Origin of the sequence: Hamadaea sp. NPDC051192 (genome assembly GCF_040682475.1) — a bacterium.
In the GTDB taxonomy this organism is placed as follows: domain Bacteria; phylum Actinomycetota; class Actinomycetes; order Mycobacteriales; family Micromonosporaceae; genus Hamadaea; species Hamadaea flava.
The window spans coordinates 1-50207 of the sequence record NZ_JBFBAZ010000057.1 but is presented as its reverse complement, the minus strand read 5'-3'; the positions used below and the strand labels follow the sequence as shown (position 1 = coordinate 50207).

Genomic DNA, 50207 nt, shown 5'->3' with positions numbered 1-50207 from the left:
CGGCGCGGCTCTTTGCTAACCCCGCCACTTCGCGCGAAGGGATCCCTGCGGATCAGGGTTATACATGCGATCTTGGGGCCGGGAAGCATGCGTATCCATGATCCGCTGGGAACCCTCCGGGCCCGCCCACACGGAACCGGCGGGGCAGGCGGAACCGGGCGTATCCGTGATCTGCGGCTCAACGCGGGGCGGATGTCGGCAGCGCGCGACGGCAGTGCGAGAATAGGCGCGCTGTGATCGACGTACCCGCTTCCCAGGCCCTTTTCGACCGCGCCTCGGCCATCGTGCCCGGCGGGGTCAACTCCCCCGTTCGCGCCTTCCGGGCGGTCGGCGGGACTCCGCGCTTCATGGTCGAGGGCCGGGGGCCGTGGCTCACCGACGCCGACGGCAACCGTTATGTCGACCTCGTCTGCTCGTGGGGTCCGCTGATCCACGGGCACGCCCAGCCCGACGTGATCGCCGCGGTGCAGGCCGCCGCCGCGCGAGGGACGAGCTTCGGCACCCCGACCCCGGGTGAGGTCGAGCTGGCCGAGGAGCTGGTCGGGCGTACGGCGGTCGAGCAGATCCGGCTGGTCAACTCGGGCACCGAGGCGACGATGTCGGCGATCCGGCTGGCCCGTGGGTTCACCGGGCGTACGAAGATCGTGAAGTTCGCCGGGTGCTATCACGGCCACGTCGACGCGCTGCTGGCCGCGGCCGGCTCCGGCGTCGCGACCCTGGCGCACACCGGGAAGACCGGCGACGCCGCGGTTCCGGACTCGCCCGGTGTGACCGGCGCGTCGGCCGCCGAGACGATCGTGCTGCCCTACAACGACCTCCCCGCCGTCGAGGCCGCCTTCGCGGCGCACGGCGACGAGATCGCCGCGATCATCACTGAGGCCGCCGCCGGGAACATGGGCGTGGTCGCGCCGCTGCCCGGGTTCAACCAGGGGCTGGCCGACGTCGCCCACCGATACGGCGCGCTGCTCATCGTCGACGAGGTGATGACCGGCTTCCGGGTGTCCCGGAGCGGCTGGCAGGGCCTCGATCCGGTGGACGCCGACCTCTGGACCTTCGGCAAGGTGATGGGCGGCGGGCTGCCCGCGGCCGCGTTCGGCGGGCGTACCGAGATCATGGGCCGGCTCGCCCCGGCCGGTCCGGTCTACCAGGCCGGAACCCTCTCGGGTAACCCGCTGGCCTGCGCGGCCGGGCTCACCAGCCTGCGGCTGGCGACCGACGAGGCGTACGCGAAACTCGACGCCACGGCGGCGCGGATCAGCACGCTGGCGACCGAGGCGCTGAGCCAGGCCGGCGTACCGCACACGCTGGCCACGGCTGGCAGCATGTTCTCAGTCTTCTTCACCGACACTCCAGTGGTGAACTACGACCAGGCGAAGACGCAGGACGTCGCGGCCTTCCGCGCGTTCTTCCACGCCATGCTCGACAACGGCGTCTACCTGCCGCCGAGCGCGTTCGAGGCGTGGTTCGTCTCGACGGCGATCGACGACGAGGCGTTCGAGGTGATCGGAAAAGCGCTGCCGGTCGCGGCAGCCGCGGCCGCGAGCGCACGATGACCGAGACAACGGTCGTTCACCTCCTCCGCCATGGGGAGGTGCACAACCCGACGGGCGTCCTCTACGGACGGCTGCCGGGCTTCAAGCTCAGCACGCTCGGCGAGCAGATGGCCGAGGCGGTCGCGAAGTCCCTGGCCGAACGCGACATCACGCACATCTTCAGCAGCCCGCTCGACCGCGCCGTGCAGACCGCGCAGCCGAGCGCCGCCGCCTTGGGCCTGCCGGTCGAGACCGACCTGCGCCTGATCGAGAGCGAGAACTGGTTCGAAGGCCGGTCGGTCGGCTTCAGCCCACGCGTGTGGCCCAAGCTGATCAACCCCTTCCGGCCCAGCTGGGGCGAGCCGTACAAGCACATCGCCCAGCGCATGCGCGACGCGCTGCACGACATCCGCGACGCGGCCCGCGGGCACGAAGCCCTGGCCGTCTCGCATCAACTGCCGATCTGGGAGCTGCGGCTCTTCCTGACCGGGCGCCGGCTCTGGCACGATCCGCGCAACCGCCAGTGCGCCCTGGCCAGCCTCACCTCCTTCCGCTACGAGGGCACCAGCCTGGTCGGCATCGACTATTCCGAGCCCGCGGCGCATCTCGGGCCCGGCAAGGGATTGGGGGCCTGATGGGTCTCACGCGCAGGTCCGCGGTGCTCGGCGTGCTCGCCGCGGTCACCCTCGCCGCCTGCTCCGACAATCAAGATCAGAAGGGTACGCAGAGCGGCCTGATCGAGGCTGCCAAGCGGAAGAAGGCCCCTACCGTCACGGGCGACCTCCTCGAGGGCGGCAGGTTCGACCTGTCCGCGTACCAGGGGAAGGTCGTCGTGGTGAACTTCTGGGCGAGCTGGTGCGCGCCCTGCCGAGCCGAGGCGACCGATCTCGAAGAGGTCTGGCAGTCCGCCAAGGCCTCCGGCGTGCAGTTCGTCGGGATCAACATCCGCGACGAGAAGGACAAGGCGATCGCCTTCCACTCCGGGCGCGCCACCTATCCGAGCATCTTCGACCCGGCCGGCAAGATCGCGCTGGGCTTCTCCGACGTCCCCCCGTCGGCGATCCCGTCCACCCTGGTCATCGACCAGCAGGGCCGGATCGCTTCGATCACGCGCCGAGACATTCGCGCGGCCGACCTGCGGGAGGTTGTCGAGGCGGTGGTGGCCGAGAAGGACTCCCCGAATGGGTAGCGCCTTCGAGAATATGGCGACCAGCGGGCCGCTCGCGGTGGCGCTGCTCTTCGCGGCGGTCGCCGGGCTGGTCAGCTTCCTGTCGCCCTGTGTGCTGCCGCTCGTGCCGGGCTACCTCTCTTATGTGACCGGCCTGGTCGGGGCGGACCTGTCCGCCGCACTCGGTGAGCGGGAAGGCCCGCGGCGGCGTGGTCGCGTACTGGCCGGGACGGCGCTTTTCACGGCCGGGTTCGGCGTCGTCTTCATCACGACGACCGTGCTCGCCGCCCGCTTCGGCGGGAAGCTGATCAGCAACGCCCGCACGCTGGAGATCGTCGCCGGGGTGCTCATCATCCTCTTCGGCGTCGCGATGCTCGGCTGGATTCCCGGCCTGCAACGCGAGGTACGCATCCACCGGCTGCCGCAGGCGGGACTGTGGGGCGCACCCGTCTTCGGCGCGGTCTTCGCCTTGAGCTGGATTCCCTGCATCGGGCCGACGCTCGGCGCGGTCATGTTGCTCGGCACGTCGAGCGGGCAGCCCGTCCGCGCCGCCGCCCTGGCCACGGCGTACTGCCTCGGGATCGGGGTGCCGTTCCTCGCCCTCGGCCTCGGCATGCGGCGGCTGGCCGGGGTGGTCAAGGCGATCCGCCGCAACTCCCACTGGGTCACCCGGATCGGCGGCGCCCTGCTCGTGCTCGTCGGCATCGCCCTGGTCACCGGGGCCTGGGGCGAGTTCATCATCTGGCTGCGTGCCACCGTCGGACCAGGATCGGTGAGCCTGTGAAAGCGATCCTCGGCTTCGTCGTCGCCAAGCTTCGAGGCGCCTGGCGGCAGCTCACCTCCATGCGTACGGCGCTGGTGCTGCTCTTCCTGCTGGCGGTCGCCTCGATCCCCGGCTCGATCCTGCCGCAGCAGGGCGTCAACCCGGAGAAGATCAACGAGTACTTCGTCAAGCATCCGGACCTCGCTCCGGTCATCGACAAGCTCGGCGGCTTCGACGTCTTCCGGGCTCCGTGGTTCGCCGCGATCTACCTGCTGCTGTTCACCTCGCTCATCGGCTGCATCCTGCCACGTACGCGGGACCACGCGCGGGCGCTGCTTCGTCGCGTACCAGATGCTCCGAAGCGGCTGACCCGCCTGCCGGAACATCACCGCGGCCGGACCGAGCGCGGGGCCAAGGAACTGGCCGCGGCCCTGCGCGGGTGGCGGACGGTGACCCGCGAGCACCCCGACGGGACGGTGACCATCGCGGCGGAGAAGGGCTTCCTCAAGGAGACCGGCAACCTCGTCTTCCACACCGCGCTGATCGGGGTCTTGATCGGCGTGGCGCTCGGCTCGATGCAGGGCTGGCACGCCAACCGGCTTCTGGTGCAGGGCCCGGAGCAGGCCTTCTGCACCACCCCGCAGCAGTTCGACGAGTACGTGCCGGGCACCGGGGTGAACCCGTCCGACCTGCCGAAGTACTGCCTGGAGCTGACCGGCTTCCAGGCTTCCTACCTGGACAACGGGCAGGCCAAGTCGTTCGGCGCGACCGTCGCGGTGACCGGCGAGAAGACCGAGACCGCCGAGTTCTCGGTCAACCACCCGCTGCGCCTCGGCGACGCCAACGTCTACCTGCTCGGCCACGGGTACGCCGTGGTCCTGCGCTACACCGACACGAACGGCCGCAGCCAGACCGCGGTCGTGCCGTTCCTCCCGACCGACCAGCAGACGCTGACCAGCGAGGGCGTGGCGACCTTCCCGGACGCCAACGCCGACCCGACCACGGGCAAGCCCGATCGGACCAAGCAGGTCGCGTTCTCCGGGCTCTACGTGCCGACCGCGCCGGAGTCCGGCATGGTCACCCGGTCGATCTTCCCAGAGGAGCGCAACCAGCGCCTGGTGCTGACCTTCTACCAGGGTGATCTCGGCATCGACCAGGGCGTCCCGAGTTCGGTCTACCGGCTCAACCAGAAACAGGTCGCCAACGGCAAGCTGAAGCAGATCGGCGACGGCAAGTCGCTGGAGGTCAACGGGAGCTGGACCCTGGACGACGGCTCGAAGCTGGAGTTCCTCGGTACGCGCCCGTTCGTGACCGTGTCGTTGCGACACGACCCGGGCGAGCCGGTGGTGCTGGTCAGCATCCTGCTCGTGCTCGCCGGACTGATGCTCTCGCTGGGCGGCAAGCGCCGGCGGGTCTGGGTCCGGCTCACCCCGTCCGACGACGGGACCAACCTGCTGGAGATCGGCGGCCTGCCGCGCTCCGAGTACCCAGGCTTCGCCGCCGAGTTCGCCGCGGTCGTCGCCAAGCTGGACCTCACCGAGATGGGAGACGACACCCGTGAGCCTGTCGACGCTCTCCGATAACCTGCTCGTCTTCGCGATCCTGGGCTACCTGGTCGCGATGATCCTCCACGCCTCCGAGTACTCCCTGGCGGGCAAGCGGCGAGCCGCTGCTGCCGCGCCGGCGGAGGAGCGGGTGCTGGTCGGCGCGGGCGGCCCCCCGGTCTCCACGGAGTCGCCGGTCGCCCCGGCGCCGCCGTCGGCACCGGCCGACCCCGAATCGGCTGACCCGGCCGGACCCGACCTCGGTACGCGACTCGGCGGCTGGGCGGTCTACGCTACCGGGCTCGCCGTCCTGCTGCACCTGGGCGCGGCCGCGACCCGGGGTCTGGCCGCCGGCCGGATGCCCTGGGGCAACATGTACGAATTCGTGCTCGCGGTGACCCTGGTCGGCGGGATCGCCTGGCTGGCCGTCATGGTGCGGATGCCGAAGCTGCGCCTGCTGGGCCTGCCCCTGACCGTCGTCCAGATCCTGCTGCTCGGCTTCGCCGGGCTCGTGCTCTACACGCAGATCAGCCCGCTGGTCCCGGCGCTTCAGTCGTACTGGTTCGTCATCCACGTGACCTCGGTCGTCACCGCGTCGGGTCTGCTGCTCGTCGGCTTCGTCCCGGCCGCGATGTTCCTGGTCCGCGACGGCTACGACAAGGGCCGCGTCCGGTTCCCGTACACCCTGGGCGCTCGGCTGCCCCGGGCGGAGGCGCTCGAACGGCTCACCTTCGGGCTGCACGCGTTCGCGTTCCCGCTGTTCACCTTCGGGGTGGCCGCCGGTGCGGTCTGGGCCGAGGCCGCCTGGGGCCGCTACTGGGGCTGGGACCCGAAGGAGACCTGGGCCTTCATCTCCTGGGTGGTCTACGCGGGCTACCTGCACGCCCGCAGTACGCCCAGCGTCAACCGCCGGGTCGTGATGTGGATCGCCGTCCTCGGCTTCCTCACCATGCTGATGAACCTGTTCGGCGTGAACTTCTTCTTCACCGGTCTGCACAGCTACGCCGGCGTGGAGTAAGCCACTGAGGCTTCGCCCTCCGGCCCGACGCTTCGAGCACTGGATCAGGGTTCCAGGTCGAATCTTGACTCAAGATTCGACACAGAACCCTGATCCAGCGGCGTTTTGGGCTCAGTCGGCTGAGCTGAACAGGGCACCGAGGCGCTCGGCGATCTCGGGGACCTCCATCCCGCCCTTGGCGACGTCCATGACCAGCTCGAAGGCCGGATCGTCGTCGCCGGTGAAGGCCATCCCGTTGAGCCGGAGGAAGGCTTCGGCGGCGGCCCAGCCCATGCGTTTGTTGCCGTCGACGTACGGGTGGTTGCTGACCAGCGAGTGCAGTAGCGCGGCCGCCTTGCCCAGCAGCGTCGGGTACGCCTCGACGCCGAAGACCTCCGTACGAGGCCGGAAGACGGCCGACGCCAGGAGCCCGGGATCGCGGAGGACGGCGTGCACGCCGATGATGTGCCGAGCGCCCCCGGCCACCTGCTCGACGGTCAGGTAGACGACCACCATCAGGCGGTGCCCAGCCGGTGCAGCAGGTCGGCACGCTCGGCGGCGATGGTCCGGAAGACGTCGTCGGCGCGCTCGTCCGCTCGACGGGCCAGCCATTCGTCGATCGCGGTGACGACGGCCTGGTTGACCGAGATCCCGACGGACTCGGCCTCGTCGCGCAGGGTCGCGCCCAGCTCGTCGGGTACGCGTACTGTCATGGTGGCCATGCACAGAATGATAGCAAGATCTGCCATCACTCGATGCTGTCAGTGTGGGTGACCGTCACCGGGGCTGTCACCGCCGAGTTGCTCGGGTTGTGACGTTGCGCTGGCTGCCTCGAATCGCCCTGGTCGCTGTCCTGATCGCCACCTCAGGCTGGACCGCGTTCAACGACGACCCGGCGGCCCGCCTGCCGCTCTGCCGGCCGGGGCAACCGGCGCCGGACAGCCCGCCGACCGAGCCGCCCAGCCTGACACGCGACGCCTGCCGAGCTCGGCCCACCAGCGTCCAGCACGTACGCGCGACGCCCCTGCCGGCCGGTCTCCGGAGCCCGGGTTCGTACAGCCACCTCGGGGCGACCAGCGCCGGCCCCTGGTCCGGCGTGCTGGGCCGGATCGGCGTACGTGACCCGGCGGTTCGCAAAGACACGCTGGACTTCACCGCCGCCCGGTTCATGGCTCGCCGGGACGCCGGGGACGGGCACACCACCTGGCTGGAGGCGGGCTGGGCGGAGACCGGCTGGAGCGGCGGCGGCCGTCAGCGGATCTACACCTACGACACGAACCGCAACTCGTGGACGTTCTTCGAGGACTACAAGATTCACAGCGGTGACCAGATCTGGATCTACCTGGAGTCGGGACCGGACTCCGGCCAGCTCGCCAACGAGTGGCGGGCCTGGCTGTGGTGGGGCGACAAGTGGCACCTGCTCGCCTCGCAGCGCCTGCCGTTGACCTCGTCGGCGCAGGTCGAGCAGTACGTGGAGGTCTACGCCGACGCCAAGCCGGGGAGCCTCTCGGGCGAGCCGCCAGAAGTGCAGTCAGCCCTGGCGAGCTATTCGGTGCCGCCGATCGCCTTCGACAACGTGCAGGTCAAGTCGGCTCCCGGTGGGCAGGCCCAGTTCTGGCGAGCCGACAGCGTGCCGTCCACCACGGGCGACGGGTCGGCCGGGTACTGCGTCGACTGGGCGACACGGTTCGACACGTGGTCGGCGGGCGACTGCGGCTAGCCGTGGACGTGGTGGCAGGATTGCGCCATGGCCGCACCGCGCTTCCCCTTCACCGACCTGCGCGAGTTCCTCGCTGCTCTGGAGAAGGCCGGGGAGTTGCACCGGGTGACCGTCCCGGTGGACCCCACCCTGGAGATCAGCGAAATCGTCACCCGCACCGTCCGGGCCAAGGGTCCGGCGCTCCTCTTCGAACGCCCTACGCGCGGTGACATGCCGGTCGCGATCAACCTCTTCGGCAGCGACCGCCGGATGGCGATGGCCCTCGGCGTCACCGACTTCGACGAGATCGGCGCCCGGATCGGCGAGCTGGCCAAACCCGAGCTGCCGCAGGGCTTCTCCGGGATCATGGACGGTCTCGGCAAGGTGATGCAGCTCAAGAGCCTGCCGCCGAAGAAGGTCAAGTCGGCGCCGTGCCAGGAGGTCGTCCTCAAGGGACCGGACGTGGACCTGAACCTGCTGCCGGGCCTGGTCACCTGGCCCGACGACGGCGGGATCTTCCACAATTACGGGCTCACCCACACCAAGCACCCGGAGACCGGCAAGCGCAACCTCGGCCTCTATCGACTGCAGCAGCATTCCCGCAACACGCTCGGCATGCATTGGCAGATCCACAAGGACTCGACCGCACATCACGCCGTCGCCGAGCGGCTCGGTCAGCGCCTGCCGGTGGCCATCGCGATCGGCTGCGACCCGATCGTCTCGTACGCCGCCACCGCCCCGCTTCCGTCCGACATCGACGAATACCTGTTCGCAGGCTTCCTCCGGGGTGAACGGGTCGAGCTGGTCGACTGCCTGACCGTGCCGTTGCAGGTTCCCGCCCAGGCCCAGATCGTCCTGGAGGGCTACGTCGAGCCGGGCGAGCGCCACGCCGAAGGGCCGTTCGGCGACCACACCGGTTTCTACACCCCGGTCGAGCAGTTCCCGGTGCTGCACGTCGAAGCCATGACGATGCGCCGCGATCCGGTCTACCACTCGATCATCACGAGCAAGCCGCCGCAGGAGGACGGGCCGATCGGCCGCGCCACCGAGCGCATCTTCCTGCCGCTCATCAAGATCCTGGTGCCGGACATCGTGGACTACCACATGCCGGAGCCGGGCGTCTTCCACAACTGCCTGGTCGTGGCCATCAACAAGCGCTTTCCCAAGCACGCGCAGAAGGTGATGAACGCGATCTGGGGCGCGCACCTGCTGTCGCTGACGAAGCTGATCGTGGTGGTCGACGACGACTGCGATCCCCGAGACCTCAACGAGGTGGCGTTCCGCGCCTTCGGCAATGTCGACTACGCGCATGACCTCGTCGTCACGCAAGGCCCGGTGGATCACCTCGATCACGCCTCGTACCAGCAGTTCTGGGGCGGCAAGGCCGGCGTCGACGCCACCCGCAAACTGCCGAGCGAGGGCTACCACCGCGGCTGGCCGGCCGAGGCGGTCATGTCGCCGGAAGTCGTCGACAAGGTCACCAAGCGCTGGAAGGAGTACGGCCTGTGAAGGCGTTCCTGCGGCTCGTCGCGATCGAGCACTCCGTCTTCGCCCTGCCCTTCGCGTACCTGTCGGCGCTCACCGCGATGAGCCGGTTCGACCAGTTCAGCTGGCTGACCCTGGTGCTCATCACGATCGCGATGGTCGGCGCGCGTACCTTCGCCATGGCGGCCAACCGGATCATCGACCGGCACATCGACGCGCGCAATCCGCGTACCGCCCAGCGTGAGCTGGTGACCGGGGCGGTGAGCGTCCGCAACGCCTGGACCGGCGCGATCGTCGCGCTGATCGTCTTCCTCGGCGCGGCCGCCGCGCTCAACCCCCTATGCCTGGTCCTGTCGCCGCTCGCGGTGATCCCGCTCGTCCTCTACCCGTACGCCAAGCGCTTCACCGATTGGCCGCACGCCGTGCTGGCGATCGCCCAGGCGGTCGGACCGGTCGGCGGCTGGCTCGCCGTGACGGGCACCTTCGCGGGCAGCGGCCCGGCCTGGCTGCTCGGCGCGGCGGTCGGCCTCTGGATCGGCGGCTTCGACCTCATCTACGCCTGCCAGGACGCGGAGGTCGACCGGCAGATCGGCGTACGCAGTGTGCCGGCCCGCTATGGAGTGGCCGCCGCGCTCCGGATCTCCACGGCGACCCACCTGGTGACGTTCGCGCTCTTCGTGATCTTCGGCTTCTGGGTCGGCTTCGGCTGGCCCTGGTGGGTCGGGCTCGCCCTGACCGCGATCGCGTTCGCGTACCAGCACGTCATCGTGACGCCGACGGATCTGTCCAAGGTGAACCGGGCGTTCTTCACGTCCAACGGCTTCGTCGGGATCGCGCTCTTCGCGTTCGCCGTCGTCGCCCTGCTCTGACGCGACGCCTTCCCTTCTGGCGCCGGATCAGGGTTCCAGGTCGAATCTTGGGCCAAGATTCGACCTGGAACCCTGATCCGGTCGGAACGCGAGGAGCGCGCCGTCAGCGGGCGCCCAGCTCGCCGGTCCACCGGGTGAGCAGCGTGTGCTTGACGCCCGCGGCGTCGAGCACCTTGCCCGCCACGAAGTCGATGAGCTGCTGAGCCGTGGCGTCCGCGCCAGAACCGTAGAACCCCGGGCTGGCCGGGAGGACGACGGCCCCGGCGTCGATCAGCTCGACCAGATGCAGCAGATGCGAACGGGTCACCGGGGTCTCCCGCGGCACGATCACCACGCGGCGGCGCTCCTTGAGGTTCACCTCGGCCGCGCGTTGGAGCAGATCCTTCGACAGGCCCAGGGCGATCCCCGCGCAGGCCGCCGTCGAGGCGGGGACGACGATCATGCCGCGGGCCGGATAGGAGCCGCTGCTCGGGCCGGCCGCGAGATCACCGGCCGGCCAGTACCGGACGTCCACATCGTCGAGCGGGACACCCAGCCAGTCACCGAGATCGGCCGCCCAGTGCGCGTCGCGGAAGGACCGGCCGGTCTCGTCGAGCAGGGTCAACCGGGCAGCCCGGGAGACCACGAGATCCACTGGTTCACCGGCGTCGATGAGGCCGCGCAGAACGGCGGCGGCGTAGGGCGTACCCGACGCGCCGGACACCCCCACGATCCACGGTTCTCGCCGCACGATTCCAGCCTAACGACCGTTGACCTGGTTCTGCGCCCGGCCTAGCGTCAAGGTCATGTTCGTGGTGGAGACCAGCGTCGATGTGGGCCGCCCGATCGAGGAGGTCTTCGCGCTCGTCTCCGATCCCCGCAACGATATCCGCTGGTGGCGGGGCGTACGCGAGGTGAAGCTGCTCGGCGGGGACGGCGGCGTCGGCACCGAGTACGAACAACGCGGCCGCCTGCTGGGCCTGCCTTTCTACAACCGCTTCACCGTCGACGAGCACCAGCCGCCGCGCCGGATCGTGCTGCGAACCACCAAGTCGCTGACCCCGTTCACCGCGGTGTACGAGTTCACGCCGTCCGGGTCGGACGGGACGCGGTTCGCGATGCGGGCCGAGGTCGCCGGGGCGGGCCACTTCAAGTTCTTCGGGCCGCTCTTCCGGCCGCTGCTGAAGGCGGTCGCGCGGTACTACTTCGGCCAGCTGCCGAAGGCGTTCTAGATCGCGTACTCGCCGTATTTCTCGGTGTAGCGGTGGGCGTACATCCGCTCGTGGAACTTCACGAATCGCTCGATGACCGTGCTCACCCGGCGGTCGCCGAGCCGCTCGTCCAGCGTCGACAGCCCGGCGGTCAGCCGCCCGTAATGCTGCGTGTACAGATCGGTGAGATATCCCAGGCTTTCGCCGAATGCCCGGAGCGCGCCGTCGGCGTCGACCGCCCGGCGCGCGTGCCAGAGCGCCACGTTGACCTCTTCGTTGACGATGTCCTTGTGCAGCCGGGTCAGCGCCGCCTCCGTCTGCGCCTCCTCGACCAGCAACGCGAGTGCGTCGCCGGCCATCGTCTTACGTCGCTCCACTGCGCGCCGGGTCAGCCGGTGCACCAACGCCGCCTGTTGCACGCCGGCCATCCGGAGCAGGCGCGAGCCGACGTCGTTCTGCAGGCGTACCAACAGGGCCGCGTCGAACAGGACGTCCGTCAGCAGCCCGTCGGAGACCACCGTGGGCAACGCGCCGTCCACCCGTACGGCCTCCGCTAGGGCTCCGATGCCGTACGCGAGAGTCGGCGCGACCAGGATCGAGTGAGCGCCGAGCGCCGCCAGCTCCATCCGGGCCAGATTCGGGGCGCGCAGCGTCCGATCGACCGCCCGATAACGGTTCATGAGCCCGTCGCGGACCAGTTCGCCGACCGGACTGGCGTCCATCGCGTCGGCGACGTCCCGGCAGGTCTCCAGGTCGGCCACGAGCGCGCCCCAGAGCCCGAACTCGACCTCGCCCGGCACGTTCAGCACTTCGTCCGCACGGTCTCCGGCCCCTTCGGGCACCGGCTCGGCGGACGGCGCTTCGGACGGAGTGGCACCGCCGGACCGGTGGCGGGCGTATTCCTCGGCGATCCCCGCGTGCTTCACTGCGGCCAGGCTGAGGTCGAAGGCGGAGGCCCGGCGCGCGATGCGGTGCGGGTGCCCGCTGAGCAGCAGTACGCCGGGCGTACTGCGGCCCGAGGAGAGCACTTGGATCATGGCGCGGTTGACGGCGGTGACCAGTTCCAGCCGTTCTCGCCCGGAATCGGAGAGCGCGGGCGCACCGAGCCCCATCGCGACGTTGTCGGCGATCGTCTCGAAATACTGGTAGGCGTTCATCAGCGCGAGCTTGCGCTCGACGACCGGCCAGCCGTCGGCGTCGACGAGGCCGCCGACCAGGGTCACGTTCATCGTGACGAGCTGCGTCAGACCGGTGACCTGAAGATATTCGTGCCGGCGCGGATTGCTCGGCGAGAAGGCCCAGAGCGTGAACTCGCGGTACGCGCTTTTCGGCAGATGCCGGCGGACCGCGTCGATGATCGCGTCGCAGGTGGCCTCTTGAAGTTGGGCGGCTCGACGGTTCGCGGGCATGGCGCGACCTTCACCACCCGTTCTCGTCTGATTGGGTTTCGTCCGCGACAGCCTACGACTCCGTAAGCCGCCACAGGGACCCGGGCCGACGAGGGTGCCCGCTCGCGGTGTCAGCCTCGATCGACTGTGCACCAAGCGACCAGGCACCCTCGCCACAGTGGACTTTCCACTATGGAAACCCTGGGCCACACCCCGATCAGTAGGACGGACGCCGTTCGTAGGTGTCCGCTGGGTGGCCGCCGGCACCCGCCGTCCCGGCGGCCTCGGCGAACTCGCCCTCGCCTTCGAGGAGGGCGCGCACCTCAGACTCCCGGAACCTGCGGTGACCACCCGGAGTCCGGATGCTGCCGATCCGCCCGGCGGCGGCCCAGCGCGTCACCGTCTTCGGGTCCACCCGGAACAACGCCGCCACCTCACCCGGTGTCAGCAGGCGATCTCCCGTGTCCAACACCCACCTCCTAGCGTCAACGGAGCCTCCATGGATCCAGCCCGATGGACTCGGCCCCGTGTGGACGTAAGTCCATTAGAGCACCGTCAGAGATAGTTATCCCTGAAACTGCGGATTCGTCAGATTCGCCGCAATTGTCTTGTACTATTTGCGAACCTCATTCGTATATTGCCGCATGCCAGGCTAGTTCGGTGGGAGTTACGCAGGAATCGTCACCATGGTCACAAGGTGGATAGGGTGGCGAGATGGAGCAGCTAGACCGTTGTTGTGACAGCGACCGCGCGTGGGTGACAGACGCGATCGGCAAGGTCGCGGCCGACGCGAACAGGTCCGCCGACACGCATCTGCTGCCCTTCCCGCTCCCGCCGACATGGGGCGTGGACCTCTACTTGAAAGACGAATCGGTGCACCCGACGGGGTCGCTCAAACACCGGCTCGCTCGGTCGCTTTTCCTCTACGCCCTCTGCAACGGCTGGATCCGCCCGGACACCACCATCGTCGAAGCCTCCTCCGGCTCGACGGCGGTGAGCGAGGCGTACTTCGCGCGGATGCTCGGTCTGCCGTTCGTCGCGGTGATGCCCTCCTCGACCAGCAAGGAGAAGATCTCGCTGATCGAGTTCCAGGGCGGGCAGTGCCACCTCGTAGACGACCCGGCGCAGGTGGTGACCGAAGCGCGCCGGCTGGCCGAGGCCCGCGACGGTCACTACATGGACCAGTTCACCTACGCCGAGCGCGCCACCGACTGGCGCGGCAACAACAACATCGCCGAGTCGATCTACCAGCAGATGGAGCGAGAAGCCCATCCCGTACCGGCCTGGGTCGTCGTCGGAGCCGGCACGGGCGGCACCTCTGCCACGATCGGCCGGTACGTCCGCTATCAGCAGCACTGCACCAAGGTCTGCGTCGTCGATCCGGAGAACTCGGCCTTCTACCCCGCGTGGAAACAGTCCGACTGGACGACCACGACCGGGCGAGGCTCCCGTATCGAAGGCATCGGCCGCCCCCGAGTCGAGCCGTCGTTCCAGCCGTCGGTCGTCGACCGGATGATCGCCGTGCCGGACGCCGCGTCGCTCGCGGCCATGCGCGTCGGCGCCGAACTGCTCGGCCGTCGCGTCGGCGGTTCCACCGGGACCAACCTGTGGGGCGCGTTCAGCCTGATCGCCGGCATGATGGCGGCCGGCGAACGCGGCTCGGTCGTCACGTTGCTCTGCGACGGCGGCGAACGCTACGTCAACACCTACTACTCCGACCCATGGGTACGCGAAGCCGGCCTCGACCTGGCTCCTCATGAGGCGGCGATCCGGGAGTTCCTGCGTACCGGGGTGTGGGTCAGCGCCTCGGCAACCGCTGACCCGCCGACAGCCTGATCACTTTCGGGGCAGGTTGCTCACCGACTGCACGGTGACGTTCTTGTCCTTGGTCAGCACGTCGACGGCGTACTGGTAGTAGCTGTCGAGGACCGAGCCGGAGACCCAGTAGCCGGTCGTTCCGGACTTGATCTGCGGCACCGGTCCCGAGGCGGCGACCGACCAGGAGACGGTCTTTCCGGGGGCGCAGTCCACGGTCGCGGTGAACGCCACCGGCGTACTGGTGAGCAGGCGCCCGGTCAGGCTGACCCGAGACGCGCCACCGCATACCACCCGGCCCATGACGATCAGTTTCGTGACCTTCCGGGACGGCCCCGGCTTCAGGTACCGGACCGAGGTGACCGTGACGGTGGCCGTCGCCGGAGCCGGCGGGCTCGCCACGTTGATCAGGACCCGGCCCTTGGCCGACGTGCCGCAGGAACCGGCGAACGTCGCGTCGAGGCCGGTCAGCGTCGTGCCGTCGGCGGCCCAGATCAGCGACGTGATCGTGAAGGTATGCGTCTCGGACGAACACGTGCCCTTGCCGGACCAGCCCAGCGCCGACCCGTCGCCGGTGGCGAACGTGCCGGGTTCCAGCACCCGCCCGGACGGCGCCGTGAACGTGACCTGCCCCGAGGACGTCGAATCGGCCGCGGACACGGTCAGTGCTTCCGGCGTACCAGTGAAGGAGAAGGAGGCGTCGGCGCTGCGCCAGAGCCGGGACGTCGAGCCTTTGCCCCCCGCGGTCTGCCAGCCGAAGGCGTGCCCGGCACCGGCCGCCGCCTCGATGACGGTGCCCACCGGCGCGGCGGCGGCGAGGCCTTGACCCGCGCCGACCTGACCGGCCGCCGCGGTGTAGCCGGAGGCGGTCTGCGCGCCGCTCAGCCAGACGGACTCGGCGGACGAATGATCGACACCGGTCGCGACCAGCGTCACCACAAGGGCGCCCGCGAGCGCGGACGTACGCAGGATCGGGAATGGGAGTCGCACGCGGTCACGGTACGGAAACCGAAGACGCCGACGAATCGGCCAAGCAGCCAGCGTTCCCGCTAAAAGCCGACAGCAGGACACCCGGCGGGCGCCCTGCTGTCGTCGTCGATCCGGGTCAGTCCTCCTGGACCACGTTCGTGGCGATGGTCGAGCCGAACAGCTTCGGCAGCGTCGCCGACCACGCCTCGCGCAGCTCGTCGAGCGGCAGCGTGAACTGGTCGGCCACCTCCAGGGCCGCACCCTCGCCGGTCACCGCGCCCAGCCGAGTCATCGGGATCTGCCGCTCCTCGCAGAGCGCGACGAACGCCATCTCGTGGCCCGGCGGCACCGCGACGAGCGCCCGGCCGGTGGACTCGGAGAAGAGGAAGACGAACGGCTGCGAGCCGGTCGCCCACTCGCCGGGCAGCTCGACCGTGGCACCGAAGCCCTTGCGCAGGCACGACTCCGCCAGCGCCTGGGCGAGCCCGCCATCGGAGAGATCGTGCGCGGTGCGGATCAGCCCGTTCTCGGCCGCCTGCCCGATCGCGTCACCCAGGCGGCGCTCACCGGCCAGGTCCACCTGCGGCGGCGTACCGCCGAGGTGTTGGTGCTCGACCCAGGCCCACTCGGAACCGGACAGCTCGTTGCGCGTCTCACCCAGCACGAACAGCACGTCACCGGCGTGGCTGAAGCCCATCGGCACCCGCTGCGTGACGTCCTGATGCACCCCGAGTACGCCCACGATCGGCGTCGGGTGGATCGCGGCCGCCCCGGTCTGGTTGTAGAAGCTGACGTTGCCGCCGGTCACCGGGATGCCGAGTTCGAGGCAGCCATCGGCGAGGCCGCGTACCGCCTCGGCGAACTGCCACATGACCGCCGGGTCCTCGGGCGAGCCGAAGTTCAGGCAGTTCGTCACCGCGACCGGGTCGGCCCCGGTGACCGCCACATTCCGGTACGCCTCCGCCAGCGCCAGCTGCGCGCCCGCGTACGGGTCGAGCCGGGCGTAACGGGAGTTGCCGTCGAGCGAGATCGCCACACCGAGACCGGTGCTCTCGTCGAGCCGGATCAGGCCGGCGTCCTCCGGCTGGGCGAGCACGGTGTTGCCGAGCACGTAGCGGTCGTACTGCTCGGTCACCCAGCTCTTATCGCAGAGGTTCGGCGACGCGACCATCCGCAGCACGGTGGCGCGCAGGTCGTCGCCGGTGGCCGGCTTCGGCAGCGTCTCGGCCCGGTCGGCCTGCAGCAACGGCAGGTCGTTCGGCTCCTTCAGCGGCCGGGCGTACACCGGTCCGTCGTCCACGAGGCTGCCCGGCGGGACGTCCACGACGGTCTCGCCGCGCCAGGTGATGCGCAGCCGACCGGCGGCCTCACCCGGCTCCGGCGCGGTGACGACGCCGATCGGGGTGGCCAGGACGCCCCACAGCTGGGCGATGCCGAGGACCGCGTTGAGCTTGGCCGGCTCGACGACCAGCAGCATGCGCTCCTGCGACTCGCTGGCGAGGATCTCGTGCGGGGTCATCGACGGCTCCCGCAGCGGCACGGTCTCCAGCTGGATGTCCATGCCGGTGCCGGCCGAGGCGCTGGTCTCGGTGAGGGCGCAGGTGAGGCCGGCACCGCCGAGGTCCTGCACGCCGACGATGAGGTCGGAGTTGTACAGCTCCAGGCAGCTCTCGATGAGCAGCTTCTCCGTGAACGGGTCGCCCACCTGGACGGACGGCCGACGCTGCTCGGAGCCCTCGTCGAAGGTGGCGCTCGCCAGCACGGAGACGCCGCCGATGCCGTCGCGGCCGGTCTTCGCGCCCATCAGGACGACGATGTTGCCGGGGCCGTCGGCCTCCTTGCGCTGGAGCCGGTCGGCCGGCAGCACGCCCACGCAGAGCGCGTTGACCAGCGGGTTGCCCTGGTAGGACGGGTCGAACACGACCTCGCCGCCGATGTTCGGCAGGCCCAGGCAGTTGCCGTAGCCACCGACGCCCGCGACGACGCCGGGCAGCACCCGGGCGGTGTCGGGGTGGTCGGCCGCGCCGAACCGCAGCGGGTCCATGACCGCGAGCGGCCGGGCGCCCATCGCGAGGATGTCCCGGACGATGCCGCCGACACCGGTCGCCGCGCCCTGGTAGGGCTCCACGTAGGACGGGTGGTTGTGCGACTCGACCTTGAAGGTGACGGCGAGCTTGTCGGTGATCGCGATGACGCCCGCGTTCTCCCCGATGCCCGCCAGCATCCGATCGCTGGCCGGCTTCTTCTCGACGAACTGCTTCAGGTGGATCTTGCTCGACTTGTAGGAGCAGTGCTCACTCCACATGATCGAGTACATCGCCAGCTCCGACTGCGTCGGGCGCCGCCCGAGGATCTGCCGGATCCGCTGGTACTCGTCCTGCTGGAGGCCCAGCTCGGCGTACGGCTGCTCCTCGTCCGGGGTCTGGACGGCGTGGCCGACGGTGTCGAAGTCCAACTCGACGGAGGTCACGCCTCCACCTCCTCATCGGTCTCCGGCGCGTGGTCCACGCCGGGAACGGCGGCCGGGGCGTACGCCGCGGGCACGGTCGCGGCCGCGTACGCCTTGAGCACCGAGGTGAAGAAGCCGAGTCCGTCGGTGGAGGGACCGGTCAGCAGGTCGATCGCGTGCTCAGGGTGCGGCATGATGCCGACGACGTTGCCCGCCTCGTTGCGGACGGCGGCGATGTCGCGCATCGACCCGTTCGGGTTCTCGCCGACGTAGCGGGCGACGATCTGGCCGTTGGCCTCCAGCGAGTCCAGCAGCTCCGGGGAGCCCACGTAGCAGCCCTCGCCGTTCTTGACCGGGATGACGATCTCCTGGCTCTCGGCGAAGTCCCGGGTCCAGGCGGTCTGCGTGTTCTCGATCTTGAGCCGCTGGTCGCGGTTGCGGAAGTGCAGGTGCTGATTGCGGGTCAGCGCGCCGGGCAGCAGGTGCGCCTCGCACAGGATCTGGAAGCCGTTGCAGATGCCGAGCACGGGCAGACCGTCACCGGCCGCCTTCGTGATGGCCTCCATCACCGGGGCGAACCGGGCGATCGCGCCGCAGCGCAGGTAGTCGCCGTAAGAGAAGCCGCCCGGGAGCACCACGGCGTCGACGCCGTGCAGATCCGGGTCGGCGTGCCAGAGGCGGACGGCTTCGGCGCCGCCGAATCGCGCGGCGCGCGCCGCGTCCCCGTCATCGAGTGACCCGGGGAAGGTCACGACACCGATCTTCACTGCTCGACCCGGACCGTGTAGTCCTCGATCACCGGGTTGGCCAGCAGCTTGTCGGCGATCTCCTTGGCCCGGTCGAGGTCGGCCTCACCGGAGAAGTCGATCTCCACGCGCCGGCCGATGCGTACCGAGGCGACGTCGCTGACGCCTAGGCGGGGCAGCGCGTTGGCGACCGCCTGCCCCTGCGGGTCCAGAATTTCGGGCTTGAGCATGACGTCTACCACGACGCGAGCCACGGGGTTCTCCTTGACGTTGCCAGTCTCGTGCGGGCTGGAGCCCAGCCTACCTGCCCGGATGCCGCGACTTGACGGCGACCCGTTCGTTAACGACGGGGTTCGACCCCGCTCCCACCTCGGCGGGTGTGCTTTCCAAGGACTCAGACGAGAGAGACGACCGTGAGTGTGGCCAAGATCGCACAGATGCTCGCGCCGACGTAACGGATGACACTCAGGCGTACGCGCTTGAGGAGCCAGCGGCCGAGCAGGACGGCGGCTCCGGCGACCGTCGCGAGGGCGACGAACGCGCCGAGCCCGACGGCGACGGCGTGCCCGCCGCGGGCCACCAGCGCGGCCGTGGCCAGCTGCGACAGGTCACCCCACTCGGCGGCGAACAGCACGGTGAAGCTGGCGAGCGCCGCCCGCCAGCCCGTCCGGGGCGAGGTGATCTTCTCCGAGTACTCCGCCTCGGCCTCGGCTTCCTCCGAGTCGGCCTTCCGCGCGCCCCGGAACAGGATCACCGCTCCGATCGCGAACATCAGCGCCGCGAACAGCGTCACCGGCGTCTTCGGCAACCTCGCCAGCAGTGCTCCGGCCCCGGCCGCGACGGCGCACTGCACCGCGAAGGCGGCGCTCACACCGAGCCAGACCGGGAGCGGGCGATAGCGCGTACTGAGGACGAGGGTCGCGACGAACGTCTTGTCCGGCAGCTCGACCGGGACGATCAGGATGAACGCGGTCAGGAAGGCGGTGATCCACTCCACAGCGGGCCGCTCAGAGGATCGCGCCGGGGGCGTACGCCGCCGCCCGCGGGTAGCGCCGAGTGATCTCCTCCACCTGGCCGGCGATCTCCGCCACCTGGGCGCTCGCCGCCCCGACGAAGGCGGCCCGGTCCTTGACGAGGTCGTCGATCTCCGCCCGGGTCAGGCCCAGCCGCGGATCGGCCGCCAGCCGATCGAACAGGTCGTTCACCGCCTGACCCCGCTCCCGCATCGCCAGGGCGACCCCGACGGCGTGCTCCTTGATCGCTTCGTGGGCCACTTCGCGGCCGACGCCCTTGCGTACCGCCGCGACGAGGATCTTGGTGGTGGCGAGGAACGGCAGGAAGCGCTCCAGCTCGCGATCGATGACGGCCGGATACGCCCCGAACTCGTCGAGCACGGTCAGGAAGGTCTCGAACAGCCCGTCCAGCGCGAAGTACGCATCCGGCAGCGCCACCCGGCGGACGACCGAGCAGGAGACGTCGCCCTCGTTCCACTGGTCCCCGGCCAGCTCACCGACCATGGACAGGTAGCCCCGGACGATCACGGCGAGCCCGTTGATCCGCTCGCTGGACCGGGTGTTCATCTTGTGCGGCATCGCCGACGAGCCGACCTGGCCGGGCTTGAAGCCCTCGGTCGCCAGCTCCTGCCCGACCATGAGCCGGATCGTGGTGGCCAGGCTGGACGGTCCGGCCGCCGCCTGGGCCAGCGCCGACAGCACGTCGAAGTCGAGCGAGCGCGGGTAGACCTGGCCGACGCTGGTCAGCACCCGTTCGAAGCCGAGGTGCCGGGCGACGGCCTGCTCCAGCTCGGCCAGCTGGATGGCATCGCCGTCCAGCAGATCCAGCTGGTCGGCGGCGGTGCCGACCGGGCCCTTGATGCCGCGCAACGGGTAGCGGCGCAGCAGATCCTCGACCCGGTCGAACGCGATGAGCAGTTCCTGGGCCGCGCTGGCGAAGCGCTTGCCCAGCGTCGTGGCCTGCGCGGCGACGTTGTGCGACCGGCCGGTCATGACCAGCTCGTCGTAGCGGACCGCGAGCGCGCCGAGCCGGGCCAGCGCGGCCACCATCCGATCCCGGATCAGCCGCAGGGAGTCCCGGATCTGCAGCTGCTCCACGTTCTCGGTCAGGTCGCGCGAGGTCATGCCCTTGTGAATGTGCTCATACCCGGCGAGCGCGCTGAACTCCTCGATGCGGGCCTTCACGTCGTGCCGGGTCACCCGCTCCCGCTCGGCGATCGAGGCCAGGTCCACCTGGTCGAGGACCCCCTCGTACGCCTCGACGACGCCGTCCGGCACCGGGATGCCGAGATCCCGTTGGGCGCGCAGGACGGCCAGCCAGAGGCGGCGTTCCGCCCGGATCTTCTCCTCGGCCGCCCAGATCGCCGTCATCTCGGCGGAGGCGTACCGGGAGGCCAGCACGTTGGGAATCTTCGGAGCGCTCACGCGACCATCCTACGAACCCGGGATCTCGCCCCGACCGGCGATCAGCTGAGTTCCGCCCAGACGCTCTGACCGAGTCCGTCCTTCTCGACTCCCCATCGATCGGACAGCGCCTCGACGATGGTCAGCCCGCGCCCGTCGACCTCCTCTGGACCGGCGATCCGGGGAGCGGGGAGCGCGATGGTCGACCCGCCGTCGGTGACCCGCACCTCGACGGCATTGCCCCCGCCGAACTCGCGGACGCGCCAGGCGACCCGGACGACCCCGCCGGGCAGCGGTCCGGCGTGCCGGACGGCATTGCCGACCAGCTCGGCGACGACGGCCACGACGTCGGAGAGCAGTGCTGGGGGAAGTACGCCCGCCAGCTCGGCAGCGAGCCGATGACGTGCCTGCTGAGCACCCTGCGCGTGATGCGGCACCACCACGCACCAAGCCCGTTCAGCGACGGCCATCGTCACGCTCATGCCTCCCTGGACCCTCACCGGTCCCCTCGCGGCAGTCGTACCTCTGCGACCGTACCTCCCCCGTCCCGTGGACGTAAGGACACCCAACCGTTTTGTCGTTCAATAGTCTTTCGGACGAGGTAGAGACCCAACCCGACACCCGGGCGGCGCGCGGAGCCATGATCTCCACCCTGCCAGTAGCGCTCGAAGGCCATTTCGACCTCCTCCGGGCGAACGCCGATGCCCCGATCGGAGACCCGGAAGTAGACGGTCCGGCCGTCTTGACCGGCGGTCAGCGTGATCGGCTCAGCCGAACCGGAGTACTTGTCGGCGTTCGTCACCAGTTCCGTCAGCACCGTGACGATGTCCGACCGGTTGCCCAGCGCGGCGGACAACGTCGGCGGCAACGCGACCGAGAGCCGCCGACGCAGGTGAGCCGGCAGGTCGGCAGCGGCCCCGCGCAGCGCCTCGGTGAGGTCGAACGCCGCCGGATGCACCTCGAAGACGCCGCCCACGCTGCTCGTCAGGAGGCGGTCGATCAACCGGGCCAGCTCGCCCGAGCGCTGCCCGATGACCCGGATCGCCTCCATCCGCGACCGGGTGTCGAGGGCGTCCCAGTGATCGGTCAGCGTGTCGGCGTATCCCTTGATGACCGTGACCGGCGTCCGCAGCTCGTGGCTCGCCATCGCGACGAACAGGCCGCGCTCGGAGACCTCGCGCCCACCCGGAGCCGCGGCCACCTCGCCGTCGCCGAGAACCGGCAGGCCGACACGGTCGGTATAGAGGTGCGCGGCGACGGAGCCGGCGAGCCGCATGATCAGCGCCTCGTCCTCGGGATCGAGATACGGCTGGCCCGCGCCGAAGACCGCCACCAGGTTGCCGACCACCCGGCCGTCGGCCTCGGCCGAGGCGACCAGCAGCCGCCGGACGCCGAACCCGGCCAGGTGCTGGCGGGCGAGCGCCTGGATGTCGTCCACGTCGTACTCATGCACGCCCGGACCGGAGCGGACCGCCTTGGCGTGATCGGTCATGCCGTCGAAGCGGATCCCGACGAACGGCGCGAGCAGCCCCTGGGCCGCGATGACCCGGCCGTCCGCGACGGTGTACTCCGCCGCCGCCAGACCCTGCGCACCCAGTCCCGCCTGCACCGCCGTGATCAGCTCGCCGATCGCGGGCAGCCCTGGAGCACCGGAGTTGACCTTCTCCAGCATCGCGGTCAGGCCGGCGATCAGCGTACGGGAGCGGGAGTCCACTTCGTAGATCCTGCCGCTCAGGCCCTGGGAGCGCTATACCCCTAGATAGGAGCGCACCTCACCCGGCCGGTCGGTGATGATGGCGTCGACGCCGAGGCTCACCACGAGATCCACGTCCCGCAGCTCGTTCACCGTCCAGACGTAGATGTCGTTGCCCTGCGCCTTCAGGCGGCGTACCAGGTCGGGGCGGCGGCGGACCAGTTCCAGCCCCGGCCCGGCGATCCGCGCCCCGAACGGCAGCCGGCTCGGCTTCAGGCCCGGCGGGATCAGGTCCATCAACTGCACGCGCGGGAGCGCGGGAGCGAGGGCGCGCACTCGGCGTACCGCCAGGGGCGAGAAGGACATCACGGTGACCTGCACCGGCGCGTCCTCCCGGGGGCGGTCGAGGCCGTGCTTGCGCAGCAGCGCGAGCAGGCGCAGTTCGACGGCCTTGCCGTAGCGGTTGGGGTGTTTGGTCTCGACCAGGAGCCGGACCGGGCGGTCCGCGCCCCGCGCCAGCTCGATCAGGTCGTCGAGGGTGAGGATCGGCTCGCCGCCGAAGTCGACGTCGCGCAACTGCGCGAGCGACCGCTGTGACACCGGACCGCGCTGGTCGCTCGTGCGGTCCAGCGTCCGGTCGTGGATCAGGACCAGATGCCCGTCGCGGCTGAGCCGCACGTCGCACTCCAGTCCGTCGGCCCCGTCCGTCAAGGCCTTCTCGTACGCCGACCGGCTGTGTTCCGGGTACGCGGCCGAAGCCCCACGATGTGCGATGACCAAGGGGATCTGTCGCACTAGAGGACCCGGGCCGGCTGACCGTCTTCGCTGACCATCGGGCGGCCGCCGGCGGCCCAGTCGAGCATCCCGCCGTCGAGGTTGACGACGTTGTCGTAGCCCTGCTGCTGGAGGTACGCCACGACCTGGCCGGACCGGCCGCCGGAGCGGCAGACCACCACGACGTCGCCGTCGCGAGGGATCTCCTCCAGCCGGACCGGGACCTCCATCATCGGCAGGTGCACGGCGTCCGGGGCATGCCCGGCCGACCACTCGTCAGGCTCCCGGACGTCGAGCAGGTACGCACCGGCCGGCAGCTGGCCGGCGTCGATCACTGGAATCCGCACGGTCCCAGGCTAGCCGCCTAGAGCGGGTTGACCCACTTCGGATGGGCGGCCGCCCAGGTCTGCAGGTCGGCGGCCCGCAGCGCGACGAACAGGCTCGGCGCCTCGCCGCTGAGGAAGACGTAGGACACGTCGCCGACCATGTCGGGATAGCTCGGCACCTTTATCCCGGTCAGGTCGGCGGGGCCGAGCCGGTGCAGGCCGAACAGCAGGTCGGTCAGCGACCGGCCGCCGGTGTCGACGGTCAGCGTGCTGCCCACCGCCCGGAGGAGCTGGTCGAGCTTCAGCGGGTTGTACGCCAGCCCGCTGTCGCCGGCCCGCTGGAAGATCGCCTTGAGCAGCTGCTGCTGGTGGCGCTGGCGGTCGTAGTCGCCGTCGGGCAGCCCGTACCGCTGCCGGGAGTAGTCGAGGGCGTCCGCGCCGTTCATGCGTACGCACCCGACCTTGAACACCTTGCCGGTGTGGATCGACTGGACCTGGTGGTCGACGCAGAGCTCCACCCCGCCGAGCAGGTCGATCACCCGCTGGAAGCCGGAGAACTCGATGATCGCGGCGCCGTCGAACTTCACGCCGGTCAGCTTGGTCAGCGTCGCCGAGAGCAGCTGGACGCCGCCGTTGCCGCCGCCGCCGTAGGAGAAGGCCGCATTGATCTTGTCGCTGCCGCCCTCGAACCCCGCCTTCCGGTCGGCCGGGATCTCGACCTGCAGATCGCGCGGGATCGAGAGGAGACTGACCTTCGTCAGGTCCGCGTTCACCTGGGCGATGATGATCGTGTCGGAGCGCTGACCGGCATCCGGTGACCAGGATCGCTTGTCCGACCCGATGAGCAGGAAGGTGAGCGGCCCGTGCAGCGGCGCCTGCCGGAACCGCACCCGGGGGTCGGCTCCCGTCTCGTCCGGCCGCGACGCGCTCGACAGCAGGTCGCCTCGGGTGACGCTGGAGTCGTAGCGATGGATCATGAGCCGCACCGCGGCGGCCCCGCCGACACCGAGCAGGAACGTCAGGACGGCAGCGGCGGCGATGATGATCGGCCATCGGCGCAGCAGACGATCGGAGCGGTGCGATGGCACGGTCGGACGTCCAATCTGGGCCCAGACCGCGGGTGCTCCCCGCCTCCGACCTGGGCTCTCGCAGTCAGATTAAGGCGAGAGCCCGCCACCCAGCCGGCGAATTGCGTAACTTTTCCGGCTAGATGCCGTTATTGCCCGGTTTTATCGGGGATGAGGTATTCGGGGTTGTCGGTGATGAAGTCCCCGAGCCGGTCGTCCGACGCCGCCTTGAACATGTCCTTCGTGCCCTGGGTGATGCCCTCGCCGCTGCCGAAGTCGGACTTGGCGTAGGTGCCGGCGTTCGTCTTGAGCGCGATGAGGTCGGACCCGGCGAGCGACTTGAGGGTGAAGATGAAGTCGTCGAGCGGTACGCCGTTGGTGTCCATCTTCAGCGAGGCGCCCGCCGCCTTGATCAGCTCACTCAGCTTGAGCGGGTTGGTGATGACACCGGCGCTGGTGGCCTTCTTCGCCATCGACTTCAGCAGCTGCTGCTGGTGCTTCTGGCGGTCGTAGTCGCTGTTCGCCAGGCCGTAGCGCTGCCGGGAGAAGTCCAGCGCCTCCCAGGCGGCCATGTTGCGGCACCCCGCCTTGTGGATCCAGCTGTTCGAGAGCTTGTGGTCGCCGTTGTAGCTGTAGTACTGCGGCTCGCCCTTCTTGTTCTTGATGTAGTGGCTGGACCAGGTGTCCCTCTCCACGCACATGTAGACGCCGCCCATCGCCTGGATGACGTTCTTGAAGCCGTTGAAGTCGATCACCACGACGCCGTCGAACTTCAGGCCGGTGAGCTGCTCGACGGTCTTCTTCATCAGACCGGCGCCGCCCTGCCAGCCCTGGCCGTGCTGCGAGCCGAAGTAGTACGCGGCGTTGATCTTGTCGTGTGCGGTGCCGTTGTAGTTGGCCTTCTTCCAGCTCGGAATGGCCACCTCGGCGTCACGCGGGATCGAGATCAGGTACGCCTGATCGTGCGTCGCGGGGATGTGCAGGATGATGATCGTGTCGGCGCGAGAGGTGTTCGCGGCCCAGCCGTCGCGGGTGTCGAGACCGAGCATCAGGATGTCGATCGGGCCCTTCAGCGCCGTCCGCGCGTCCTGCTTCTCGACCTTCGCCCCGTCCTCGGACACCGTGCCGGTCTCGATCGAGCTGGTCAGGTCACCCATCAGGGACTTCGCCACGGCGACGCCGCCGAAGCCGACCAGGGTGACGACCGCGCCCAGCACCAGGACCAGCTTGGTCCAGAGCGGGCTGTGGACCTTTTTCTTCTTCTTCGGCTTCAGGTTGTGACCGCCGGACCGGCCGGACCGCTCGCCGCGCGAGTCTTGGTCGGGGGAGCCGTAGCCATAGGGGTCGTCGTCGGGATAACCACTCCCCGCCGACGAGCGCCGGCTGCTGGTCTTCGACGGCATGCGACTCCCCTAGCTTCGGTTGTTCTCGTGGCCGGGCCCCGAGGCCACTGGCCGATCACCATAGACAAGCTGTATTACGGTTCGCCACCCCATGAGGATCGATATGGGGAGGCTTACGGCAGTTGCCCAAAAAGTCGCGCCGTTCGGCCGAGTCCGCCTTGATGCCCGCTGAACACTTTCAGGAAGCCGACGGGGAACTCGTCGCATTCGCCTTCACGTACGCGTCGAGCTTGTCCTTGGCCATCGCGTCGTAGAGGGCGAGCGCCTTCGCCTTGTCGGAGACCACGACGCTCTCGCCGTCACGCATCGCGCTGCCCAGGTTCGGGCTGGTGAGGAAGGTCAGCTTGTCGCTGCTCATGCTGCGGAACTGCAGCACCATGTCGGTCAACGCGAAGTCCTTGTCCACCGTCACGGCCTTGGTCAGCGTCTGGAGGAAGGCGTTCAGCTTCCCGGGGTTGGCCATCACGCCGGCGCTGGTCGCCTTGTCCAGCATCGCCTTCAGCAGCGCCTGCTGGTGGCGCATGCGGGCGAAGTCGCCGTCCGGGAACTGCTTGCGCTGCCGCACGTAGTCCAGCGCCTCGGCTCCGTTGAAGTGCCGGTCGCCTTTCTCGAACGTCCGGAACGGCTTGTGGATCGACTTGATCGTCCGGTCGACCTTCATGTCGACGCCGCCGAGCGCGTCCACGACCTCCTTGAGGCCGCCGAAGTCGATCGAGACCACGTGGTCGATGCGCACTCCGGAGTAGTTCTCCACCGTCTGAACGGCCATCGGCAGTCCACCCCAGGCGAACGAGGCGTTGATCTTCGCGTACGTGTCGCCGTATTGCGCGCCGGGCGTCTTCGGGATGTAGACGTAGAGGTCACGCGGGATGGACACGAGGTACGCGTGCTGGTGGTCGGCCGAGACGTGGACGATCACGATCGTGTCGGCCCGCCAGGAACTGGCCTGCGACATGTCGGTGTCCGGGTCCCGGGAGTCGCTGCCCACGAGCAGGATGTTCATCGCGCCGTCGACCGTCTTCAGCGGACGGTCGCCGACGATCGAGGAGAACGGGTCGGTCTTCTGCAGCTTGCTGTTGAGGTTGACCCCGTAGAGCCACACGCCGCCGCCGATCAGCAGGGCGAGGACGAGCCCGAGACCGCCCAGGACCAGGGCGATCCGGCCCCAGCGCGGCTGGACCTTGCGCTTCGGCTGGCCGTAGGTCCCGCCGCCGCCACCGGCCGGGGGACGGGCGGACCCGCCGGCGCCGCTGCCGCGGCCCTCGCCCGGCCGGCTCGATCCGGACCGGTAGGAGCCGCGCGAGGAGCCCGGCCGGCCTCCGGACACGCTCGCCCGGCCGCTCGTGCGGCCACCGTCGCGGGAACGCTCGGGCGGGGTGGCCCCGTCACCGTCGTCGCCGTTCGGCTTGCGAGGGCGGCCGTAGACACCGCCGGAAGAGTTCGCCATGCCCCCAGGGTACGTACGCGTGCGACACCCAGGCCGGTAGCGACGCGACCTCGGCACACCTTCTCACCTCGCCGACCAGCGAAAAGCCGGGCGGCGGAGAGGATCTCCACCACCCGGCTTGACAGCTATCCGACGGTGCCCAGCCTGCGGCGGCTCCGGCTACGAACACTCCGGAAGGGCGCCGACGGACGAACTGCCGGCTCTCAGTGCGCGCCCGCGCCGGTCAGCGACCGGACCTCCAGCTCGGCGTACCGGGCGTCGTCGGCCTTCTCACTGGACAGCATCGTCGCGAGCCAGCCGAAGAAGAACCCGAGGGGGATCGAGATGATGCCGGGGTTCTGCAACGGGAACCAGGCGAAGTCGGCGTCCGGGAACCAGGACGTCGGCAGGCTGGAGACGACCGGGGAGAAGACGACGAGCAGTACCGCCGACCCCAGGCCGCCGTAGATCGCGGCGGTCGCCCCGACGGTGTTGAACCTCTTCCAGAACAGGCTGTAGAGGATCGCCGGCAGGTTGCCCGACGCCGCCACCGCGAAGGCCAGCGCGACGAGGAACGCCACGTTGAGCTTCTGCGCGAAGATCGCCAGGACGATCGAGATCGCCCCGATCACGAACGCCGACCCCCGGGCGACGTTGATCTCCTGCCGCTCGGACGCCTCCCCCTTGCGGAGGACGTTGGCGTAGAAGTCGTGGGCCACCGACGAGGAGGAGGCCAGCGTCAGGCCCGCCACCACCGCGAGGATGGTCGCGAACGCCACCGCCGCGATGATCGCGAGCAACGAGGCCCCGCCGACGTCCCCACCCAGGAACCGCTTGCCCAGGGCTTGCGCGAGCTGAGGCGCGGCCGTGTTGCCGCCCGGGTCCTGCGCGACGATGTCCTTGCTGCCCACGAGCGCCGCGGCGCCGAAGCCGAGAGCCAGGGTGAGCAGGTAGAACGAGCCGATGATGCCGATCGCCCAGAGAACGCTCCGGCGCGCCGCCTTCGCGGTGGGCACGGTGTAGAAGCGGATCAGGATGTGCGGTAGACCCGCGGTGCCCAGCACCAGCGCGAGTCCGAGCGACAACAGATCCATCTTGTTGTAGAAGGTCTGTGTCGGATCACCCGCGACCTCCTTGCCGTACTTCAGACCCGGCTCCAGGAACGCCGCGCCCTTGCCGGACTTCTCGGCCGCCGCGCCCAGCAGGTCCGAGAGATTGAACTTGTACGCCGCGAGCACGAGGATCGTCATGAGGATGGCGCCGCCCATGAGCAGGAACGCCTTGACGATCTGCACGTAGGTCGTGCCCTTCATGCCGCCGACCACCACGTAGACGATCATGAGCGCGCCGACGAGGAGGATGGTCGCGACCTTGGCGGTCTCCGCCGACATGCCGAGGAAGGTCTGCCCGGACTTGATGCCCAGCAGCAGCGCGACGAGCGAACCCGCGCCGACCATCTGGGCGATCAGGTAGAAGACGGAGACGGTCACGGTCGAGACGGCCGCCGCCGACCGCACCGGACGCTGGCGCATCCGGAAGGCGAGCACGTCCGCCATCGTGTACCGGCCCGCGTTCCGCAAGAACTCCGCGACCAGCAGCAACGCCACCAACCAGGCGACGAGGAAGCCGATGGAATAGAGGAATCCGTCGTAGCCGCTGAGGGCGATGATGCCGGCGATGCCGAGGAAGGAGGCGGCGGACATGTAGTCGCCGCCGATCGCCATGCCGTTCTGGAACGCCGAGAACGACCGGCCGCCCGCGTAGAAGTCGGTGGCGGTGCGGTTCTGCCGGCTCGCCCAGATCGTGATCGCGAGGGTCACCGCGACCAGGACTACGAACAGGACGATCGTGAGGGTACGCGCGTTCGTCACTTCGTCTCCCCCTGGATCTCGGCCTCGACCTGGGTCTTGATGGCCTCGGCGGTGCCGTCCAGCTTGCGGTCGGCGAAGCGCGCGTACAGCCAGGCGATCACGAAGGTGGAGAGGAACTGCAGCAGACCGAAGACGAGCGCGACGTTGATGTTGCCGAACAACACCGTGCCCATGAAGTCACGCGCGTACGCCGAGAGCAGCACGTACAGCGCGTACCAGAGGAAGAAGGCCGCCGTCATCGGGAAGATGAACCGGCGCAGCGTACGCCGCAGCCCGCTGAACTCGGGCGTCTGCTGGGCGCGCTCGTAGGGACTCTCATCGAGATGAGGTGGAGCCGTGGTCATTGCGATCACCGCCTGGGGGAGTGTGTTTGGCGGACCTTAGGGCGGCCCTTCCCCACGACGGAACGACGAATCTGGCATCGACCGGCGGTTGCGCCGAGCGGTCGCCCGGCTGCGCCGAGTGACCTGCACCACACCGTTCACCGCAGCTCGCGGTACCGCCCTCGATGATGAAGCAGCGGGTCGGCGGCGGTGCCCAACCGAACCTCGTCGATGGTCGCCGCGACGAGCAACCCCCAGCCGAACGGCCGCGCCTCGCCGACGGAGCACCCGGCGCTGGTCCGATCCGCACCCGGCACCGGGCCGTGCTCGCTCTGCACCCACCAGTCGTCCCGGAACAACCCGCCCGGCGCGGGCATCAGCCCGGCGAACCGGTCGGCGAGCTGACGGTCACCCGGCCCGAGCAGGGTCAGCACGAACCGGCCGGTGTCCTCGGCCGCCGACCAGAACTCCGACTCGTCGTCGACCAGCCCCAGTACGTGGCCGGGATCGCCGTCCGCGACGACAGCCGACGACACGGTGAGCCCCGCCCGGCCCCGGCCCTCGCCGGCCGTCCACAGGGTCACCGTCGACGCCATCCGGCCGCGCAGTCGGCGTACCGGGGAGCGCAGCGCGTCGGGGGTGGCGAACGGGTCCTCCGAGTGGATGGTCACCCGCCCATCTTCCCGCGCCGCACCCTCCCGCCGTGCCGCACCTCACCGCGTCGCTCGCTCCGCTCCCCGCCTCCCGCCGCCCCGCACCCCACCCTCCCGCCGCGTTGATCATGGAGTTAACTGCGGTCTCGACGGCGTGTCGGCACCGGAAACTCCATGATCAACGCGGCGGACTCGGCCACGGCGTTGGGCGTACAAGTGCTATTTCGTGGCGGTGATGGTGCCCGCGGTGATGGTGCCGTCCGACCCGGTCTGACCCTGGACCGTGACCGAGGCGCCGGCCTTGAGGTCCTTGACCGTGATCGTCGAGGACGACTGCACCTTGGTGCTGTCGCTGACCTTGACGGTGACCACCGTGCCGTCGGTCAGCTCGACGTAGACCGTGTTGCCGTCGATCAGCTTGATCTTGCCGGTGGTGGCGTTGCGGGTGGAGTTGCCCGTGCCCTGCTGACCGGTGCCGGCGCCCTGCTGGCCGAAGTTGCCGCCACCCGGGAAGCCGTAGCCGCCGCCGGGGAACCCGTACGCGCCCCGGTTGTTTCCGCCGCCCGGCGTGTTCGCGGTCGCCTCGGTGCCGCCGCCGACCTGAAGGCCGCCGATGAATCCGGCGACGACCAGGACCGCTCCCCCAAGGATGAGGGTGCTGCGGGTGAGCCAGGGCTTGCGCTCGGCCTTGGCCAGGCCGACGGCGAGGTCGTCGATCGGCGCGCTGGGGTCGTCGATCCCGGTCGCCTGGTCGCTGTGCTTGCTCATTAGCGCTTTCTCCTATTGATCCCGCGGCGCTTACTCGTACCGCAGCGCGTCGATGGGTCGCAGACCGGCCGCCCGGCTGGCGGGGTAGCTGCCGAAGAACAGTCCGATCGCGACGGACACGCCCAGGGCCAGGAAGACCGAGCTGGGCACGATCACCGGGGTGATGCCGGTGATCTGGAAGTTCGCCCCGATGTACGCGCCCGCGACGCCGAGCAGGCCGCCGACCAGGGAGAGCATCGTGGCCTCCAGGAGGAACTGGGTGAGGATGACCCGCCGCGGCGCGCCGAGCGCCTTGCGGATGCCGATCTCCCGGGTCCGCTCGGTGACCGTGACCATCATGATGTTGGTGATGCCGATGCCGCCGACCAGCAGCGAGATCCCGGCGACCGCGCCGAGCAGGGTCGTGAAGGTCTCCGCCGTCGCCGTACGCGTCTCCAGCAGCTGCGAGGCCGACCGGATCTGGTAGGGCGTGTTGGACGTGCTCGTGACGTGCATCTTCGTGTTGAGGATGGCGGTCGCCTCGGCCTGGGCCGCGCTCACCGCGTCGGCGTCGGCCGCCTCGATGAGGATCGAGTTGATCGCGCCGTAGCCGGTGAGCGCCTTGCGGACGGAGTTGATCGGGGCGATCGCGGTGTCGTCCGGGTCGTTGAACCCGCTCGACCCCTTCTCCTCCAGTACGCCGATCACGGTGAAGATCTGGCCGCCGACGCTGACCTGCTTGCCGAGCGGATCCTCCGTGCCGAACAGCTCCTCGGCGGTCGTCGACCCGATGACCAGTACGCGGTTCGCGTCGGTCATGTCGTCCTCGGTGAACCACTCGCCCTTGTCGACTTTGGAGTTGTTCGCCTCCAGGTAGTCGCGGCTGGTGCCGACCACGCTGGTGCTGTGGTCGGTGTCGCCGAAGGTCAGCGTCTGCGACGTGCTCACCACCGGGGACACGCTCTTGATGTCGGGCGCGGCGTTCTTGTCCTGCAACGCCTCCACGATCGACATCGTCAGATCGGTGCTGTAGGTGGAGCTGCGTACCGCTCGCCCGCTGCTGACCGTCAGCGTGTTGGTGCCGAGGCTCTGCAGGCTCTCCTCGACCGCGACCTTCGAGCCGTTGCCGACCGCGACCAGCAGGATCACCGCGCCGACACCGATCAGGATGCCCAGCATCGTCAGGCCGGAGCGCAGCTTGTTCGCCCCGATGCCGCGCAGGGCGAATTTGAAGATCTCCATCAGGCCCATGGGGCTGCCTCCTGCACCGCGCGTTGCCGCACGTCGCTGATGATCTCGCCGTCCTTCAACCGGATCACCCGGCGGGCGTGGTGCGCGACCTCGTCCTCGTGCGTGATCAGCACGATCGTGCGGCCCTCGCGGTTGATCTCGTCCAGGACGCCCAGGACGTCCGTCGTCGACTTGCTGTCCAGGTTGCCCGTCGGCTCGTCGGCCAGCAGCAACGCGGGCTGGCTCACCAGCGCGCGGGCCACGGCCACGCGCTGCTGCTGACCACCCGACAACTGGTTCGGGTCATGATCCGCGCGATTGCCCAGTCCGACCATCTCCAGCGCCGCCAACGCACGGGTACGCCGTTGGGCCGGCTTGACCCCGGCGTACGCGAGCGGCAGTTCCACATTGGCCAAGGCGCTCGTCCGGGGGATGAGGTTGAACGCCTGGAACACGAAGCCGATCCGCCGGTTGCGGACGAGGGCGAGCTGCTGATCGTTGAGCCGGCTGACGTCCACGCCGTCGAGGTGATAGGTCCCCGACGTCGGGATGTCCAGGCAGCCGAGGATGTGCATCAGGGTCGACTTGCCGGAACCGGACGACCCCATGATGGCCACGTAGTCGCCGCGCTCGATGGTCAGGGATACTCCGGCCAGCGCGTGCACCGTCGCCTCGCCTTCGCCGTACGTCTTGATCAGGTCGCGTACCTCGATGACGGGCTTGCCGAGCGGCACATTCCGCAGCGCGTCGAGTACCTGGGTCTGGTCGGCGTCGCTCATCGGAAGCCACCGCCGCCGCCGGCCGCGCCGCCGGGGATCTGGCCGCCGCCGCCGAACTGGCCGCCGCCGGGCATCTGGTTGTTGGTGGTGGAGTTCGTGGTGACGGTCGCGATGACGACCTTCTCGCCCGCCGTCAGGCCCGACTTGATCTCGGTGTAGGAGTCGCCCTCGACGCCGACGGTGACCGTCCGGGTCTCCTGGGCGCCGTTGTCCTTCACCACGGTCACCGTCTTGAGGTTGCCGGCCGACTTGACCGCCGCGGCGGGCACGTAGAGCACGTTCTCGACCTTGCTCACGACGACGCTGATCGACACCGACTGACCGAGCTTGGCTCCGGTCGGCACCGTGTTCAGGCTGATCACGATCGGGTAGGAGGTGACGCCGCCGCTCGTCGTGGAGGTCGGCGAGATCGTGGTGACCAGGCCCTCGGCCGTCGTGTTGGCCAGCGCGTTCCAGGTGACCTGCGCGCTCTGCTTCAGCTTGAGCCGAGTCGCGTCGGACTCCGGCACGCTGGCCGAGACCTGCAGCTTGTCCATGTCGGAGAGCACGATGAAGGCGCTGGAGCCGCTGCTCGACGAGGTCGAGTTGCCGCCGCTGCCGCCCGAGCTGCTCGACGAGCCGGCGGAGGAGCCGCCCACGGTGCCGTTCATCGCCGTGACCGTGCCGGCCATGCCCGCCTTCAAGGTGGTGCCGTCCTGGGCCCGCTTGGCGCTGTCGTACGCGTTCTGCGCGCTGGTCACCGACCGCTGCGCCTGCTCGACCTGATCCGAGTCGTCGTCGAACTCGTCTTTCGCGTCCGCCAGCGCCGACTTGGCGTCGGTGAGGTTCGCCTTGGCCGTGGCGAGGCTCGCCGCCGTCTCGGTGCTGTCGACCGTCGCGAGCACCTGGCCCTTGGTCACCTTGTCGCCGACGGCGACCTTGATCGAGGTGACCGTCCCGGAGGTCACGAAGTTGTGGTTCATGGTGGTCGCGCTGGCCACCGTGCCGCTAGCCGTGACGGACGCCGTGACCGTGCCCTGCGCGACGGTGCCGGTACGCGCGGTCGACGTGCCTGTCGAGCCTCCACCGTCCCCGTTGAGCAGCGTGTACGCCCACGCGCCACCACCGACCAGCAACGCGCTGAGCACGCTGTTGACCAGGAAAGTACGCCGTCGCCAGAATCGCATGGCGGCATGCTCGCGGGTCGCGCTCGATGGTGACTCGGCCGAATCTCGGAGCCAGCTCGGAATCCTAGGCGGGCAGGTCCTTGAGCGGGAGCAACACCCGGAAGGTGGCACCCTTCCCCGGGCTCGTGTACAACTCCACCCGACCGCCGTGAGCCGCCACGATGGCAGCCACGATCGACAGCCCCAGACCCGATCCGCCCTGCGCCCGCGACCGGCCCGGATCGGCCCGGTAGAGCCGTTCGAAGATCCGCTCGGCGTGCTGCGGCGGTACGCCCGGCCCACTGTCCTGGACTTCGAGGACAGCGACTCGCGTACCCACCGGCAGGGTCACGCCGACCGTGGCGACCGGCAAGGACGTGACTGCGGCGAGGTTCTCCTCAGCCACCCGGACCTCGACCTTGGCGTGCTCCGGCGTATGCCGGACGGCGTTGCTGATCAGGTTGGTGGCGACCTGGCGCAGCCGATGATCGTCCCCGATCACCGTCACTGGATCGAAGGACGTCAACGCTACGAATCGGGTGGGATTGCGTACGTGGGCGTCGCTGATCGTGTCGGCCGCGACGGCCAGCAGATCGACCGGCTGCGCCCGCAACGGCCGTTCCTCGTCGAGCGCGGCGAGCAGCAGCAGATCCTCGACGAGCAGGCCCATCCGGGCGGCCTCGTGCTCGATCCGCGACATCATCTCGCTCATCTCCGGGCCGCCCTGCGACCCCGAGCGCCGATACAACTCCGCGAAGCCACGGATCGAGGTCAACGGCGTACGCAGTTCGTGCGAGGCGTCGGCGAGGAACTGCCGCAGCTTCTGCTCCGACGCCGCCCGCGCGGCCAGCGCCGACTGGATGCGTTCGAGCATCGTATTGAGGGCCAGCCCCAGCCGCCCGGCCTCGGTGTGCGGATCGGCGTCCGGTACGCGGCCGGCGACCAGCGAGTCGGCGGCGGTGCCCGACGGCGGATCGGCGCTCGCGATGGAGGTCGCGAGGTTCTCCATGCGAGTCAACGGCCGAAGCCCGATCTTGACCACGTACGCCGACCCGACCGCCAGGATCAGCAGGATCACACCGCTGACTCCGATGCCGAGTAGAAGCATCTGGTTGGCGGTCGCGTCGATCTTGTTCAGCGACTCGGCGGACAGGACGTACATCGTCTTGTCCTTGCCGGTCGTCCGGTCGAACATGGTCGCGCTCTTGACGACGACCCGGTACTTGCCATCGGTCCCGTCGACGGTGAACGTCTTCCCGGTGGCGTGCGCCTTGATCTGCGCGAAGTCTCCCAGCAGCGGAAGCTCGGTGGTGTCTACCGCGCCGAAGCCGCCGCGGCTGTCGCGCGTTCCGTCCTCGGAATACCGGGCCACCACGCGGCCCTCCTCTAGTGGCGGCGGGATCGGAGTGCCGTTGGTCCCGCCAGTGCTGCCGTTGGAGCCGTTCGATCCCCAATTCTGGGAGTTCCCGTAGCCCGGACCGCCGTTACCGCCGAACTTGCTGAGCTGCTCGTCGAGCTTGTCGGTCAGATAACTCTTGATCAGGGAACTGGCCGCGACGTTGACCACCAGCAGGGCGACCCCCGCCATGAGGACGATCGCGACGACCATGCGCGACCGCAGCGTCCATTGACGCCACCGTCGCGGCCTCAGACGCTGAAGTCGCATGATCAGGCTGCTTCCGCTCGGGGCAGGCGCAGGGCGTACCCGACGCCTCGGACGGTGTGGATCAACGGCGGATCGATCTTGTCGATCTTCTTCCGCAGGTAGTAGACGTACGACTCGACGATCCGGCCGTCGCCGCCGAAGTCGTAGCTCCAGACGCGGTCCAGGATCTGCGCCTTGCTGACCACCCGGCCCGCGTTGACCATCAGGTACCGCAGCAGGTTGAACTCGGTCGGGCTCAGCTCGACGAGCTTGCCGGCCCGGCGTACCTCATGGGCTTCCTCGTCCAGCTCGAGGTCGGCGTAACGCAGGACGCCGTCGTCGTCGGAGGGCGAGCTGAGCTGGCTGCGGCGCAGGATGGCGCGGATCCGCAGGACCACTTCCTCCAGACTGAACGGCTTGGTCACGTAATCGTCCGCACCGACCGTCAGGCCGGAGATCCGGTCCTCGACGGACTGGCGCGCGGTGAGGAACAGCACGGGCGTGCCTCGGCCGTCGCCGCGCAGCTTGGACGCGATCTGGAAGCCGTCCATGTCCGGCAGCATGACGTCGAGCACGACGAGTTCCGGCTGGAACTCCTCGGCGATGATCAACGCGTCGCGGCCGTTCTCGGCGACCCGGACGTCGAAGCCCGTCAGCCGCAGGGTGGCCTGCAGCAGAGCGCAGATGTTCGGCTCGTCGTCGACGACGAGAACTCGGGTGGACCGAGCGGCCGCCTCTGTGTGTGTCACGTTCCTTCTCCTCACCAGCACCTCGCCTGGATCTCATGGTTGTAGCCGCCTGAGCTTGGAGAAACCTCGGAAGGTGCTGCGAGATTCTCAGCCTTCGCCAAGCTGGGCAAGGCACGTTTCTCGGGTGCAAAGCCGAAAACCCCTCTTATTCGCAGTAGGAGTCGCTTCGCTGGCCGCCGTGGTGGCGCTGGGCGTAGGCGTCGCCACCGCCCACAAGCCGTCCTCAACGGCAGATGTGAGTAGCACCACCTCCACCTCGACGTCGTCTGCGTCACCCTCTTCAGCGCCGGGGACGTCATCCACGTCACCGTCCACCGAGGCGTCGTCAGCCGCGGCGGGTCGGGAAGGGGTGATCGACACCGCCGCCGTCGAGACGGCGCTCTCGGCGTACATCGACGCGCGGGGCGGCGATGCCGCGATCGCCGTCTACGACCGGACGACTGGAACGTCGGTGAGCGTCGGCGGCTCGGCGGAGTTCCAGACCGCGAGCATCGTGAAGGTCGACATCATCGCCGCCCTGATGCTGCAACGGCAGGCCGATGGCGAGAGCCTCAGCAGCCAGGAGAAGGCCTGGGCCGAGGCGGCGATCACCGCGAGCGACAACGACTCGGCCACGGCGCTGTTCAAGGCGATCGGCGGCCGGAGCGGACTGGCCGCGGCCAACACCACGCTGGGCCTGACGGAGACGACGCCGAGCAGCTCCTGGGGGATGACGACGACCACCGTGGACGACCAGGTCCGCCTGCTGAACGCGGTCAGCGACACCGACGGCCCGCTGTCGGCGGCGAACCGCGCGCTGCTTCAGGGCTGGATGGCGAACGTCATCGACGAGCAGCGGTTCGGGGTGACCGTGGGCGCCACGTCGGCCGCGAGCGCTGTCTATGTCAAGGTCGGCTGGGTCGATCTGGACGACGAGGGCGGCCTCTACGCCACCAACTCGGTGGGGCGCATCGTCGAGGACGATCACGACTGGGTGATCGCCGTCCTCAGTGATCACAACCAGAGCTTGGGCACCGGCAGGACGCTCGTCGACGGAATCGTCACGACGGCGATGGGTCTGCTGCGGTCCTCGGACGGGTGACGCCCGGCCGGAAACAGGCCGGAAAATAGCCTGCCCCGGCAGGCGCAGCACGGGGGAACCGGGCCTGTCGGGGCAGGAGCCTAGTGTGTAGCGAAGGGCAGCCGTCGCGCAAGTGTCAGTTTGTCGGACTGGCGCTGGGCTTGAGAACGGCGCAGGCCTTCTCGGCCGCGACCACCTTGGCGTCGGCGGTGTTCAGCGCCTGACCGTCCTGAATGGTCACTCCGTGCTCGGACATGCAGTTGCGGTACGCCGCGTTCCGGCCCTGGCCGCCACCCGGGCCGCCCTGGCCGTTGCCGAAGCCGCCCTGTCCGCTCGGCCGCAGCGACGAGCACTTCTCCTGCGCCTGGGCCCACTTCGTGGCGTCGACGCCCTGCGGGACGAACCCGCCGTTGCCGCCGGGACCGCCCTGGCCGCCACCGGGGAACGCGGTGCCCGACGGGCGTACGGTCGGCCGGTCGGTGGGCATGCCGGACGGGAAGGCCCGGTCGGTCGGGCGCGCGCCGTTGCTGGGCAGCGTCACCCCGTTCTCCGACAGGCACTTCTGGTACGCCGACATCGAGTCGGTGCCGGTGCTGCCGGAACCTCCGTCGTCGCCGGAGCCGCCGCACGCTGCGAGGGCCAGCGCCGCCACCACGAGCGCCACCGAGCCGCCCAGGGTGCGCTTGATCTGTACCTTCATGACCACCTCCGCCCGGCAGCATCGAGAGGCGACCTACGGGGATGCTCGGCGCAGCCTCAAACGCACCTCGGAATGTGTGGATCTGATCGGCGCAGAGCTTTGAGGTTGCTCCGAGGCGTCCCCGAGCACCCCCCGAGTACGCCTGGCGAGACTGCGGCACCATGCGAGGACATCGGATGCGTTGGATCGTGGCGGGCGTCGCGGCCGTGGCCGCGATCGGCGTGACGGGGACGATCATGCTCACCGGCGGCAGTACGCCGACGCCCACCGCGAGCGACCAGAAGGTCGAACGGGCCAGTAGCGGCGAGGTGACCGCCAAGGGCACGGTTCAGCCGATCACCACGCAGAACCTGAGTTTCTCGGTCAGCGGCACGGTCAGCTCCGTCTCGGTCAAGGCCGGCGACACCGTCACGAAGGGCCAGGAGCTGGCCCGGATCGACCAGTCCGAGGCCAAGGAGGCCGTCGCGACAGCCGAGGACGAGCTGGCCGACGCCAAGGCGTCGCTGACGGCGGTACAGGCGTCCGCGAGCGCCAGCCCGTCGGCGTGCGCGACCACTTCGACCGCGCGGCCCAGCACCTCCGGCGGAAGCGGGACGACCGGCTCGTCCGGCACCTCCAGTTCGTCTGCCGGAACCGGTGGCACCGGTGGCGGTGCGGCCGCCAACTGCGGCACCAAGACCGGGCAGACCCAGAACTTCATCTCGTCGATCCTGTCGGCGAAGCAGTCGGTGAACACGAAGACCGCCGCCCTGGCCAAGGCGGAGCGAGAGCTGGCAGGCACGGTCATCACCGCACCGGTGGCGGGCAAGGTCCTCACCGTCACCATCAAGGCCGGCGACACCGCGAAGAGCAACGTGATCTCGATCGGGGTCGTCTCCACCATGGTCGTGAAGGCGTCGTTCAGCGAGGCCGACATCGTCTCCCTGACGATGGGGCAGTCCGCGACGGTCACGCTGCCGGGCCACGACGGCGAGTACACGGCGAAGATCACGGAGATCGCGCAGACCGGCGTGACGTCGAGCAACCTGGTGACCTACACCGTGGTGCTGACGTTCGACAAGGTGCCGGACGGCATCCTCATCGGACAGAGCGCGAACGTGACCGTCAGCGCGTCGTAGCCGCTCGCTCCACTCGGCCCACTCGCATCCAGGCCGCCTGACTCCCCGTCAGGCGGCCTGTGTCGTCCTGCCGTGGTCAGCCTTCGTCAGGCAGCCGTCCGTTCGTCAGGCGGTAGTTCCTTTGTCAGGCGGCAGTCCCTTTTGTCGCGCAGCCGTTCCCTTGTCAGGCGGCGGTCCTTTTTGTCGGGCAGCCGTTCTTTTGTCAGGCGGCAGTCTCCGACGGCTTCCACACCTCGCCGTCGAGCTGCCGTTCGGCGCCCAGCCAGATCGCGTTCATCAACCGGGTCGCGGTGCGTTCGGGCTCCTCGTGCGGGGTGTCGACCAGCCGGTCCGCCAGCGCCTCGCCCGCACCGACCAAGGCCAGCGCCATCGCCTGCAGCTCGTCCGGCGGCACGTCCCGGCCGCGAGACCGCAACGCGTCGGCCAGCTTCTCCGCGATCACGGAGACCATCCCGCGCCGCATCCGAGCCAGCTCACCGGCGAACGGCTCACGCGTACGCGCCTGGCGGAACAGCACCGCCCAGCCGTCGCGGTTCGAGCCGACGTAGCTGAAGAAGCCGCGAAGCCCCCGCCACAGCTGCTCGTCCGGGGCGAGCTGCGGATCGACGACTCCGGCGACGGCCGCCAGCAGCCGCCCGGCTTCCCGGCGCAGGCACGCCACGAACAACTCGTCCTTGGTGCCCAGGTACGCGTACACCATGGGCTTCGACACGCCGGCGCGCTCGGCGACCTCGTCCATCGTCGCGGCGTGGAATCCACGTTCGGCGAAGACCCGGACGGCGGCCTCGAGCATCTGTTGTTCCCGCACGCTGCGCGGCAGTCGTTTTCCCACGCTTGCCACCCTACCTACTCGCGCGTAAGGTTACGCACGAGTAAGTTATCAAGCTCAGCGTGACGGAGGATATGATGCCCGACTTCGACCTCTCCGACTTCTCGTCGCTCGACCCGAGCGCGTTCGCCCAGCTCGTCAAGTCCGCGCCGGACGCGCAGATCGCCGAGGTCATGAGTGGCGACCTGCGGCCGAAGGTGCTCGACGAGATCTTCCGCCGCATGCCGGCGCTGTTCCGCCCGGACCGGGCCGGCAACACCGAGGCCGTGATCCACTGGAGCATCACCGGGGCCCCCAACGGCGGCGCCGACACGTACGAGCTGGTCATCTCCAAGGGGGCCTGCACCCTGTCGGAGACGCCGCAGCACGACCCGAAGCTCGCCCTGACGGTCGGCCCGGTCGACTTCCTCAAGGTCGTCTCCGGCAACGGCAACCCGGTCATGATGTTCATGACGGGCAAGCTGAAGGCCAAGGGCGACCTCGCGCTGGCCTCCAACATCGCCAACCTGTTCAGCATCCCGAAGGCCTGATCGTGGAGTTCTCGCTCGACCTCAACGAGGAACAGCGCGAGCTGCGCGACTGGGTGCACGGCTTCGCCGCCGAGGCCGTGCGCCCCGCTGCCGCGGAGTGGGACGAACGCGAGGAGACGCCCTGGCCGGTGCTCCAGGAGGCCGCGAAGATCGGGCTCTACGGCTTCGAGTTCCTCGCCAACGCCTGGGCCGATCCGAGCGGACTGTCCATGTGCCTGGCCAACGAGGAGCTGTTCTGGGGTGACGCCGGCATCGCGATGTCCATCATGGGCACCTCGCTGGCGGTCGCGGCGATCTTCGGCAACGGCGATCCCGAGCAGCTGGCCGAGTGGGTTCCGCAGTGCTTCGGCACCGAATCCGACCCTGCCGTAGCGGCGTTCTGCTCTACCGAGCCGGAGGCGGGCTCCGACGTCGCCGCCATGCGTACGCGCGCGGTGTATGACGAGGCCACCGACGAGTGGGTGCTCAACGGGCAGAAGGCGTTCGCCACCAACGGCGGGATCGCCGCGGTGCACGTCGTCACCGCGTCCGTCGACCCGTCGCTGGGCAGCCGGGGCCAGGCGGCGTTCGTGGTCCCGCCCGGCACGGCCGGTCTGCACTCGACCCGGAAGCTGAAGAAGCTGGGCCTGCGCGCCTCGCACACCGCCGACGTCTTCCTCGACGACGTCCGCCTCCCCTCGTCCTGCCTGCTCGGCGGGCGCGAGCGGCTGGAGGAGCGGCTGGCACGGGCGCGGTCCGGCGAGCGCACCGGCGGCCAGGCCTCCATGCGTACCTTCGAGTTGTCACGGCCGACCGTCGGCGCGCAGGCGCTCGGCATCGCGCGTGCGGCCTACGAGTACGCCCTCGACTACGCCAAGCAGCGGGTCCAGTTCGGCCGGCCGATCATCGAGAACCAGGGCATCGCGTTCGCCCTGGCCGACATGAAGATGGAGATCGACGCCGCGCGCCTGCTGGTCTGGCGGGCGGCCTGGATGGGCCGCAACAACCGGCCGTTCACCGCGGGCGAGGGCTCGATGTCCAAGCTCAAGGCCGGCGAGGTCGCCGTCGACGTGACCTCCAAGGCGGTGCAGATCCTCGGCGGGGCCGGGTTCACCCGGGAGCACCCGGTCGAGCGCTGGTACCGCGACGCCAAGATCTACACGATCTTCGAGGGCACCAGCGAGATCCAGCGTCTGGTCATCGCGCGGGCGATCTCGGGCCTGCCCCTGCGCTGAGCCGCGGCACGACAGAATCGGGGCCATTTCTGCGGAAATGGTCCCGATTTTCGTGGGACACCCCTTGTGATCTCCCGCACCATCCGTCATTTTGTTACCCAGGAGTAACGAGCGGTTCATGGACGGAGGCGTCGGATGCTCTGGGTGCTGGCAAAGCGGGGACTACTCAACCCGGGTCCGCCCGGCAAGATCGTTTCCCAGCTCGCGACGCTCAAGCGCTGGGGCTTCTCGGTCGCCGGCGAACTGCGGGCCGCCGCGGAGCGGTCACCCGACCAGGTCGCGGTCATCGATCCCGAGGGCAGCCACACGTACGCCGAACTCTGGGACCGGTCCGAGCGCCTGGCGCTGGCTTTACGCGTACGCCACGGAATCGGCGTCGGCGGCCGGATCGGCGTGCTCGCCCGCAACCACTCCGGCATGATCGCCGCGATGGTCGCCGGCTGCGCGCTCGGCGCCGAAGTCGTGCTGCTGAACCCGTCGCTGTCGGCGGCGGCGATCGACGCCGTCGCCCACGACCAGCGCATCGAGCTGGTGATCGCCGACAACGACCTGATGGAGCTGATCCCGGGCGTACCGGCGCTGAACGAAGTGGCCGTGGAGAAGCTCGTCGCCGACACTCCCCCCGGAAAGCTGAGCCCACCGGAACGGGCCGGTCGGCTGATCGTGCTGACCTCCGGCACCACCGCGGCCCCGAAAGGCGCCCGGCGCAAGACCCCGGGCGGACTGGGACCACTGGCGAGCGTGCTCGACCGCATCCCGCTGAAGGTCGGCGACCGGATCTTCGTCGCCGCGCCGCTCTTCCACACCTGGGGACTGGCCGCGCTCCAGATCGCCCTCGGCCTCCGGGCGACTCTCGTGCTCCAGCGCCGGTTCGAGCCGCTCAGCACGATCGCCGCCGTACGCGACCTGGGCTGCCAAGGCCTGATCGCGGTACCGGTGATGCTCCAGCGGCTGCTCGAAGCGACGCCCACCCCCGGCGTGACGCCGCGCGTCGTCGCCGTCAGCGGCTCGGCCCTGCCCGGCGGGCTCGCGACGAAGTTCATGGACGCGTACGGCGACTGCCTCTACAACCTCTACGGCAGCACGGAAGCGTCCTGGGTGTCCATCGCGACCCCCGAGGACATGCGCCACGATCCGCGTACCTCCGGCCGCCCGCCCCTGGGCACGACGGTGGAGATCCGCTCCCGCAGCGGCCAGCCCGTGTCCACCGGGCAGGTCGGCGAGATCCACGTACGCAACGACATGCTGTTCGAGGGGTACACCTCGAACCGCGAGACCACCCCGAGCGGCCTGCTCGGCACGGGCGACCTCGGCCACTTCGACGACCACGGACTGCTCTACGTGGACGGCCGCGCCGACGACATGATCATCTCGGGTGGGGAGAACGTCTTCCCCCGCCCGGTCGAAGAACTGATCAGCCAACTCCCCCAGGTACGCGAAGTCGCCGTCGTCGGCGTGCCCGACCCCGAATTCGGCCAGCGGCTCGCGGCGTACGTGGTGCTGCACCCCGGCGAACACCTCGACGCCGACGCCGTACGCGAATACGTCCGGCACTATCTCGCGCGCTTCTGCGTACCGCGGGATGTGCTGTTCCTGCGGGAGTTGCCCCGAACGGCGACCGGCAAGGTCATCCCCCGCCTCCTCCGCTGACCGCCCCACGCACAGCGCGTTGATCATGGAGTTTGCCCCCTCGACACACCGTCGAGACGACAGTTAACTCCATGATCAACGCGGCGAGCGAGCGCGAGGCGCGAGCGGGGTAGCCGAGGGTAGCGGGGGTAGCGAGCCGAGCGGCGAGCGTACCGGTCAGGTGAGAAGGTCGTGGCGGATGATGTTCGCGTCGCGACCCGGTCCCACCCCGATCATCGAGATCCGCGTGCCACACAGCTCTTCGAGTCGAAGGATGTAGCTCTGTGCGTTCGCCGGCAGCTCGTCGAAGGTACGCATCGTGGAGATGTCTTCCCACCACCCCGGCAGGTATTCGTAGACGGGGGTGGCGTGGTGGAAGTCGGTCTGCGTCATCGGGATGTCTTCGACGCGCTTGCCGTCGATCTCGTAGCCGACGCAGACGGGCACCTGGTCGAGGCCGCTGAGGATGTCGAGCTTGGTGACGACCAGGTCGGTGACGCCGTTGAGGCGGACGGCGTACCGGGCGAGGACGGCGTCGAACCAGCCGGTACGCCGGGGGCGGCCGGTGGTGGTGCCGTATTCCTGGCCGAGTTTGCGGATGCGTTCGCCGACCTCGTCGTGCAGTTCGGTCGGGAACGGGCCGGAGCCCACCCGGGTCAGGTACGCCTTGGCCACGGCGATGACGCGGTTGAGCCGGGTCGGCGGGATGCCGGTGCCGACGCAGGCCCCCGCGGCGATCGGGTTCGACGAGGTGACGAAGGGATACGTGCCGTGGTCGAGGTCGAGCATGGTGGCCTGGGCGCCTTCCATGAAGACCGTGTCGCCCCGGTCGAGCGCCTCCCAGAGGACCGACCGGGTGTCGGTGATCCACGGGCCCATGCGCTCGGCGTACCCGAGGTATTCCTGGTAGACCGCTTCGACGTCGATGGCCTTGCGGTTGTAGACCTTGACCAGGACCTGGTTCTTCTCCCGGAGGACGAGTTCGAGCTTCTTCCGGAGGATGCCGGGGTCGAGGAGATCCTGCGCGCGGATGCCCATACGCGACACCTTGTCCCCGTACGCCGGGCCGATGCCGCGTCCGGTGGTGCCGATGCGGCCGGAGCCGAGGTAGCGCTCGACGACCCGGTCCAGAGCCCGGTGGTGCGGCATGATCAGGTGCGCGTCGGCCGAGATGAGCAGGCGCTCGCAGTCGATGCCCCGTTCGGTGAGTCCGTCGACCTCGGCGAGCAGCACCTTCGGGTCGATCACCACACCGTTGCCGATGACGATCTGGGCGGTCGGGGAGAGTACGCCCGAAGGCATCAGGTGCAGGGCGTACTTCTGGCCGTCCGGCGTGACGATGGTGTGCCCGGCGTTGTTGCCGCCGGAGTAGCGGACGACGTACTGAACACGGTCCCCGAGCAGGTCGGTAACCTTGCCTTTGCCCTCGTCGCCCCATTGCGCGCCGATCAGCACTATCGCTGGCATCGCTGTCGCCTCCTCGGCGATATGGTCTTCCCCGTACGGCGGCGACGCCGCCGGAGTCGGCCGGTACCCAGGTGAGACGCGATCACGTCTACCCGGGGTGTCAGGCTAACAAGTCGATCAGGATCGGCGCGCGAAGGTGCGTCATCGCCCACGAAGGAGAGCGCCGTCGTGTATGACGTGGTCATCCTCACGCTGGAGGAGCCCCCATCCGGGTGCGGCGGCGACTGCGGCGCCTGCGGCCACGACGCCCCGAAGCCGGCTGTCCGGACGCCCGTTCTGCACTGCGCCGACGCCCTCAAGCAGGCCGGTGCCCGGGTGGAGACCGTGACGGCGTACCACGACGAGGCGATCGACGAGGTGCTGGCGCGGTTCGACGCTCCCGAGGAGCCGGACGGGCTGCGCCGGCCGGACCCCGAGACCAAGTCCCGGTTGGTCGTGGCGGTGGCGTCCGACTCTCAGCTCCGGCATGTGGTCCGGCGGCTGGTTCGCCGTTACGCCCCGCCGCCGTCGAAGCGACCCGGGGACCTGCCCGCCGACCGGACGCTCCCCGATCTGCCGGCGGTGGGCGTACTCCCGCTTGATGCTGGCGAGAGCGGTGATCTCGCCGCGCGTCTCGGGCTGCCGCGCCAGCCCGCGGAAGTCGCGCGAGCAGTGCTCGCGGACCGGGTGCGGCGATTGGATCTGCTGCGGCAGGACGGCGGGTCGGTGGTGATCGACGGCGTGCTGCTGGGCGCGGCCGACCAGCGCGGCCTGTCGGTGCCGTTCCGCGGCCGGATCGAGGTGGACGACCTGGTCCTGAGCGACGGCGCGGAGGACGTGCTGGCCTGCGCGGTGACCGTGGCGGACGGCTACGCGCGGCTCGACGGCATCGACCTGGTGACCGCGCCCGATCCGGCGGACGGCTTGGTCGAGGTCGGCATCGCGGTTCCCGCCCTGGTCAAGCGCCGGTTCGGTCGCGACACCCATCGCGTCGAGGTCCGCCGGGCACGGGGCCGTGCGGTCTCGATCGCGCCGCGGCTCGCGGCCGAGGAGACGCTGCCGTTCGTGGAGGACGGGGTCACCGGCGAGCTGACGCGCAAGCGTTCGTGGTGGATCGAGCGTCAGGCCTGGGCCGTGTACAGCTAGTCGCGAAATGATCACGAGGGGTGGCGCGCTCGCCAAGGATCGCTACCCTTGCCTGCGTGGATGATGAATTCTGGCCCGAAGACGAGGTCGACGGGGCTCCGGACCCGCGGCCCGGCGTCGGGTCCGTCTCGTCCGCAAAACCAAGGGGTACGCCGAAAGCAGCGCACCGGACGCCACGACCGGATGGGGCGTGGCCGGGTCCGGAACAGGCGGCCGAGGCCGGCAGCGGACCGATGGCAGCGGCCCTAGGCAGTCGGCGTGCCCTGCCGACCGGGCAGTCGTCCCAGCCTGCTTCGCCGTCGTCTTCGTCTTCGTCGCCGCCGTCTTCGTCTTCGTCGCCGCCGTCTTCGTCGGACGTTGAGGCGTTCGGCCCTGGGTCGTCCGGCCCTGGCGCGTTCGACCCTCGGTCGGCTGGCGCTTCGTCGACCGGCGCATCGTCGTCTGGCGCGTCGTCGACCGGCGCATCGTCGACCGGCGCGTCGTCGACCGGCGCATCGTCGACCGGCGCATCGTCGACCGGCCGTTCGTTGTCTGGCGTTTCGGCGTCTGGCGTTTCGGCGTCTGGCGCGTCGTCGACCGGCGCCTCGTCTGGGGCTTCCTCCGCCGACGCGGAGCCCGCGCTGGACGAGCCGGTGATCTACGCCCCGCCGGACGCCACGGTCGCGCGGGCGGGAGTGCCTGTCGCCCTGCCGCAGCGTCCGAAGCCGAACCTGCCCACGCAGTACGTGCCGCCGATGCCGCAGGATCTCCCGCAGGCCCCGGAGTCCGCCTGGGCTCAGCCGCCGAGCTCGCAGTACCCGATGGTCGGCCAGGGCGGCGCGGCCGACGTCGACGCGCTGCCGCGTCGGCAGATCCAGCCGTTGCACGGCGTACCGCATCAGGTGCCGCCGGCGCCGATGCCGCGTCCGGCCGAACCGGTGCAGCCACCGCCGGTCTTCCTACCGCCGACTCCACCTGCTTCCACGCCCCCCGCCCAAGGTTCGCCGTCGTCTGTTTCGCCGTCGGCTGGTCCGCCGGTGCCCGACTCTCCGATGTCGGCTTCTTCAGCGTCGGCTTCCTCAGCGTCGGCTTCCGCAGGATTCGCTTCTTCAGCGTCCGCGCCTTCGCCGTTGGTCGAGCCGGGCTGGGTGGAGCCGACTTTCGCGGCCGAGCCGGAGCCGGGGTCCGCCGAGCCACCCGCGTACTGGCCGCAGCCGCCCGCCGAGGAGCCGGTCTACCACTACGACGCGGACCTCGCGCCGTCCTACGAGCCGTCCTACGAGCCGTCCTACGCGTCGCCATACGAACCGTCCTATGAGCCGTATGACACGTCGCCCGAGTCGTATGACGCGTCGGCCGATCGGCTGCCGGACTATCTGCCGGACCGGCTCCCGAACCGTTCGCCGGATCGCTTGCCGGACCACTCGTCGGATCGCCTCCCGGACCGTTCATCGTCTCGTTCGCTGGATCGGTTCCCGGACCCTTCGCTGGACCGTTCATCGGAGCAGGACAGCGGGTGGACCGCCGACAATCCGCCGCAGGAGCCCTACCAGCTCGGCCCGCACCAGCAACCCGGCCCCGCCGTACGCCCGATCACGGCCGAGGAGTTCTCCCGGCGGCGCGCTGAACGGCGTCCCGAGCCGCAGGCCGAACGCGGTCTACGCGGTGCGCTACGGAAGTCGACGTTCGGCCTGATCAGTCCGCCGCCCGGCCGCCGGGAGCAGGAGTACCTCGCCGACGTGGACTTCGTCCGGCGCAACTTCGGCGGGCTGCGGCAGATCACGGTGGTGAATCCGAAAGGCGGCGCGGGCAAGACGGTGGCCGTCCTGATGCTGGCGATGACCTTCGGGCAGCGCCGCGGTGGCTACGTCCTGGCCTGGGACAACAACGAGACGCAGGGCACTCTCGGGATGCGGGCGCAGCAGGACTTCCATTCGCGTACGGTGCGGGACCTGCTGCGGGACCTGCACCTGTTCCAGGGCGCCCAAGGCCGGGTCGGCGACCTGTCCCACTACGTACGCGGCCAGGGCGAAGGCATGTTCGAAGTGCTCGCCTCGGACGAGTCGGCGACGGCCGGCGAGATGCTGACCGAGCTGGCCTTCGGCGACATCCGCGACGTCGTCAGCCGGTTCTACAAGATCATCGTGGTGGACACCGGCAACAACGTACGCGCCCCGAACTGGCAGGCTGCCGTAGACGCGACGGACCAGCTCGTGGTGACCATGTCGGCCCGCAACGACTCCGCCGAGACGGCGGCGCGCATGCTCGACCACCTCGAGCAGACCGGCCGCGTACGCGCGGTGCGCCAAGCCGTCACGGTCATCTCGATGCCGCAGAGCCTGCGCGAACTCGACGTGCCCAGCATCGAACGGCACTTCGCCTCGCGTACGCGTGCCGTGCTGCGCGTCCCGTACGAGCGGATCGTCGACACCGGGGAGCCGATCGCGTACACCCACCTGTCGACGACCACCACCGACGCCTGGCTGAAAGTAGCCGCCGCCGTAGCCGCCGGCCTCTAACCCCACCCCCCCTTTTTTCCGTTGATCATGGAGTTAACTGTGGTCTCGACGGTGTGTCGAGGGGGCAAACCCCATGATCAACGCTCTCGGCGACCGGTTGTCCACACCGCTTCGATACCCACAGCCGGCGTACGCCGGCAGCTGTTCGCGACCAGTCGCCCGACGCACAGTGGCGCATGCCATGGACCCGAGACGCCTGGAATATCGCTCAACGACAGAACTGGCTCATCACAGCTGAACAGGCCGTGGACACCGGTCTCACGCGTACTGAGATCGAGCACTTCGTCCGTTCTCGACGATGGCGACGCTTGTTTCGCGGCGTCTATCTCATCCACGGGGACGCCATGGTCGAAGATCTCGCGGACGAGATCCTCATCCGGGCGGCCCACTTGGCGCTGGGACCACATGCGGTCGCGGTCCGGAAGACTGCCGCCTTGCTCCATCACATTCCCGGATGGCGGGCGACCGATGTTCCACTGGAGTTCGCCGTGCCGCCCCAGGCCGCAGCATCGAAGCGGATACTCGACCGCCGCATAAGAATCCACCAGTGGACGCTTTCGCTGGAACAGATCGAGCACATCTCAGGCATCCCGGCAACCGACCCGCTGCGGACGGTAAGCGACATGCTGCTGACCGCCCGGCGGTTGGAGGCTGTCGCCACGCTTGACGCCGCGCTGAACCGCAAGATCCTTGCAGTCGAGGATCTGGAAAAGTTGATGTCGACGTTCTACCGGCGCCGCGGCGCGGTCCTCGCCCGAGCCTTCGTCGCCGAGGCTGACCCTCGAGCCGAGTCCCCCCTGGAATCCATTGGCAGACTGTGTCTCGTCGATGGCGGGGTACCACCGGATGATCTTCAGGTCGACATCTTCGCCGACGACGGTCGGTTCCTCGGGCGGGCCGACATGTTCTGGCGACAGTCCAGGCTGATAGCCGAAGCGGACGGGGCGGCTTTCCATGACCGGCCGGAAGCGCTGTTTCGTGACCGCCATCGGCAGAACGGCCTCGTCCGGGCGGGATATCGCGTTGTCCGGTTCACCTGGGACGACGTCACACGACCGGGTTACCTCACAGCACTGGTCCGCTCCATGCTCAACCAAGATCCACGGCGTTGATCATGGAGTATCCAGTGTCGCCACACCGACGACACCACAGTTAACTCCATGATCAACGCGGGA

At 69.4% G+C, this 50207-nt stretch carries 50 protein-coding genes; 20 read left to right on the top strand and 30 right to left on the bottom strand.

All coding sequences use genetic code 11. The features are described from left to right. The first annotated feature begins 233 nt into the window (after nt 1-233). From hemL to ccsB, 6 genes are read left to right on the top strand one after another with little or no spacing between them, the layout of a single operon-like run. Nucleotides 234-1553, top strand: coding sequence for a glutamate-1-semialdehyde 2,1-aminomutase (gene hemL, locus AB0M47_RS23600; RefSeq protein ID WP_363417508.1), 1320 nt, complete (start codon nt 234-236; stop codon nt 1551-1553). After that, nucleotides 1550-2167, top strand: a complete 618-nt coding sequence (locus AB0M47_RS23595; RefSeq protein WP_363417505.1) for a histidine phosphatase family protein — start codon at nt 1550-1552, stop codon at nt 2165-2167. Before hemL ends, AB0M47_RS23595 begins: the two co-directional genes overlap by 4 nt. Further along, nucleotides 2167-2721 carry a TlpA disulfide reductase family protein gene (locus AB0M47_RS23590; protein ID WP_363417502.1) on the top strand — a complete coding sequence of 185 codons (555 nt, stop codon included), beginning with the start codon at nt 2167-2169 and terminating at the stop codon, nt 2719-2721. The genes AB0M47_RS23595 and AB0M47_RS23590 overlap by 1 nt, the downstream gene beginning before the upstream one ends. Then, entirely contained in the window at nt 2714-3484 is a 771-nt protein-coding gene (locus AB0M47_RS23585; RefSeq protein ID WP_363417499.1) for a cytochrome c biogenesis protein CcdA, read from the top strand. The genes AB0M47_RS23590 and AB0M47_RS23585 overlap by 8 nt, the downstream gene beginning before the upstream one ends. After that, entirely contained in the window at nt 3481-5046 is a 1566-nt protein-coding gene (locus tag AB0M47_RS23580) for a cytochrome c biogenesis protein ResB (protein WP_363417496.1), read from the top strand. Before AB0M47_RS23585 ends, AB0M47_RS23580 begins: the two co-directional genes overlap by 4 nt. Then, complete coding sequence (gene ccsB, locus AB0M47_RS23575; RefSeq protein WP_363417525.1) at nt 5027-6025, top strand: c-type cytochrome biogenesis protein CcsB; 999 nt, start codon at nt 5027-5029, stop codon at nt 6023-6025. Before AB0M47_RS23580 ends, ccsB begins: the two co-directional genes overlap by 20 nt. A 111-nt stretch (nt 6026-6136) precedes the next feature. Here ccsB and AB0M47_RS23570 read toward each other — a convergent pair whose 3' ends face one another. Both AB0M47_RS23570 and AB0M47_RS23565 read right to left on the bottom strand, forming a co-directional pair. After that, a complete protein-coding gene (locus tag AB0M47_RS23570; protein WP_363417493.1) occupies nt 6137-6520 on the bottom strand; it encodes a type II toxin-antitoxin system death-on-curing family toxin in 384 nt (127 codons plus the stop codon). After that, nucleotides 6520-6726 carry a toxin-antitoxin system HicB family antitoxin gene (locus AB0M47_RS23565; protein WP_253758886.1) on the bottom strand — a complete coding sequence of 69 codons (207 nt, stop codon included), beginning with the start codon at nt 6724-6726 and terminating at the stop codon, nt 6520-6522. Before AB0M47_RS23565 ends, AB0M47_RS23570 begins: the two co-directional genes overlap by 1 nt. A gap of 89 nt (nt 6727-6815) precedes the next feature. Here AB0M47_RS23565 and AB0M47_RS23560 point away from each other — a divergent pair, with 89 nt between their 5' ends. From AB0M47_RS23560 to mqnP, 3 genes are read left to right on the top strand one after another with little or no spacing between them, the layout of a single operon-like run. Then, entirely contained in the window at nt 6816-7724 is a 909-nt protein-coding gene (locus AB0M47_RS23560; protein WP_363417490.1) for a hypothetical protein, read from the top strand. Nucleotides 7725-7751: 27 nt separating this feature from the next. Further along, the gene (locus tag AB0M47_RS23555) at nt 7752-9212 is read left to right on the top strand and encodes a menaquinone biosynthesis decarboxylase (RefSeq protein ID WP_363417487.1); all 1461 of its coding nucleotides are present in this window, start codon (nt 7752-7754) and stop codon (nt 9210-9212) included. After that, nucleotides 9209-10057, top strand: a complete 849-nt coding sequence (gene mqnP / locus AB0M47_RS23550) for a menaquinone biosynthesis prenyltransferase MqnP (RefSeq protein ID WP_363417484.1) — start codon at nt 9209-9211, stop codon at nt 10055-10057. The genes AB0M47_RS23555 and mqnP overlap by 4 nt, the downstream gene beginning before the upstream one ends. 103 nt (nt 10058-10160) lie before the next feature. Here mqnP and AB0M47_RS23545 read toward each other — a convergent pair whose 3' ends face one another. Beyond that, nucleotides 10161-10787, bottom strand: coding sequence for a UbiX family flavin prenyltransferase (locus AB0M47_RS23545; protein ID WP_363417481.1), 627 nt, complete (start codon nt 10785-10787; stop codon nt 10161-10163). 55 nt (nt 10788-10842) lie between these two features. Between AB0M47_RS23545 and AB0M47_RS23540 the strand changes: the two genes are divergently transcribed. Continuing rightward, on the top strand, nt 10843-11268 hold the full coding sequence (locus AB0M47_RS23540; RefSeq protein WP_363417478.1) for an SRPBCC family protein: 426 nt from the start codon (nt 10843-10845) through the stop codon (nt 11266-11268). On the opposite strand, the gene AB0M47_RS23535 is transcribed toward AB0M47_RS23540, so the two are convergent. Beyond that, nucleotides 11265-12656, bottom strand: coding sequence for a hypothetical protein (locus AB0M47_RS23535; RefSeq protein WP_363417475.1), 1392 nt, complete (start codon nt 12654-12656; stop codon nt 11265-11267). The genes AB0M47_RS23540 and AB0M47_RS23535 overlap by 4 nt on opposite strands. 196 nt (nt 12657-12852) lie before the next feature. After that, entirely contained in the window at nt 12853-13104 is a 252-nt protein-coding gene (locus tag AB0M47_RS23530; protein WP_308197736.1) for a BldC family transcriptional regulator, read from the bottom strand. 245 nt (nt 13105-13349) lie between these two features. On the opposite strand from AB0M47_RS23530, the gene AB0M47_RS23525 reads away from it, so the two are divergent. Beyond that, a complete protein-coding gene (locus AB0M47_RS23525; RefSeq protein WP_363417472.1) occupies nt 13350-14471 on the top strand; it encodes a PLP-dependent cysteine synthase family protein in 1122 nt (373 codons plus the stop codon). Here the strand turns inward: AB0M47_RS23525 and AB0M47_RS23520 are convergent, their stop codons facing one another. The 22 genes from AB0M47_RS23520 to AB0M47_RS23415 form a co-directional block, all read right to left on the bottom strand. Beyond that, entirely contained in the window at nt 14472-15440 is a 969-nt protein-coding gene (locus AB0M47_RS23520; protein ID WP_363417469.1) for a hypothetical protein, read from the bottom strand. 115 nt (nt 15441-15555) lie between these two features. Continuing rightward, entirely contained in the window at nt 15556-17889 is a 2334-nt protein-coding gene (gene purL, locus AB0M47_RS23515; protein WP_363417466.1) for a phosphoribosylformylglycinamidine synthase subunit PurL, read from the bottom strand. After that, the gene (purQ, locus tag AB0M47_RS23510) at nt 17886-18635 is read right to left on the bottom strand and encodes a phosphoribosylformylglycinamidine synthase subunit PurQ (protein WP_363417464.1); all 750 of its coding nucleotides are present in this window, start codon (nt 18633-18635) and stop codon (nt 17886-17888) included. The genes purL and purQ overlap by 4 nt, the downstream gene beginning before the upstream one ends. Further along, nucleotides 18632-18868 carry a phosphoribosylformylglycinamidine synthase subunit PurS gene (gene purS, locus AB0M47_RS23505; protein ID WP_253758909.1) on the bottom strand — a complete coding sequence of 79 codons (237 nt, stop codon included), beginning with the start codon at nt 18866-18868 and terminating at the stop codon, nt 18632-18634. Before purS ends, purQ begins: the two co-directional genes overlap by 4 nt. Nucleotides 18869-19008: 140 nt before the next feature. Beyond that, complete coding sequence (locus AB0M47_RS23500) at nt 19009-19611, bottom strand: TMEM165/GDT1 family protein (RefSeq protein ID WP_363417461.1); 603 nt, start codon at nt 19609-19611, stop codon at nt 19009-19011. Between the two features lie 10 nt (nt 19612-19621). Next, nucleotides 19622-21052: an adenylosuccinate lyase gene (gene purB, locus AB0M47_RS23495; protein WP_363417458.1), complete on the bottom strand. Its 1431-nt coding sequence runs from the start codon at nt 21050-21052 to the stop codon at nt 19622-19624. A gap of 41 nt (nt 21053-21093) precedes the next feature. Further along, entirely contained in the window at nt 21094-21513 is a 420-nt protein-coding gene (locus AB0M47_RS23490) for an ATP-binding protein (RefSeq protein WP_253758920.1), read from the bottom strand. A 14-nt stretch (nt 21514-21527) separates the two neighbouring features. After that, complete coding sequence (locus AB0M47_RS23485; RefSeq protein ID WP_363417522.1) at nt 21528-22703, bottom strand: HAMP domain-containing sensor histidine kinase; 1176 nt, start codon at nt 22701-22703, stop codon at nt 21528-21530. Nucleotides 22704-22778: 75 nt separating this feature from the next. Continuing rightward, on the bottom strand, nt 22779-23519 hold the full coding sequence (locus AB0M47_RS23480; protein ID WP_363417455.1) for a glycerophosphodiester phosphodiesterase family protein: 741 nt from the start codon (nt 23517-23519) through the stop codon (nt 22779-22781). Beyond that, nucleotides 23519-23845: a rhodanese-like domain-containing protein gene (locus AB0M47_RS23475; protein ID WP_363417452.1), complete on the bottom strand. Its 327-nt coding sequence runs from the start codon at nt 23843-23845 to the stop codon at nt 23519-23521. Before AB0M47_RS23475 ends, AB0M47_RS23480 begins: the two co-directional genes overlap by 1 nt. A gap of 17 nt (nt 23846-23862) precedes the next feature. Beyond that, on the bottom strand, nt 23863-24801 hold the full coding sequence (locus AB0M47_RS23470) for an LCP family protein (protein WP_363417519.1): 939 nt from the start codon (nt 24799-24801) through the stop codon (nt 23863-23865). A 239-nt stretch (nt 24802-25040) separates the two neighbouring features. Beyond that, nucleotides 25041-26294 (bottom strand): LCP family protein, encoded by a 1254-nt coding sequence (locus AB0M47_RS23465; RefSeq protein WP_363417449.1) that lies wholly within the window; start codon nt 26292-26294, stop codon nt 25041-25043. 178 nt (nt 26295-26472) lie between these two features. Beyond that, nucleotides 26473-27741, bottom strand: a complete 1269-nt coding sequence (locus AB0M47_RS23460) for an LCP family protein (protein WP_363417447.1) — start codon at nt 27739-27741, stop codon at nt 26473-26475. A gap of 203 nt (nt 27742-27944) precedes the next feature. Beyond that, a complete protein-coding gene (locus AB0M47_RS23455; protein ID WP_363417444.1) occupies nt 27945-29591 on the bottom strand; it encodes a cation acetate symporter in 1647 nt (548 codons plus the stop codon). Then, the gene (locus AB0M47_RS23450) at nt 29588-29935 is read right to left on the bottom strand and encodes a DUF485 domain-containing protein (protein ID WP_363417441.1); all 348 of its coding nucleotides are present in this window, start codon (nt 29933-29935) and stop codon (nt 29588-29590) included. The genes AB0M47_RS23455 and AB0M47_RS23450 overlap by 4 nt, the downstream gene beginning before the upstream one ends. A gap of 137 nt (nt 29936-30072) precedes the next feature. Continuing rightward, nucleotides 30073-30585, bottom strand: coding sequence for a flavin reductase family protein (locus tag AB0M47_RS23445; protein ID WP_363417438.1), 513 nt, complete (start codon nt 30583-30585; stop codon nt 30073-30075). A 201-nt stretch (nt 30586-30786) separates the two neighbouring features. Then, entirely contained in the window at nt 30787-31335 is a 549-nt protein-coding gene (locus tag AB0M47_RS23440) for a hypothetical protein (RefSeq protein ID WP_253758936.1), read from the bottom strand. Between the two features lie 30 nt (nt 31336-31365). Further along, nucleotides 31366-32565, bottom strand: a complete 1200-nt coding sequence (locus AB0M47_RS23435) for an ABC transporter permease (protein ID WP_363417435.1) — start codon at nt 32563-32565, stop codon at nt 31366-31368. Continuing rightward, a complete protein-coding gene (locus tag AB0M47_RS23430) occupies nt 32556-33323 on the bottom strand; it encodes an ABC transporter ATP-binding protein (RefSeq protein ID WP_363417432.1) in 768 nt (255 codons plus the stop codon). Before AB0M47_RS23430 ends, AB0M47_RS23435 begins: the two co-directional genes overlap by 10 nt. Then, entirely contained in the window at nt 33320-34489 is a 1170-nt protein-coding gene (locus AB0M47_RS23425) for a biotin/lipoyl-binding protein (RefSeq protein ID WP_363417429.1), read from the bottom strand. Before AB0M47_RS23425 ends, AB0M47_RS23430 begins: the two co-directional genes overlap by 4 nt. Before the next feature lie 64 nt (nt 34490-34553). Continuing rightward, nucleotides 34554-36134, bottom strand: coding sequence for a HAMP domain-containing sensor histidine kinase (locus AB0M47_RS23420; protein ID WP_363417426.1), 1581 nt, complete (start codon nt 36132-36134; stop codon nt 34554-34556). A gap of 2 nt (nt 36135-36136) precedes the next feature. Further along, a complete protein-coding gene (locus tag AB0M47_RS23415) occupies nt 36137-36862 on the bottom strand; it encodes a response regulator transcription factor (protein ID WP_363417424.1) in 726 nt (241 codons plus the stop codon). A 349-nt stretch (nt 36863-37211) separates the two neighbouring features. Here AB0M47_RS23415 and AB0M47_RS23410 point away from each other — a divergent pair, with 349 nt between their 5' ends. Then, entirely contained in the window at nt 37212-37943 is a 732-nt protein-coding gene (locus AB0M47_RS23410; RefSeq protein WP_363417421.1) for a serine hydrolase, read from the top strand. A 115-nt stretch (nt 37944-38058) separates the two neighbouring features. Here AB0M47_RS23410 and AB0M47_RS23405 read toward each other — a convergent pair whose 3' ends face one another. Next, on the bottom strand, nt 38059-38622 hold the full coding sequence (locus AB0M47_RS23405; protein ID WP_363417419.1) for a hypothetical protein: 564 nt from the start codon (nt 38620-38622) through the stop codon (nt 38059-38061). A 176-nt stretch (nt 38623-38798) separates the two neighbouring features. Here AB0M47_RS23405 and AB0M47_RS23400 point away from each other — a divergent pair, with 176 nt between their 5' ends. Next, on the top strand, nt 38799-39740 hold the full coding sequence (locus AB0M47_RS23400; RefSeq protein WP_363417416.1) for an HlyD family efflux transporter periplasmic adaptor subunit: 942 nt from the start codon (nt 38799-38801) through the stop codon (nt 39738-39740). 202 nt (nt 39741-39942) lie between these two features. Here the strand turns inward: AB0M47_RS23400 and AB0M47_RS23395 are convergent, their stop codons facing one another. Further along, on the bottom strand, nt 39943-40533 hold the full coding sequence (locus AB0M47_RS23395; RefSeq protein ID WP_363417516.1) for a TetR/AcrR family transcriptional regulator: 591 nt from the start codon (nt 40531-40533) through the stop codon (nt 39943-39945). 113 nt (nt 40534-40646) lie between these two features. Between AB0M47_RS23395 and AB0M47_RS23390 the strand changes: the two genes are divergently transcribed. The 3 genes from AB0M47_RS23390 to AB0M47_RS23380 all read left to right on the top strand — a co-directional run bounded on the left by AB0M47_RS23390 (nt 40647) and on the right by AB0M47_RS23380 (nt 43963). Further along, the gene (locus tag AB0M47_RS23390; RefSeq protein ID WP_363417513.1) at nt 40647-41099 is read left to right on the top strand and encodes an SCP2 sterol-binding domain-containing protein; all 453 of its coding nucleotides are present in this window, start codon (nt 40647-40649) and stop codon (nt 41097-41099) included. Then, nucleotides 41099-42313, top strand: coding sequence for an acyl-CoA dehydrogenase family protein (locus tag AB0M47_RS23385; RefSeq protein ID WP_363417511.1), 1215 nt, complete (start codon nt 41099-41101; stop codon nt 42311-42313). Before AB0M47_RS23390 ends, AB0M47_RS23385 begins: the two co-directional genes overlap by 1 nt. A 135-nt stretch (nt 42314-42448) precedes the next feature. Next, a complete protein-coding gene (locus tag AB0M47_RS23380) occupies nt 42449-43963 on the top strand; it encodes an AMP-binding protein (RefSeq protein ID WP_363417413.1) in 1515 nt (504 codons plus the stop codon). Between the two features lie 156 nt (nt 43964-44119). On the opposite strand, the gene AB0M47_RS23375 is transcribed toward AB0M47_RS23380, so the two are convergent. Continuing rightward, nucleotides 44120-45409 carry an adenylosuccinate synthase gene (locus tag AB0M47_RS23375; RefSeq protein ID WP_363417410.1) on the bottom strand — a complete coding sequence of 430 codons (1290 nt, stop codon included), beginning with the start codon at nt 45407-45409 and terminating at the stop codon, nt 44120-44122. 168 nt (nt 45410-45577) lie between these two features. On the opposite strand from AB0M47_RS23375, the gene AB0M47_RS23370 reads away from it, so the two are divergent. From AB0M47_RS23370 to AB0M47_RS23355, 4 genes are all read left to right on the top strand, one after another. Then, complete coding sequence (locus tag AB0M47_RS23370; RefSeq protein WP_363417408.1) at nt 45578-46534, top strand: hypothetical protein; 957 nt, start codon at nt 45578-45580, stop codon at nt 46532-46534. Between the two features lie 190 nt (nt 46535-46724). Continuing rightward, entirely contained in the window at nt 46725-46895 is a 171-nt protein-coding gene (locus tag AB0M47_RS23365; RefSeq protein WP_363417405.1) for a hypothetical protein, read from the top strand. A 271-nt stretch (nt 46896-47166) separates the two neighbouring features. Beyond that, on the top strand, nt 47167-49032 hold the full coding sequence (locus tag AB0M47_RS23360; protein WP_363417402.1) for a chromosome partitioning protein: 1866 nt from the start codon (nt 47167-47169) through the stop codon (nt 49030-49032). Nucleotides 49033-49376: 344 nt separating this feature from the next. Continuing rightward, nucleotides 49377-50144, top strand: coding sequence for a DUF559 domain-containing protein (locus tag AB0M47_RS23355; RefSeq protein ID WP_363417399.1), 768 nt, complete (start codon nt 49377-49379; stop codon nt 50142-50144). The last annotated feature ends 63 nt before the right edge of the window (nt 50145-50207 follow it).

Coding starts and splice junctions, on each gene's coding strand:
- AB0M47_RS23590 (WP_363417502.1), top strand. CDS start 2,167: ATGGGTCTCACGCGCAGGTCCGCGGTGCTCGGCGTGCTCGCCGCGGTC.
- AB0M47_RS23375 (WP_363417410.1), bottom strand. CDS start 45,409: ATGCCAGCGATAGTGCTGATCGGCGCGCAATGGGGCGACGAGGGCAAA.
- AB0M47_RS23540 (WP_363417478.1), top strand. CDS start 10,843: ATGTTCGTGGTGGAGACCAGCGTCGATGTGGGCCGCCCGATCGAGGAG.
- AB0M47_RS23440 (WP_253758936.1), bottom strand. CDS start 31,335: ATGAGCAAGCACAGCGACCAGGCGACCGGGATCGACGACCCCAGCGCG.
- AB0M47_RS23430 (WP_363417432.1), bottom strand. CDS start 33,323: ATGAGCGACGCCGACCAGACCCAGGTACTCGACGCGCTGCGGAATGTG.
- AB0M47_RS23400 (WP_363417416.1), top strand. CDS start 38,799: ATGCGTTGGATCGTGGCGGGCGTCGCGGCCGTGGCCGCGATCGGCGTG.
- AB0M47_RS23355 (WP_363417399.1), top strand. CDS start 49,377: ATGGTCGAAGATCTCGCGGACGAGATCCTCATCCGGGCGGCCCACTTG.
- AB0M47_RS23595 (WP_363417505.1), top strand. CDS start 1,550: ATGACCGAGACAACGGTCGTTCACCTCCTCCGCCATGGGGAGGTGCAC.
- AB0M47_RS23450 (WP_363417441.1), bottom strand. CDS start 29,935: ATGACCACGGCTCCACCTCATCTCGATGAGAGTCCCTACGAGCGCGCC.
- AB0M47_RS23380 (WP_363417413.1), top strand. CDS start 42,449: ATGCTCTGGGTGCTGGCAAAGCGGGGACTACTCAACCCGGGTCCGCCC.
- AB0M47_RS23555 (WP_363417487.1), top strand. CDS start 7,752: ATGGCCGCACCGCGCTTCCCCTTCACCGACCTGCGCGAGTTCCTCGCT.
- AB0M47_RS23465 (WP_363417449.1), bottom strand. CDS start 26,294: ATGCCGTCGAAGACCAGCAGCCGGCGCTCGTCGGCGGGGAGTGGTTAT.
- AB0M47_RS23425 (WP_363417429.1), bottom strand. CDS start 34,489: ATGCGATTCTGGCGACGGCGTACTTTCCTGGTCAACAGCGTGCTCAGC.
- AB0M47_RS23405 (WP_363417419.1), bottom strand. CDS start 38,622: ATGAAGGTACAGATCAAGCGCACCCTGGGCGGCTCGGTGGCGCTCGTG.
- AB0M47_RS23535 (WP_363417475.1), bottom strand. CDS start 12,656: ATGCCCGCGAACCGTCGAGCCGCCCAACTTCAAGAGGCCACCTGCGAC.
- AB0M47_RS23395 (WP_363417516.1), bottom strand. CDS start 40,533: ATGCTCGAGGCCGCCGTCCGGGTCTTCGCCGAACGTGGATTCCACGCC.
- AB0M47_RS23470 (WP_363417519.1), bottom strand. CDS start 24,801: ATGATCCATCGCTACGACTCCAGCGTCACCCGAGGCGACCTGCTGTCG.
- AB0M47_RS23485 (WP_363417522.1), bottom strand. CDS start 22,703: ATGCTGGAGAAGGTCAACTCCGGTGCTCCAGGGCTGCCCGCGATCGGC.
- AB0M47_RS23585 (WP_363417499.1), top strand. CDS start 2,714: ATGGGTAGCGCCTTCGAGAATATGGCGACCAGCGGGCCGCTCGCGGTG.
- AB0M47_RS23420 (WP_363417426.1), bottom strand. CDS start 36,134: ATGCGACTTCAGCGTCTGAGGCCGCGACGGTGGCGTCAATGGACGCTG.
- AB0M47_RS23435 (WP_363417435.1), bottom strand. CDS start 32,565: ATGGGCCTGATGGAGATCTTCAAATTCGCCCTGCGCGGCATCGGGGCG.
- AB0M47_RS23460 (WP_363417447.1), bottom strand. CDS start 27,741: ATGGCGAACTCTTCCGGCGGTGTCTACGGCCGCCCTCGCAAGCCGAAC.
- AB0M47_RS23565 (WP_253758886.1), bottom strand. CDS start 6,726: ATGGCCACCATGACAGTACGCGTACCCGACGAGCTGGGCGCGACCCTG.
- AB0M47_RS23490 (WP_253758920.1), bottom strand. CDS start 21,513: ATGAGCGTGACGATGGCCGTCGCTGAACGGGCTTGGTGCGTGGTGGTG.
- AB0M47_RS23390 (WP_363417513.1), top strand. CDS start 40,647: ATGCCCGACTTCGACCTCTCCGACTTCTCGTCGCTCGACCCGAGCGCG.
- AB0M47_RS23570 (WP_363417493.1), bottom strand. CDS start 6,520: ATGGTGGTCGTCTACCTGACCGTCGAGCAGGTGGCCGGGGGCGCTCGG.
- AB0M47_RS23525 (WP_363417472.1), top strand. CDS start 13,350: ATGGAGCAGCTAGACCGTTGTTGTGACAGCGACCGCGCGTGGGTGACA.